The organism is Neobacillus rhizosphaerae (assembly GCF_937468385.1).
Classification (GTDB): Bacteria; Bacillota; Bacilli; order Bacillales; family Cytobacillaceae; genus Neobacillus; species Neobacillus rhizosphaerae.
This window is the reverse complement of the sequence record NZ_CALBWS010000024.1, coordinates 1-57,671: the sequence shown is the minus strand read 5'-3', so window position 1 is coordinate 57,671 and position 57,671 is coordinate 1. Positions and strand designations below refer to the sequence as shown.

55 protein-coding genes and 2 pseudogenes (1 of these 57 running past the window's edge) are annotated in these 57,671 nt (G+C 38.7%); 50 read left to right on the top strand and 7 right to left on the bottom strand.

Annotated elements, in window-relative coordinates; translation table 11 throughout:
- From M5A78_RS16935 to M5A78_RS16925, 3 genes are all read left to right on the top strand, one after another.
- Positions 1–349, top strand: partial view of a VOC family protein gene (locus M5A78_RS16935; RefSeq protein WP_248736458.1) — the 3' portion only. It extends 20 nt beyond the left edge of the window; only the last 349 of its 369 coding nucleotides appear in the window; its start codon lies beyond the left edge, outside the window; its stop codon occupies positions 347–349.
- Between the two features lie 111 nt (positions 350–460).
- On the top strand, positions 461–1,153 hold the full coding sequence (locus M5A78_RS16930) for an aspartate/glutamate racemase family protein (protein ID WP_248736457.1): 693 nt from the start codon (positions 461–463) through the stop codon (positions 1,151–1,153).
- A gap of 23 nt (positions 1,154–1,176) precedes the next feature.
- Positions 1,177–1,407 (top strand): DUF1572 family protein, encoded by a 231-nt coding sequence (locus M5A78_RS16925; protein ID WP_319942310.1) that lies wholly within the window; start codon positions 1,177–1,179, stop codon positions 1,405–1,407.
- Between the two features lie 6 nt (positions 1,408–1,413).
- Here the strand turns inward: M5A78_RS16925 and M5A78_RS16920 are convergent, their stop codons facing one another.
- The gene (locus tag M5A78_RS16920) at positions 1,414–1,902 is read right to left on the bottom strand and encodes a DUF3995 domain-containing protein (protein WP_248736456.1); all 489 of its coding nucleotides are present in this window, start codon (positions 1,900–1,902) and stop codon (positions 1,414–1,416) included.
- A 274-nt stretch (positions 1,903–2,176) separates the two neighbouring features.
- Here M5A78_RS16920 and M5A78_RS16915 point away from each other — a divergent pair, with 274 nt between their 5' ends.
- From M5A78_RS16915 to M5A78_RS16860, 12 genes and pseudogenes are all read left to right on the top strand, one after another.
- On the top strand, positions 2,177–2,635 hold the full coding sequence (locus M5A78_RS16915; protein WP_248736455.1) for an NUDIX hydrolase: 459 nt from the start codon (positions 2,177–2,179) through the stop codon (positions 2,633–2,635).
- A 104-nt stretch (positions 2,636–2,739) separates the two neighbouring features.
- Positions 2,740–3,144, top strand: coding sequence for an NUDIX hydrolase (locus tag M5A78_RS16910; protein WP_248736454.1), 405 nt, complete (start codon positions 2,740–2,742; stop codon positions 3,142–3,144).
- 89 nt (positions 3,145–3,233) lie between these two features.
- Positions 3,234–3,791, top strand: a pseudogene (locus M5A78_RS16905) (histidine phosphatase family protein).
- 109 nt (positions 3,792–3,900) lie between these two features.
- Entirely contained in the window at positions 3,901–4,338 is a 438-nt protein-coding gene (locus M5A78_RS16900) for a hypothetical protein (protein WP_248736453.1), read from the top strand.
- 113 nt (positions 4,339–4,451) lie between these two features.
- Positions 4,452–5,195: a DUF2750 domain-containing protein gene (locus M5A78_RS16895; protein WP_248736452.1), complete on the top strand. Its 744-nt coding sequence runs from the start codon at positions 4,452–4,454 to the stop codon at positions 5,193–5,195.
- Positions 5,196–5,212: 17 nt separating this feature from the next.
- On the top strand, positions 5,213–5,500 hold the full coding sequence (locus M5A78_RS16890) for a hypothetical protein (protein ID WP_248736451.1): 288 nt from the start codon (positions 5,213–5,215) through the stop codon (positions 5,498–5,500).
- A 130-nt stretch (positions 5,501–5,630) separates the two neighbouring features.
- Positions 5,631–6,860 (top strand): RtcB family protein, encoded by a 1,230-nt coding sequence (locus M5A78_RS16885; RefSeq protein ID WP_248736450.1) that lies wholly within the window; start codon positions 5,631–5,633, stop codon positions 6,858–6,860.
- A gap of 283 nt (positions 6,861–7,143) precedes the next feature.
- Positions 7,144–7,848 carry a response regulator transcription factor gene (locus M5A78_RS16880; protein ID WP_248736449.1) on the top strand — a complete coding sequence of 235 codons (705 nt, stop codon included), beginning with the start codon at positions 7,144–7,146 and terminating at the stop codon, positions 7,846–7,848.
- 2 nt (positions 7,849–7,850) lie between these two features.
- Positions 7,851–8,774 (top strand): sensor histidine kinase, encoded by a 924-nt coding sequence (locus tag M5A78_RS16875; RefSeq protein WP_248736448.1) that lies wholly within the window; start codon positions 7,851–7,853, stop codon positions 8,772–8,774.
- 348 nt (positions 8,775–9,122) lie between these two features.
- Positions 9,123–10,046, top strand: coding sequence for an ABC transporter ATP-binding protein (locus tag M5A78_RS16870; protein WP_248736447.1), 924 nt, complete (start codon positions 9,123–9,125; stop codon positions 10,044–10,046).
- Complete coding sequence (locus tag M5A78_RS16865) at positions 10,039–10,728, top strand: ABC transporter permease (protein WP_248736446.1); 690 nt, start codon at positions 10,039–10,041, stop codon at positions 10,726–10,728. Before M5A78_RS16870 ends, M5A78_RS16865 begins: the two co-directional genes overlap by 8 nt.
- Positions 10,729–11,688: 960 nt before the next feature.
- On the top strand, positions 11,689–12,456 hold the full coding sequence (locus M5A78_RS16860; RefSeq protein WP_248736445.1) for a 3-hydroxyacyl-CoA dehydrogenase: 768 nt from the start codon (positions 11,689–11,691) through the stop codon (positions 12,454–12,456).
- A gap of 62 nt (positions 12,457–12,518) precedes the next feature.
- Here the strand turns inward: M5A78_RS16860 and M5A78_RS16855 are convergent, their stop codons facing one another.
- Positions 12,519–13,511, bottom strand: a complete 993-nt coding sequence (locus M5A78_RS16855; protein WP_248736444.1) for a Gfo/Idh/MocA family protein — start codon at positions 13,509–13,511, stop codon at positions 12,519–12,521.
- A gap of 244 nt (positions 13,512–13,755) precedes the next feature.
- On the opposite strand from M5A78_RS16855, the gene M5A78_RS16850 reads away from it, so the two are divergent.
- Positions 13,756–14,574 carry a lipid II flippase family protein gene (locus M5A78_RS16850; protein WP_248736443.1) on the top strand — a complete coding sequence of 273 codons (819 nt, stop codon included), beginning with the start codon at positions 13,756–13,758 and terminating at the stop codon, positions 14,572–14,574.
- Between the two features lie 177 nt (positions 14,575–14,751).
- Here M5A78_RS16850 and M5A78_RS16845 read toward each other — a convergent pair whose 3' ends face one another.
- Entirely contained in the window at positions 14,752–14,958 is a 207-nt protein-coding gene (locus M5A78_RS16845) for a zinc ribbon domain-containing protein (protein WP_248736488.1), read from the bottom strand.
- A gap of 148 nt (positions 14,959–15,106) precedes the next feature.
- On the opposite strand from M5A78_RS16845, the gene M5A78_RS16840 reads away from it, so the two are divergent.
- The 6 genes from M5A78_RS16840 (at position 15,107) to M5A78_RS16815 (ending at position 23,950) form a co-directional block, all read left to right on the top strand.
- Positions 15,107–16,864, top strand: coding sequence for a sigma 54-interacting transcriptional regulator (locus tag M5A78_RS16840; RefSeq protein ID WP_248736442.1), 1,758 nt, complete (start codon positions 15,107–15,109; stop codon positions 16,862–16,864).
- 250 nt (positions 16,865–17,114) lie between these two features.
- Entirely contained in the window at positions 17,115–18,641 is a 1,527-nt protein-coding gene (locus M5A78_RS16835) for an acyl-CoA synthetase (protein WP_248736441.1), read from the top strand.
- Positions 18,642–18,854: 213 nt separating this feature from the next.
- A complete protein-coding gene (locus M5A78_RS16830) occupies positions 18,855–20,000 on the top strand; it encodes an acyl-CoA dehydrogenase family protein (RefSeq protein ID WP_248736440.1) in 1,146 nt (381 codons plus the stop codon).
- Between the two features lie 73 nt (positions 20,001–20,073).
- Complete coding sequence (locus M5A78_RS16825; RefSeq protein WP_248736439.1) at positions 20,074–21,231, top strand: thiolase family protein; 1,158 nt, start codon at positions 20,074–20,076, stop codon at positions 21,229–21,231.
- A 34-nt stretch (positions 21,232–21,265) separates the two neighbouring features.
- Complete coding sequence (locus tag M5A78_RS16820) at positions 21,266–22,840, top strand: fatty acid--CoA ligase (protein WP_248736438.1); 1,575 nt, start codon at positions 21,266–21,268, stop codon at positions 22,838–22,840.
- 12 nt (positions 22,841–22,852) lie between these two features.
- Positions 22,853–23,950 carry a CaiB/BaiF CoA transferase family protein gene (locus tag M5A78_RS16815; protein WP_319942309.1) on the top strand — a complete coding sequence of 366 codons (1,098 nt, stop codon included), beginning with the start codon at positions 22,853–22,855 and terminating at the stop codon, positions 23,948–23,950.
- Positions 23,951–23,995: 45 nt separating this feature from the next.
- On the opposite strand, the gene M5A78_RS16810 is transcribed toward M5A78_RS16815, so the two are convergent.
- Positions 23,996–24,634: an HAD family hydrolase gene (locus M5A78_RS16810; RefSeq protein WP_406603717.1), complete on the bottom strand. Its 639-nt coding sequence runs from the start codon at positions 24,632–24,634 to the stop codon at positions 23,996–23,998.
- Positions 24,635–24,815: 181 nt separating this feature from the next.
- On the opposite strand from M5A78_RS16810, the gene recQ reads away from it, so the two are divergent.
- From recQ to M5A78_RS16795, 3 genes are all read left to right on the top strand, one after another.
- Entirely contained in the window at positions 24,816–26,945 is a 2,130-nt protein-coding gene (gene recQ / locus M5A78_RS16805; RefSeq protein WP_248736436.1) for a DNA helicase RecQ, read from the top strand.
- A 107-nt stretch (positions 26,946–27,052) separates the two neighbouring features.
- Positions 27,053–27,838, top strand: coding sequence for an ABC transporter ATP-binding protein (locus tag M5A78_RS16800; RefSeq protein WP_248736435.1), 786 nt, complete (start codon positions 27,053–27,055; stop codon positions 27,836–27,838).
- Between the two features lie 4 nt (positions 27,839–27,842).
- A complete protein-coding gene (locus M5A78_RS16795) occupies positions 27,843–29,498 on the top strand; it encodes a hypothetical protein (RefSeq protein ID WP_248736434.1) in 1,656 nt (551 codons plus the stop codon).
- A 265-nt stretch (positions 29,499–29,763) separates the two neighbouring features.
- On the opposite strand, the gene M5A78_RS16790 is transcribed toward M5A78_RS16795, so the two are convergent.
- A complete protein-coding gene (locus tag M5A78_RS16790) occupies positions 29,764–30,552 on the bottom strand; it encodes a formate/nitrite transporter family protein (protein WP_248736433.1) in 789 nt (262 codons plus the stop codon).
- Between the two features lie 208 nt (positions 30,553–30,760).
- Between M5A78_RS16790 and yfkAB the strand changes: the two genes are divergently transcribed.
- Positions 30,761–31,876, top strand: coding sequence for a radical SAM/CxCxxxxC motif protein YfkAB (yfkAB, locus tag M5A78_RS16785; RefSeq protein ID WP_248736432.1), 1,116 nt, complete (start codon positions 30,761–30,763; stop codon positions 31,874–31,876).
- A 359-nt stretch (positions 31,877–32,235) separates the two neighbouring features.
- Here the strand turns inward: yfkAB and M5A78_RS16780 are convergent.
- Positions 32,236–32,454, bottom strand: a pseudogene (locus M5A78_RS16780) (transposase); the annotation flags it as partial.
- Positions 32,455–32,810: 356 nt separating this feature from the next.
- On the opposite strand from M5A78_RS16780, the gene M5A78_RS16775 reads away from it, so the two are divergent.
- The 21 genes from M5A78_RS16775 to M5A78_RS16675 all read left to right on the top strand — a co-directional run bounded on the left by M5A78_RS16775 (position 32,811) and on the right by M5A78_RS16675 (position 52,401).
- A complete protein-coding gene (locus M5A78_RS16775; protein WP_248736431.1) occupies positions 32,811–33,335 on the top strand; it encodes a PadR family transcriptional regulator in 525 nt (174 codons plus the stop codon).
- Between the two features lie 22 nt (positions 33,336–33,357).
- Positions 33,358–35,019: an MFS transporter gene (locus tag M5A78_RS16770; RefSeq protein ID WP_248736430.1), complete on the top strand. Its 1,662-nt coding sequence runs from the start codon at positions 33,358–33,360 to the stop codon at positions 35,017–35,019.
- Between the two features lie 91 nt (positions 35,020–35,110).
- Positions 35,111–35,449: a YrdB family protein gene (locus tag M5A78_RS16765; protein WP_248736429.1), complete on the top strand. Its 339-nt coding sequence runs from the start codon at positions 35,111–35,113 to the stop codon at positions 35,447–35,449.
- Between the two features lie 115 nt (positions 35,450–35,564).
- Positions 35,565–36,326, top strand: coding sequence for a threonine/serine exporter family protein (locus M5A78_RS16760; RefSeq protein WP_248736428.1), 762 nt, complete (start codon positions 35,565–35,567; stop codon positions 36,324–36,326).
- A 15-nt stretch (positions 36,327–36,341) separates the two neighbouring features.
- Entirely contained in the window at positions 36,342–36,788 is a 447-nt protein-coding gene (locus M5A78_RS16755) for a threonine/serine exporter family protein (protein ID WP_248736427.1), read from the top strand.
- A 178-nt stretch (positions 36,789–36,966) separates the two neighbouring features.
- Complete coding sequence (locus M5A78_RS16750) at positions 36,967–37,716, top strand: C39 family peptidase (RefSeq protein ID WP_248736426.1); 750 nt, start codon at positions 36,967–36,969, stop codon at positions 37,714–37,716.
- A 970-nt stretch (positions 37,717–38,686) separates the two neighbouring features.
- Complete coding sequence (locus M5A78_RS16745) at positions 38,687–40,102, top strand: amino acid permease (RefSeq protein WP_248736425.1); 1,416 nt, start codon at positions 38,687–38,689, stop codon at positions 40,100–40,102.
- Between the two features lie 213 nt (positions 40,103–40,315).
- Entirely contained in the window at positions 40,316–41,557 is a 1,242-nt protein-coding gene (locus M5A78_RS16740) for an ATP-binding protein (RefSeq protein WP_248736424.1), read from the top strand.
- Between the two features lie 222 nt (positions 41,558–41,779).
- Entirely contained in the window at positions 41,780–42,943 is a 1,164-nt protein-coding gene (locus M5A78_RS16735) for an HD-GYP domain-containing protein (RefSeq protein WP_248736423.1), read from the top strand.
- A 147-nt stretch (positions 42,944–43,090) separates the two neighbouring features.
- The gene (locus M5A78_RS16730) at positions 43,091–44,272 is read left to right on the top strand and encodes a hypothetical protein (protein ID WP_248736422.1); all 1,182 of its coding nucleotides are present in this window, start codon (positions 43,091–43,093) and stop codon (positions 44,270–44,272) included.
- Positions 44,273–44,422: 150 nt separating this feature from the next.
- Positions 44,423–45,505, top strand: coding sequence for a hypothetical protein (locus M5A78_RS16725; RefSeq protein WP_248736421.1), 1,083 nt, complete (start codon positions 44,423–44,425; stop codon positions 45,503–45,505).
- Positions 45,492–47,681, top strand: a complete 2,190-nt coding sequence (locus tag M5A78_RS16720) for a molybdopterin oxidoreductase family protein (RefSeq protein ID WP_248736420.1) — start codon at positions 45,492–45,494, stop codon at positions 47,679–47,681. The genes M5A78_RS16725 and M5A78_RS16720 overlap by 14 nt, the downstream gene beginning before the upstream one ends.
- Positions 47,682–48,242, top strand: coding sequence for a 4Fe-4S dicluster domain-containing protein (locus M5A78_RS16715; RefSeq protein ID WP_248736419.1), 561 nt, complete (start codon positions 47,682–47,684; stop codon positions 48,240–48,242).
- A 12-nt stretch (positions 48,243–48,254) separates the two neighbouring features.
- Positions 48,255–48,779 (top strand): Rieske 2Fe-2S domain-containing protein, encoded by a 525-nt coding sequence (locus M5A78_RS16710; RefSeq protein ID WP_248736418.1) that lies wholly within the window; start codon positions 48,255–48,257, stop codon positions 48,777–48,779.
- Positions 48,769–48,960 (top strand): hypothetical protein, encoded by a 192-nt coding sequence (locus M5A78_RS16705; RefSeq protein WP_248736417.1) that lies wholly within the window; start codon positions 48,769–48,771, stop codon positions 48,958–48,960. The genes M5A78_RS16710 and M5A78_RS16705 overlap by 11 nt, the downstream gene beginning before the upstream one ends.
- Positions 48,953–49,264 (top strand): hypothetical protein, encoded by a 312-nt coding sequence (locus M5A78_RS16700; protein WP_248736416.1) that lies wholly within the window; start codon positions 48,953–48,955, stop codon positions 49,262–49,264. Before M5A78_RS16705 ends, M5A78_RS16700 begins: the two co-directional genes overlap by 8 nt.
- A complete protein-coding gene (locus tag M5A78_RS16695; protein ID WP_248736415.1) occupies positions 49,251–49,532 on the top strand; it encodes a hypothetical protein in 282 nt (93 codons plus the stop codon). Before M5A78_RS16700 ends, M5A78_RS16695 begins: the two co-directional genes overlap by 14 nt.
- Before the next feature lie 42 nt (positions 49,533–49,574).
- Entirely contained in the window at positions 49,575–50,228 is a 654-nt protein-coding gene (locus M5A78_RS16690; RefSeq protein ID WP_248736414.1) for a sensor histidine kinase, read from the top strand.
- A 20-nt stretch (positions 50,229–50,248) separates the two neighbouring features.
- Positions 50,249–50,902, top strand: coding sequence for a response regulator (locus tag M5A78_RS16685; protein ID WP_319942308.1), 654 nt, complete (start codon positions 50,249–50,251; stop codon positions 50,900–50,902).
- A 15-nt stretch (positions 50,903–50,917) separates the two neighbouring features.
- Positions 50,918–51,367: a GAF domain-containing protein gene (locus tag M5A78_RS16680; protein ID WP_248736413.1), complete on the top strand. Its 450-nt coding sequence runs from the start codon at positions 50,918–50,920 to the stop codon at positions 51,365–51,367.
- 14 nt (positions 51,368–51,381) lie between these two features.
- Positions 51,382–52,401, top strand: a complete 1,020-nt coding sequence (locus tag M5A78_RS16675; protein ID WP_248736412.1) for a PAS domain-containing sensor histidine kinase — start codon at positions 51,382–51,384, stop codon at positions 52,399–52,401.
- 198 nt (positions 52,402–52,599) lie between these two features.
- On the opposite strand, the gene M5A78_RS16670 is transcribed toward M5A78_RS16675, so the two are convergent.
- Entirely contained in the window at positions 52,600–54,288 is a 1,689-nt protein-coding gene (locus M5A78_RS16670; protein WP_248736411.1) for a glutamine--tRNA ligase/YqeY domain fusion protein, read from the bottom strand.
- 197 nt (positions 54,289–54,485) lie between these two features.
- Here M5A78_RS16670 and M5A78_RS16665 point away from each other — a divergent pair, with 197 nt between their 5' ends.
- The 3 genes from M5A78_RS16665 (at position 54,486) to M5A78_RS16655 (ending at position 57,376) form a co-directional block, all read left to right on the top strand.
- Positions 54,486–55,472, top strand: a complete 987-nt coding sequence (locus tag M5A78_RS16665) for a Gfo/Idh/MocA family protein (protein ID WP_248736410.1) — start codon at positions 54,486–54,488, stop codon at positions 55,470–55,472.
- A gap of 209 nt (positions 55,473–55,681) precedes the next feature.
- Positions 55,682–56,698, top strand: coding sequence for a 4Fe-4S binding protein (locus M5A78_RS16660; RefSeq protein WP_248736409.1), 1,017 nt, complete (start codon positions 55,682–55,684; stop codon positions 56,696–56,698).
- Positions 56,699–57,010: 312 nt separating this feature from the next.
- Complete coding sequence (locus M5A78_RS16655) at positions 57,011–57,376, top strand: SCP2 sterol-binding domain-containing protein (protein WP_248736408.1); 366 nt, start codon at positions 57,011–57,013, stop codon at positions 57,374–57,376.
- Positions 57,377–57,671 lie beyond the last annotated feature (295 nt).

Genomic DNA, 57,671 nt, shown 5'->3' with positions numbered 1-57,671 from the left:
CTATGTATTTATAGATAACTGCCAGAATGTAATGGAGTATTATCAAAGCATATTTGGCGGGGATATTACTAATATTCAGAACAGCGATGATGGCAAGTGTTTACATGCCGAACTCCATCTAGGTGACAGTATTATCCATTTTTCAGATACCTTCGGGAAAATTCAAGAAGGTGACAACGTTAGAATCACCTTAGAATGTGAGAGCGAAGAAGAAATTAGAAAAGTGTATGACGCTTTAATCAAGGAGGGAAAGATTACGGCTCCGTTGCAAGATACATTCTGGGGAGCGATTCATGCAAATGTTGTCGATAAGTTCGGAATTGGCTGGTTACTAAATTATCAGAAATAAAACAAAATGCAACCTCGAACAAAGATAGTAAAAAATCTTAGTATTCAAGATTAGATACAAGACTTATGTATAATTGGTCAAATATTCCCAAAAAGACTAGGGGGCATCTTTATGAAAACTATTGGACTAATAGGTGGAATGAGTTGGGAATCTTCAGTTGAATATTATCGAATCATTAACGAAGAAGTAAAGAGCAGATTGGGTGGCTTTCATTCGGCAAAATGCTTGTTATATAGCGTTGATTTCGCTGAGGTTGAACGTTATCAAGTAGAAGGAAAGTGGGAAAGGGCTGGTAAACTATTGGGTGAGGTTGCTTATTCCTTAGAAAAAGGAGGCGCGGATTTTATTGTTATTTGTACAAATACGATGCATAAAGTTATTGAATATATAGAAGAAAGAATTAACATACCCATTTTACATATCGCTGACGCAACAGCAAATCAAATAAAAAAATCAAAGATTCGGAGGGTTGGACTATTAGGTACAAAATATACTATGGAGCAAGACTTTTATAAATCACGCTTAGAGTCAAATGAGATCATGGTTTTAGTGCCAGATCTTCCTGATCGAGAGATAGTAAATATGGTGATTTATCAGGAGTTATGTTTAGGAGATATTCAGCAATCATCAAGAGGAAATTACAAAGGAATTATCAAGCGATTGGTTGATGCTGGAGCGGAAGCAATCATACTCGGTTGTACAGAAATTGGATTATTAATAAAACAAGAAGATACAGAAGTTCCGTTATTTGATACAACAGTCATACATGCCATTGAAGCAGTTAAAATGGCATTAGAAAGATAATAAATGGATGTTTTAAGTAGTCCATTTTTCTTGAACTTCTTCAGCTATCTGTAAGGAAAAATTACTTTGGTGAGATTAGGCAACTACCTATTAGTGTACTTCAAGCAATTCAAACGGAATTAGCGCATATTAGCTATCATTTAGGACAAATTTTATTTTTAGGGAAACAAATAAAAGATAAAGATTGGAATATTTTGAGCATACCTAAGAATGGTTCAAAGGAATTTAATCAAATGAGTTCAAATAAAAAATAAAAATAATTAACTAAACGGGTGTGATTCTACAACAGGTGAAGACACTTTTTTTACAGAGAAAAAATAAAATATTCCACCAAGCATCCAGTAAGGTTCCCAAAAAAACAATCTCCGAGAGGCAGCGTAATGATCGATTTTAAAGTCTAAAATGCCGAGAATGCTTAAAGATATGGTGATGATATTGAGCAATCCATAAATAAATAGGAAGAGACCCAGAGTCTTTGTAGTGAAATAAAGTAACTTTCTTATTCGAGAATGTCTCCAACTAGCCAATAGCAGCATGAGGATTACAATGCCAAGCAATTTTATAAATCCAGTAATCCAAACAATTACAATGAATGATGGATCTGGGTTCAATGCCATTTCATAAATCTCTCCACCTAATGATCTCACGCCAAGCATGCCACCCATTGCCCAGTAGAAACTCATGCAGGCAAATATAATTGTCCAGGTAACTCCTAAATACAAAAAATATTTATTGGTTTTGGTTTCCATGCAGAAGGCCTCCAGTTTAATAAATATGACTACCCTATGTTTAATTAATTTTTCTAAAAGGATTAATGATTTAATTAGAATGTATTATTGGTTTACTTTACCATTATACAGTTATTGCACACTGAGCATTACTCTGAATTCTTTCTTCAACCGGGCAAGTTTTTTCAAAAGTAAGGATTTTTTCTAAAAGGGAGCAGGTTGAACAAGGAAATTAGGTATTATGAATAGGAAAAGGGAGTAATGAAATTAAAAATATATAACTGGAGATAAGAAAATGACTCAAAATAGCATTGTTTTAGTTGTTAGTGTATCAATAATCAATGGCGACGAAGTTTTGATTATTAAAGAAAATAAACCATTTGCAATTAATAAGTGGAATTTTCCATCCGGACGTATTGAATATAAAGAAGACATACTCGAAGCCGCCTGTAGGGAAGTAAAAGAAGAAACAGGATTTGATGTGAAACTTACTGGTACAACTGGTGTATATAACTTTATCAGCAGTTCCAATGACCAAGTGATTTTATTTCATTTCACTGGTGAAATTACTGGAGGTTCATTGAAGATTGAAGAGGACGTAATTATAGACAGTAAATGGATAATGGTGTCTGAACTTATGAAGTTTGATAATAATGAACTTCGTGAGCCAAGCGTAATCAGGCAAATAGTAGATCGATTAGTAAATCAAAATATTTATTCAATATCTGTTTTTAATGAACAATTATGTAAATAATTTCGAAAATCGGAAAATTGAAAAGTGTAAATATTCTTGGTTATTGGTTTGAGTATTGAAAAGAATACATAAAGCATGTGAAGTAGAAATGGGGGTTATGGAAGATGACACCGAAGCATATTGTTTCAGCAGCAGCTATTGTGCTGAACAACCAGAATGAAATTTTATTAATCAAAGGGCCACGAAGAGGTTGGGAAATGCCTGGGGGGCAGGTTGAAGAAGGAGAATCATTGAAGGATGCTGCTATTAGGGAAACAAAAGAAGAATCTGGGATCGATATTGAAATTACGAAATTTTGCGGAGTTTTTCAGAATGTAAGTGGCTGCATATGTAACACATTATTTTTGGGAACGCCTGTCGGAGGAGAGCCAACAACAAGCACAGAAAGTCTCGAGGTAGGTTACTTTCCAATTAATGAAGCATTAGAAATGGTCACTTGGAAAAACTTCAGGCAACGAATTGAGTATTGTTTAACAGAAAAACTCCAGCCTTTTTATATTGAATTTTAAAGAGTCTAATAGAAATTACATCTTTCCTAGGTATGTAAAATTTTTTAATAAGTAAACTGTTTGTGGAATAAATAGGAAGGTAGAGAATAATGACAAATTTGTTCTTCGTACGCCATGCACATTCAACATATACCCCTGATGAAATTCGAAGACCTTTATCAGATCAAGGATTGGCTAATGCAGAAATAATTGCGCAAATACTCAAAAATGAAAATATTAATAGAGTCATTTCAAGTCCATACAAACGGGCTATTCAAACTGTCAAAGGTATCGCTGAATTCATGGGTAAAGATATTGAGATTGTGCATGATTTTAAAGAAAGGAAACTGTCCGATAAACCCCTTGAGGATTTCAAGTCAGCTGTTACAAAAGTATGAGAGGATGAATGCTTTTCTTGGGAAGGGGGAGAATCTAATATTCTTGCCCAAGCTAGGGGAGTTAAGGCGACAATGCATGTATTAAAAAAATATGAAGGTGAAAATATTGCCATAGGAATGCACGGTAATTTGATGGTTTTAATTATGAATCACTTTGATAAACAATTTGGTTATCGTTTCTGGCAAGAGCTAACTATGCCGGATATTTATAAATTAACTTTTCATAATACAAAGCTGGTAGAAGTTAATAGAATATGGAGAAATCACTAGCTGTTCTTGAGCAAGCGACCTAAGCATTAAAGGTGTACCTTTTCAACAAGTACAATCGCTTCTTGTGCTAATGTGAAAATTGATAGATTTATTGGGGGAGTAAGTAAAAATGAAATCGAGATTTATCGTTATATTATTGTTTGTTTTTTTACTAGGTGGGTACATTTCGGCTTCTAAAGATTCCAAAAATACTCCTGAAGATGCTTTGTACGATTTAAAAGAGGAAAACAGAAATGTACATTTTTATGGCTCAACTCAAGTGAACAAAAGTTTAGTCTTAATGGTGTTTAAAGGGTATATGAATGACAAAGATATTTGGGTCGCAGATATCCAAAATCAAAAAGGCCATTGGAAAGTCGAGAAAATAATTAAAATGGATCAATCCTTATATGAACTTAGTGAAACCCATTCGATTCATAAAGACGATGAGATAGGTTACGAACTGGGATACCTTAAAGGTGATTCAACCGATATAGAAAAAGAAGCGAATACAACAGTTATTCCTTTAGAAGATGAAAGTGATTGGAAAGTTTGGATTAAATATTAATAAATTATCATATTAAATGATTGTTATGAGATGTTCTTAAAGTAATACCTAATACCATTTTTATCTTAGTCGGTGTTATAAATAAACTTTTTAGGTTAGTTGGGTGAATATTGATGTATCCACGTTCGGGCTTGAGAATAAGAAGTGAAAAAGGCGTAAATGAAAATGTAAGGCAAGCATGTTTAGACTTTGCAGTTTGGCTGCGTTTGAATATGGATTTTCCAATAAGGGTTGTGGTGTACCTAAAAAAAGATTATCAAATAAAAACGATTGATACTAAAGAGTTGGTAAGTGCTACGTTTTTTGCCCCATTCGAAAAGAGTGTCGAACCTTATATTAGGGTGGCAACGGGAGACTTTGAAGAATTAGTTTCGGAAACAGGAGATGAGAATGCTATTTTTGCGATATTAAATAGTATGGCACACGAAATCACTCACTATCAACAATGGATTGAAGACCGAGAATTTGAAGAAGATGAAGCAGAAAACAATAGTACAAAAATAGTAGAAGATTATTATTATGGCGATTCTTTTTTTGAAGAGCTAGAAAAACAGCAAAAAGTATGGACTATTGAAAATGAACAAGGTGTTCCTACCGCTACAAATATGGATGGACAATCCTTACTGCCATTTTGGTCCTCGAAACCTGGGGCAGTGAAAATCATTGCTAGCGTGCAAGTTTATCGAGAGTATAAACCGATTGAAATACTTTTAGATGATTTTTTAAACTGGTTAAAAGAACTTGAGGATGATGGTATAATAATCGGTATAAATTGGCGTGGAAAACATATGATTGGACACGAAATGAAACCAAACGAGATAATCGATCAAATAAAAACGAGTAGTAAAGCCCTTTAAAAATCTGGAGGTGTTATATGCAGTTATTATTTTGGCCTTGTACGATTGCCTCACTCATTCTCTGCATTATTGCCCTGAGTATCAGGAAATCAAAACTTCTTGTTTTATCCTCAATTTTTATATTGCCAATGTCTCTTTATTTAGCGGCTACACCACGTTTCCTAGTATGGGGATTAATTTTTCCGCTACTTTATCTTGGTGCGACAAAATTCATAACAAAGAAAATGATTTGGGTTGGCGTTTTGCTAGTAATCCCCAACTTCTTATTAGTTGGGTGGCTGGGGTTTGTTGTTTTAAATCAGTAGTTTGTGGCCCATCCGCAAGTAAGGGCGGCCTGTTCGTATGTTGACACTTTTTGTCGCCCAAAAATACGTTGCCCAAATGTCCAGAAAATGGTAGCCTGTTGGTAATCTGCTTTTGAAGGAGGGAAAACAAGTGATAAAGATAACAGGGTTACAAACAGAAGCGAAGATATTTTCAAATTATCCACAGGAAACAGCGCTTGAGCAAATTCAAGAGCTATGTAATCAAGCATTTCTAAAGGATACAAAGATTAGTATTATGCCAGATTATCATGCTGGAAAAGGTTGCGTCATCGGAACGACGATCCAGTTAAAGGACACAGTAGTCCCGAATCTAGTTGGCGTTGACGTGGGCTGTGGTGTGTTAACCGTCAAGATTCAGGATAAAAAGGTTGATTTTAACGAGCTTGATAACATCATTCGTACGTATGTCCCGAGCGGACAAGAGCTTCATTCCGATGAGACGGTCGGGTTTATTAACACGAGTTTTCCAGCCATTCAAGAATTTAAAGCGGAGCATATTTTGAATGAAAATAGAAGCCTTTATAGCTTAGGAACACTTGGTGGAGGCAACCATTTTATAGAAATATCTGTTGATTCCGATGGCTATCACTATTTAACGATTCATACTGGCAGCCGTTATGTGGGGGCAAAGATTGCCACCTACTATCAAAAAGTAGCCATCTCAAAGCTTCGTCAACATGATTTAACGGAAATCATTGAAAAGCTAAAGGGTGAAGGACGGAATAAGGAAATTCAAACAGTCATTCAAAGCTACAAGGAAAAGAATCCAGTCATTCCGAATGATTTAGCCTATTTGGAAGGCGAGGACTTCCAGCATTATATCCATGATATGAAATTAGCGCAAAGCTTTGCGAAAGCGAACCGCGAAGAAATTGCCAGGTCGATTACCGATAATATGGGATTTGAAGAAATGGACCGGTTTGACACCGTCCATAACTATATTGATACAGACAACTTGATTTTACGAAAAGGGGCGGTTTCGGCGCAAAAAGGCGAGCGTCTGATTATCCCAATCAATATGCGTGACGGTTCAATTTTAGCAGTTGGTAAAGGGAATGAAGAGTGGAATTATTCAGCCCCGCATGGAGCAGGCCGTGTCTTGAGCCGGACAAAAGCGATGAAAACCTTAAACATGGAGGATTTCCACAACACCATGAAGGATGTATGGACGACGTCTGTTTCTGAAGAAACACTGGATGAAGCGCCAATGGCATACAAGTCGATGAATGAAATTTTAGAAAAAGTCGAAGAAACAGTCGAGATAGCAGGCTTTATCAAACCTGTTTATAACTTCAAAGCTAGTGAAAAGTTTAATCCTGGTAGATATAAAAAATCATAGTGTTAATCAAAGGGAGGCTGCTTGTCTCTCTTTTTCAGTGGAAAAGGGGCAGAGCGTTGCAAAACCGAATTAGTTTATCCAGTCTGAGTGAAAAAATACTTTAATATTTGGTGAAGCTTAGCTTTGATCACACCGCTTTTATTATGTTGGTGTACTCCTCATAAGTAACTAATTTCTAATTATTGAGTGGGGCGTTGAAACTCATGATCGTTTTTTAGAAAAAAAGGATTTTTCAGAGATAATATGGAAAATAACCATATAGTAATAACTGTTGGAGGATAAAATGAAACATAAAATCTTATTAGTAGAAGACGATGTAGCTATCAACGATATGGTCAAAGGCCAATTAACAAAGGAGGGTCTAGAAGTAGTACAGGCATTCGACGGGGAAGAAGCACTTGGAGTGTTTGCGAACGACGTGTTTGATTTAATTCTGCTTGACTTAATGCTGCCCAAGCTAGATGGTATGGAATTTTTAAAAATTATACGTGAAAAAAGTATGATTCCCATTTTGATCATGTCGGCAAAGGATGGGGACTTGGACAAAGCGCTAGGATTAGGGTTTGGAGCCGATGATTATATTCCTAAGCCCTTTTCAATGATTGAGCTGACAGCAAGGGTAAAAGCGGCAATCCGCAGAGCGACCCACTATTCCCGTATAGAGCAAAAGGAAGAGCAAGAGAAAAAGGTGCTGACGGCTGGAGAGCTGACTATCGACCTAGATAATTTCGCGTTACTAAAAAGCGGAAGAGAGATCAAGCTGACGGCAAAGGAGTTTCATATTTTAAAACTATTTATCTCACATCCAAGCCGTGTCTATACGAAGGCACAAATTTATAGTTTGGTATGGGAAGATGACTATTATGGGGATGAAAATGTAATCAATGTTCATATGAGAAGACTTCGGGAGAAAATTGAGGATGACCCGTCTAAACCGCGGTATATCAAAACATTATGGGGAATCGGCTACAAGCTTGGGGAGTTTTAACGATGGTCATTTTTTTACTGATTATCATCATTGGCTTAATGGGGTTAAACATTCTGCAATCTAGGTCGAGAAAACATCATAAAGAAAATATTAAATATATTCACGAGAAGCTAAAGCGGATTATTGATGAGAAAACCGATGAAAAACTCTTATTACATACTGATGATAATGACCTGAAAAGGATCTTAATTGAAATCAATCGCCTGCTTGAGCATAATCAAAAAATCATGGCGACCTACAATAAAACGGAAATTTCGATGCGAAAAATGCTCTCGAATATTTCACATGATCTTAAGACGCCTCTTACGGTTGTTCTTGGATATGTTGAAATCATGCTGAATGATCCAAATAACGGCAAAGAGGACCTCCATAAGATTCATGGAAAAACGATGGAGGTGTTGGACTTAATCAAGAAGTTTTTTGACCTGGCCAAGCTAGAGTCCGGGGATAAGGATATTCCATTAACAAGAGTGAATATGAATGAGGTATGCCGCAAAACTATTTTAGGATTTTACGAGGTATTAACGTCTAAGGGATTTGAAGTCACAATTGGCCTTCCTGAATATAATCTTTATGCCCTTGGAAATGAAGAGGAGCTTGGTAGAGTTTTAAATAATTTGATTTCCAATGCAATTCAATATGGCGGTGGTGGGAAGGTACTTGGTTTAGCACTTAGAAGTGATGAACATTCCATCTACGTAGATGTGTGGGATAAAGGTAAGGGAATTAGTGAGCTTCATCGAGATTTGGTTTTTGAAAGAATGTACACACTCGAGGATTCACGAAACAAATTATATCAAGGAAGCGGGCTTGGCCTAACGATTACAAAAAGGCTCGTTGAAAAAATGGACGGACAAATACTCCTTACCAGCAAGCCCTATGAAAAAACGACTTTTACTATTAAATTGAAGCGAATTACGTATTGAACTAAAAAAAGGGTGTCCCTTATTGCGAGAGGACACCCATTTTATGGATTAGGCAAATGCGGCAATAATGATGCCCATGATGGTAAGTGAGACAATATGATAGCCTGCACTTATGAAAAATAAAGTATACCTTCTGGATTCAACGAAGGTAGGAGATAACTCCCTCCCCTACTCCCCTTAAACTTTCTATGTATTTGGTGAATTATCCCATGACAAACCACTCACTTTTAGGGTTATTAAGGTAAAAAAACAAACTTCTTAAGGTTTTTGTAAGATTTGATTAATAAAAAAGAGAATTTTCCTGATTAGAATAAGAAGTAGTTAAAGAAGAAGGGGAGCTGAAAAGTTATGAGCTACATTATAAAAACAAATCAACTGACAAAATCCTATAAAGGTAAGGAAGTTGTTTCTCATGTCGATATGAAGGTCAAAAAAGGAGAGATTTACGGATTTCTTGGACCGAACGGAGCAGGGAAAACCACGATCATGAAGATGCTGACCAATCTTGTGAAGCCAACGAGCGGTGAAATTGAAATTTTTGGTGAAAAACTAACAAACACCTCTTATGAAGTGTTAAAGCGCATGGGCAGCATTATTGAATATCCTGTTTTCTATGACAGACTGACAGCAAGGGAAAATCTGGAGCTGCACTGTGAGTATATGGGCTATTATGACAAAAAGGCGATTGACACGGCGCTTGATTTAGTCAAATTGAAAAATATCGAAGATAAATCCGTAAAAGATTTTTCGCTAGGAATGAAGCAGCGCCTTGCTATTGCCCGTGCGATTATAACCAAGCCGGAGCTATTAATTCTGGATGAACCGATTAACGGTCTTGATCCAGTGGGGATTAAAGAACTGCGCGACCTCTTCCATATGCTCTCAAGTGAATATGGAATGACGATGTTGATTTCTTCGCATATTCTCGGTGAAATGGAGCAAATTGCCGATACAATTGGGGTCATTAGTGATGGGAAATTAATCAAAGAGGTGTCGATGGACGAAATTCGCGAGCAAAATACAGAGTATATTGAACTGACCGTGAATGATGTGAATAAGGCACTCTATGTACTTGAGGAAATTCTTCATCTAACCAACTTTAAAATGGTTGATGCCCTGCGCTTCAGAATCTATGATTCAGGAATATCTCAGTCAGAAATATCAAAGACGTTAATATTAAATGGAGTCCTGATTGAGGAAATCAATAAAAAGAATCATTCACTCGAAGAATATTTCTTAACATTAATCAATGGAGGTGGTATCAGTGCGTAAACTAATAAGTCTTGAAATAAAAAAGTTTAAATTATTTTCTTATTTGAAAAGTGTGGGCATTGCGGACTTAATCATAATGGGGTTACTTTGCGTGATTTATTTTGCTGAAAAAAGTGAAGGTACTTTCGCATATGGCAGTTATGAATCGGCATTTACAATGATTGGGAGTATCATCCGACCAACGTTTATCATCTTTGCTGCGGTCCTTATTTCTAGACTCATCATTGATGAATATAAAAGCAATTCGATCACCTTAATGTTCATGTATCCAATTAATCGTAAAAAAGTAATGATTTCGAAATTAACCATTGTCGCTTGCTTTACATTTTTAACGATTTTCTTATCAAATATCTTGCTTGGGAGTGTATTTTATTTAGTTGATTCCTATTTACACTTTGTACCGGAGGCGTTAACGGTCGAGGTATTAAAGGATAGTTTATTTAGCATGACGCTTGAGGCAGTCGCATCTGCAGGAATGGCGCTAATTCCACTCTATTTTGGAATGAGAAAAAAGTCAGTTCCGGCCACCATCGTTTCCGCTATCATTATGGTGTCGCTAACATCATCTTCAACAAATGGGGTTAATCTCTTTGCCTATATTGCCATACCGATATCCCTTGCCGCTATTGGTAGCTTAATTGCTTATTATTCCTTTAGAAATATTGAGAAGGTAGATGTCTAACTAATTGGAAGAAAAGGGCTGTCCATTATATGGAGCAGCCCTTTTCTTTAATTAGGTATAAAAAATTTAATGCTTAAAACATCGCAACTTTTTTTATAAAAAGTACATCTTTTTTGTTGCACTGTCCGAATATGACCGGGATTCAGACAGGCTTTCACTTTTGGATCCTCGACCTGTCCGAATAGGACCGGGATTCAGATAGGATTTCACTTTTGTGCCCTCGACCTGTCCGAATAGGACCGGGATTCAGACAGGCTTTCGTTTTTGAGCCCTCGACCTGTCCGAATAGGACCGGTATTCAGACAGGATTTCACTTTTTGGCCCACGACCTGTCCGAATAGGACCGGGATTCAGACAGGATTTCACTTTTGGGCCCTCGACCTGTCCGAATATGACTGGGATTCAGACAGGTTTTCGTTATCTGACCCTTGCCCTGTCCGAATACGAATCAATAATTCACTGAAAACACAATATAATCCTTTTGGTAGTTGATTGTTTTGTTCACGATGATCTCATATAGGAGACACATCTTCATAGTGGTAGTGATTTCTCGTCCCATCCCACTATTCCAATGTATGTGATGTTTTTTCAATCAATAGAGCTTTTGTTAAGGAACATTATAAAAGAATAGCTATCAAAACAAACTCAAGGATTTTCCTAAGTTATTTAGCTGCGAAGTTTGAATTAATTATCGAACTTTGTTATAAAGGATTAATCTTTTTTACAAAGCTACAAAAGCATGGTTTCCAAGAAAAAGGTCAGGACCTCATTTTAGTTATGAGGCCTGACCTATTTTGTTTTTACGGCTGTACATTTTCTGGGCATTTTTGTTTAAAAACTGTCCAAACGATATACATTTTAAAGCAGTGTTCACTCCAACCATCTTATTCATCTGTAAATTTCTTCTGGCATAAATCTTGCAAAATAATAAAATAGAATTCTTTTAAGGGGGTTACTTATATGCAAATTCAGGCATGTCGTGCAATCGTGACAGGTGGTGCATCAGGACTCGGGGAGGCAACGGTTCGCTCCATGGTTAGAAGTGGTGGAAAAGCAGTCATTTTTGACCAGTCAGAAGAAAAGGGAAAGCAACTTGAAAACGAATTAGGAGAAGACGTTTTATTTTTAAAGACTGATGTCACAAACGAAGAGGATATTCAGGAAGTGGTCAATAAAGCCGCAGAATTTATGGGTGGATTAAATACTGTAGTGAATTGTGCTGGGATTGGAATTGCGGAGAAGGTACTCGGGAGAAATGGCGGTCATAATCTTGAACTTTTTTCTAGAGTGATCAATGTGAATTTAATCGGAACCTTCAATGTGATTCGGTTGGCAGCCGAGAAAATGACTAGCAATGAAGTAAATGATCAGAACGAAAGAGGCGTCATTATTAATACCGCTTCGGTGGCCGCCTTTGACGGACAAATTGGCCAGGCAGCATATAGTGCATCAAAAGGCGGTATCGTTGGAATGACCTTGCCGATTGCTAGAGAACTTGCCCGCTACGGAATTCGAGTGATGACCATTGCTCCAGGGCTTTTCCACACGCCAATGTTTGATACACTACCAGAAGAAGCTAGGGATTCACTTGGGAAAATGGTGCCGTTCCCTTCAAGACTTGGATATCCAAGCGAATACGCCCAGCTTGTTCAAAGTATTATTGAAAATCCGATGCTTAATGGAGAAACGATTCGGCTTGATGGAGCAATTCGAATGCAGCCGAGATAGAGTGATAGAAAGAGGAGGTGCAAGCCTTCTCTTTTTTTGAAGAATGCTCCTCTAAAAAATTCCTACAACAACTTAGACAGAATACGATCGCAGAGTGCCATTGTATTCACATTATCACGCCCACTTGAAGTTGGTGTTTCCCCGCTTTTACAACAGTCAATAAAATGAGCCATTTCCCCAACGAAGCCTCGTAAATAGAGATCTCTGTAGGCTCCAGACATTGGAGAAGCAGATGGTGTAAATACAGTGTCTGTCTCTTTAAGAGATTTCCATGGTAGATCATCAAATGTTTGTGACTCATGAACTGTTAGCGTATTTACTTCATCAGCAAAGGCAAATCCGTGATCAAACGTAACAAGCATATTTTCACTTTCACGCGACCATGCTGTCATCCCAACCAAATAAAGGCTCCCAACGACGCCATTTTCAAACTTTAACGAAATACTATGAGAAACAAATTCATTGTCACTATTTTTAAACCCTGTTACTTGGACTACTTCACCAAATAAATAGCGTACAAGATCAACAATATGTATAGCAGCAAACTTCATAAATTGTTCTTCATTTTTGCAAAACGGTGTGCTGTCCACTGCAAATCTTCCTTGAAACGATCGAACAGTGCCTAGTTTGCCGTTCGTAATTAACTCTTTTAACTTTGTATAACAAGGAGCATAACGTTTCATAAATCCAACCATTAAAGTAACACCAGCAGCTTCAGCAGCATCTGCCATTTCAGCAGCTTCTTCAGCACTCATCCCAAGTGGCTTATCCACATAAACATTTTTCCCAGCTTTGATACAATCAAGCACGAGAGAAGGATGATCTTCAGGTTGAGCAACCACCACCACTCCGTCACATTCTTCATTTTCTAACATCTTTTTATAGTCATCGTAAGGGGTACCATTGCTTCCAAAACGTTGAAGAGCAGCTTTGGAACGATCGATATTACGTGTAGAAATAGCTTGGATATTGGCTCCCGCTTCAATAACAGAAGGGTAAATGTTTGTTGATGCATGAAATCCTGCACCTATAAAACAGAGATTGGCTTTTTTCACAAGTATCGCTCCTATGTGTCTATTTTTAATAATGGATACCTTTATGTATCAAATCCAAAATATCATGAATTCCAATTATTTGTCCATTAAAGCGATAGTTTATGAACATATGAAAATTTGATCAATAAGTGGTCTTTCATAAAGAGAATTTAAAGAAAGTATTGATAAATTATTTTAGGGATTTTCCACTTTTTTCATATTGGTATATAATTCAAATTAGATAAATTTCTAAGGGGATCTAAATATGGAGTTAATAACGGGTAAACTAATTATCATTTCTATTTTTCTATTAATTGTAACAATGATTGAAACATTAGCCTATTCAACGAGGATTTCCGGAGCAAGAGTAAAACTAATTGCAACAGCATTGTCTTTATTTGGTACGTTAATTATTGTTTCAAGATTTTCTACCATGATTCATCAACCATTAACAGCAAAACTGATTGCTGAAGTACCTAAGGATGCAAACACATTACTTTTTATTGAAGAACAATATAGGATTCTAATTAGCATAACCTCAATTGGTGTTGTATTAGGAATTCTTCTTTTTCCAACATTCATAAATATTTTCTCTCGAGCTATTGTTCAACTATCAAATGAACGTGGTTCTGTGGTGTCAGTATTTTTTAAACAGCTTAATGCTAAAGGAATAAGAAAAGTATGGAAGTGTTTTACATTACCCAGGTTTTCATACCTAAAAGGAATTACGTTAAAAACAATTCCTAAACGTCTTTTTGTGATTAATGTCATTATTTCAGCTGTATTTACCGTTGGGGTCATTTCATCTATTTATGCATCATTGTTAGTTCCGACGAAATATGGTCAGGCTGCGCTTATGTCATCAGGGATAATAAATGGTATTGCGACGATTTTATTGTCCCTATTTATTGACCCTAAATCATCGGTGCTAGCTGATAGAGTCGTAAAAGATCAAAGTGTGTATATTTATTTAAAAAGTTATTCATTGACCATGGTTAGTTCAAAATTAGTCGGCACAGTAATGGCCCAACTGTTATTTATTCCAGCAGCCTATTATGTTGCTTGGTTTGCCAAATGGATTTAATAACAATTGATGAACTACCATGTGCATTCCGTAAAGTGCTGGTTTCTAAAAATGCTTGGTAGATACGACTACTGATAAAGAAATATTAAGTTATAAGGAGGCAATCACCTATTATTCTGATAAATTAGATACCTTATGGTGAACTAAAGGGAATCCCAGAGGAATTCCCTTTAGCAATCAACCGCCAAAGAATAGATCAATAATATTTGAAGCTGTGGAGGTTTTCTTGTTATAAAACTCGGAATAACCACATTTCTTGCAAAAAACTACCGTGAAGGAGTTGTTTTGAATATCAAACATTTTTGATAGACCCGATCCTGTCATGGCCACATCCTTTGTTCCCGTATCTCTGCTTCCACATTTAATACAACCTTTTTCGCTCATCATTTCACTCCTCTATTGAATCATACATACTATTTACGATTAAAAGGATAAAAAGTTTCTAGTTTTCAATCTTATATTGTTGAAATATTCAAAAATGTTCCGTAATTTTTGTTACAATAAAGATATGTGAAAATTGAGGAGTGATGACATGCTCCAATTTAAAGATATTATTACACCTATTGATTTTATTGTCACCGAGGAAACTACGCTAAAAGATGCGATTACACTTATGTACAAAAAGAAGTGGAACTTGCTCCCTGTCATTGACTCTTACAGGTATCCAGTTGGTGTTTTTACACGTAGCAGTTTACAACAAATGGTGACCGAAGAAATACCGCTTACGACTCCTATCAAAAACTACATAAAAAAACAAGTTGAAACGGTAAGAATCGATACCCCATATGAGAAAGTGGAAGAAATCGTAAAAGAAAGCAAGGTCGGAACGGGTGTTGTGATTGATGAATATAACCGGGTTGTTGGCATCCTCACGAAAACAGATATGGTGATGTCACTGCTGCAAACTTCACAAGAATTACAAACGATAAAAAAATTAAAGAGAACATTGGAAACAGCGATCGCTCACGCCTTTGATGGAATCGTGATGACAGACGAAAAGAAAATCATCACGATGGTCAGCCCGCCTTTACTGGAATTGTTTAATCTCCCATTAGAAGAGGTACTTTACAAGCCGGCAGCGAGGGTTTTGCCGCAGCTCCAATTAGAAAATGTCTATGAATCAGAAACAGCAGAGGTTAGCGGTTTTTTAGAGATTAATGGCATTAAATATATTGTTCACCGAATCCCTATCCTAGAGGATGGGAGAGTCATTGGAGCGATTGGCAAGGTTGTATTCCGTCAATTAAACGAGGTAAGTGAATTATTTAAAAAGCTGCAAAAGGCCGAAAATAAAGCAAATTTTTATCATCAGCAATTTCAAATGTCGGAAACAGCTAAGTTTACCTGGAACCATATTTTAAGTGTGGAACCATGTATGGAAAAATTGAAAAAAAGCGGGGAGAAAGCGGCTAAAGGCAGGTCAACTGTGCTCATCCGCGGCGAAAGTGGAACTGGTAAAGAGCTGTTTGCTCATTCGATTCATAACAGCAGTGCCAGAGGTACCGGTAAGTTTATCGTTGTTAATTGTGCCGCGATTCCCGAGGAACTGCTAGAATCAGAGTTTTTTGGCTATGACGAAGGGGCTTTTACGGGGGCACGGCAAAAAGGGAAACTTGGCAAGTTCGATTTGGCCAACGGAGGAACGCTTTTTCTTGATGAGATAGGTGATATGTCCCTAGCACTGCAGGCAAAGCTGCTGCGCGTCCTTCAAGAGCGGGAATTTTACCGGGTTGGCGGGACAATAACGATAAAAGTCGATGTACGAATTATTGCCGCTACTAACCGGAATTTGGAAGAAATGGTCAAGGACGGTCTTTTCAGAGAGGATTTATATTATCGCCTCAATGTAATTTCGTTAAATGTCCCACCACTAAGAGATCGTTTCTATGATATTGAACATTTGATTGGACAGTTCATGATTGAATTGAATCAAATTTTGGGGACAAGCATTACGGGAATCGAGGACCGAGCACGAGAAACGATGCTAGATTATGATTGGCCTGGCAATGTCCGTGAACTAAGAAATGTGATGGAACGGGCGATGACATTTGCTGAAAGTGGAAAAATTAAATTCGAAGATCTTCCAGATTATTTATTGAAGCAAGTTCCTATTAAAGAGCCTGATCTAAAGGTATCCCTTGTCGAAAATGCCGAACTCGAAGCAATTAAAAAAGCACTAGTTCAAGTGCGGGGGAATAAAGTAAAGGCAGCTAGATTGCTAGGAATCAGCCGCTCAGGATTATATGAAAAAATAAAGAAATACAAACTGAATGAAGGAAAATTCAGTTAGGAGTGTAGGAACAATGTGAAAGGTTCTGAGAATATTTATTGCAATCATCGGAGTATGCAAAGAGTCTTATTTTACGGTGTCCGTTTATTGGACACTTTTTTGTTTATCATGTGTATTGGAAATACATAGATCATCTAAGGAATAGCTAAGTATGAGCCAACATAGCTGCGGGATTAGTTTTCTGAATATTGGTACGAATATTGCAAGGTAAAGATTGGATACGATTAAAAGGGCAAAGGAGGAACGTCAAATGAATATCGGAAGTCTCTTGTCTCAAACTTCCCGCAAGTATCCAGAATTACTAGCAATCGAATGTGAAGGAAGAAGCTATACGTATCGCCAATTTAATGAAGAAGTAAACATGCTTGCCCATGGTCTGTTGGAGCAGGGAGTTAACAAAGGTGACAAATTTGCTTTAATGATGAAGAATTCGGAACACTTTGTGTTTACCTTTTTTGCTGCTGCCAAAATTGGTGCTGTCCTAGTCCCCATCAATTTTCGATTAACCACTACAGAGGTTCAGTACATTTTAGAACAATCGGATGCGACCATTGTGGTGTGTGACAAGGAATTTGAACAAACGATTGCTGAGGCGAAACAAGGAACGATTGTCCGTCAAGTGATTACAGTTGGTGAACCGGAAACTGTGGGCTTCTATTCCTATGAAAAAGTATTATCAGACAATATTAACGAACCAGATGTTGAGGTTTCCGAGACGGATGATGTAGAAATTTTATACACTTCGGGCACGACAGGTAGACCAAAGGGTGCCCTCTTTGATCATAGTCAAATTTTTAAAGTAGGAATTTCTGTCGTCATTAATATGGAGATAGGACAGCATGAGCGGATACTTCACCTCGCACCGCTATTCCATTCAGCTCAGCTAAACCTGTTCCTAATTTCCGGTGTTGCCCTTGGTTCAACTCACATAATCCATCGCGATTTCCATCCAGTTAAAACACTTCAAGTGATTCAAGAACATAAAATTACTCATCTATTTGCCGTACCAGCCATGTATAACTTTCTTCTCCAAGTACCCAATGCGGCCGATTACGATTTATCTTCTATTAAGAGAGTTGGATATGGTGCTGCTCCAATGGCGCCTGAACTTGTTAGAAGGAGCATGGAGCTATTTAAAACGGACCAATTTTATAATTTATGCGGTTTGACAGAAGCGGGACCAGGCGGGATTCTACTGGATCCAGAAGGACATAAACTCAAAGGTGGGAAACCAATCTTCATGACGGAAACAAGGGTTGTTAATGAAGAAGGTAGGGATGTTCTTCCGGGTGTGATTGGTGAATTTATTGTCCGCAGTCCGATGGTGATGAAGGAATATTATAAAAAACCGGAGGAAACGAAGAGCGCGTTGAAGGATGGCTGGCTTTATACAGGAGATTTAGCAACAATTGATGATGAGGGCTATATCACGTTAGTTGACAGGAAAAAGGACATGATTATCTCCGGCGGGGAAAATGTATATTCCGTTGAGGTGGAAGGTGTTCTTTTCGAGCATTCGGATATCCTCGACGCAGCCATTATCGGTTTACCGGATGAGGTCTGGGGAGAGGCCGTATGTGCAGTGATTGTCCCAAAAGAGGGCGCAATGATTGATGAGGCTGAACTGCGCAGTTTCTGCCGTCAGAAGCTGGCAGGCTATAAGGTTCCTAGAAAAATCTTTATTGAGCCGCAATTACCAAGAAATGCTTCAGGGAAAATCTTAAAATATCAGCTTCGTCAGAGCATGAATCAAATGAGCACTGAGAAATTGTTGTAGATTATCGGATTTATTGATAAGTAGTACGGATTTATGGATATGGACTTAGAATTTGTAGAAATCCATCCGAAAATGGTAGCTATCAACTAAAAAAAATCGAAGCTGTCGACCTAAAAAATATAGATACGTCAATTAAACAGGAATATCCACCAAGTTAACGTTCTGAAAATACCACAAGAAAGCGTTTTCAAACATGAAAGTGAGGTAAATAATATGAAGCATCCATACTTAAATGAAGATCATGAAATTTTTCGCCAGTCTTTAAGAAAGTTTTTGGAGAAAGAAGCATATCCCTTTTATGAACAGTGGGAGGAAGCACGGATGATTCCCCGGGCTTTTTGGAAGAAGATGGGCGGACAAGGCTTTCTTTGTCCTGATATCGATGAGCGATTCGGCGGAAGTGAGGTAGACTGGGGATTTGCGGTTGTTATTAATGAGGAGCTGGAACGAGTAGGCTCGGGGTTAGTTGGGTTTGGTCTCCATAATGATATTGTCGTGCCCTACATCACCTCGTACGGAACAGAAGAACAAAAGCAGCGTTGGCTGCCGAAGTGTGTCACTGGAGATATCATTACAGCGATTGCGATGACCGAGCCCGGTACTGGTTCTGACTTAGCTAATATCAAAACAACGGCTAAGCTTGAAGGTGACCACTATATTGTCAATGGCCAAAAGACGTTCATCACCAATGGTATCCAATCCGATCTCGTTGTAGTGGCTGTTAAGACCGACCTCCAAGTAGTTCCAAAACATAAAGGCGTCAGCCTGCTCGTCATTGAACGAGATACGCCCGGTTTTTCAAGAGGTAGAAAGCTAAACAAGGTTGGTTTGCATTGCCAAGATACTGCAGAACTAATTTTTGAGGATTGTAAAGTGCCAAAGGAAAACCTGCTTGGCGAGGAAGGCAAGGGCTTCCTTTATTTAATGGAAAAACTCCAACAGGAACGCCTACTTGTCGCGATAGGGGCACAAACTTCGTCAGAAGTCATGCTGAAAATGACTCTGGATTACGTGAAAAGTCGTGAAGCGTTCGGAAAACCAGTCGGACAGTTTCAAAATACACAGTTTAAAATGGTCGAAATGGCTACCGATATTGAAATGGGCAGAGCCTTTTTAGACCAATTAATTGCCGAACATATTGAAGGGAAAAACGTGGTGACGAAGGTATCGATGGCAAAATGGAAACTGACCGAAATCGCCAAGAAGATTGCATCGGAGTGTATGCAGCTCCATGGCGGTTACGGTTATATGGAAGAATACGAGATTGCTAGAAGGTTTCGTGATATACCGGTTTCGAGCATCTACGCCGGGACCAATGAAATTATGAAAACGATTATTGCAAAAAATTTAGGATTATAAAAAGGGAATGGAAAACTAAGCTATAAAAATGGTAGACAATTATCAAGAATTATAGAAAGAGAGGAATACACATATGCGTGAAGTAGTAATTGTCGAGGGTGTTCGCACCCCTCTAGGAAGAAGAAATGGAGTTTTAAAGGATATTCGCCCAGATGACCTAGCAGGGCAGACATTAAAGGAACTCGTCAGTCGAGCGGGGATTAATCCAGCGATTGTTGAGGATGTTATTTTAGGATGTGTCACCCAAGCAGGTGAACAAGCAGGCGATATTGCCAGAGTAGCTTCCCTAATTGCCGGCTTTCCAATCGAAGTTCCCGGGACAACAATTGATCGTCAATGCGGCTCGAGCCAACAGGCTGTTCACTTTGCTGCCCAGGCTATCCTTGCCGGTGATATGGAAGTGGTCATTGCCGGTGGGGTTGAGAGCATGTCTCGCGTTCCAATGGGTTCTAACTATAAAGGGGCAGAAGAACATTTTAGTCCAAAATTAACATCGAAGTATGAAATGATTCATCAAGGGCTATCAGCGGAACGGATTGCTGAAAACTACGGTTTTACAAGAGAAGAGCTTGATCAATTTTCGCTTGAGAGTCATCAAAAAGCACTAAAAGCCCAGGAAGAAGGCTATTTCTCAAGAGAAATTTTCCCGCTCGAAGTGAACCTCCCAGATGGAACACCAGCAGTTATTAAGGAAGATTCAGGACCAAGGAAAGGAACATCGCTAGAAGCGTTGGCTGGGTTGCGGACTTCCTTCAAGGAAGACGGAGTTATTCATGCAGGCAATTCCAGTCAAATTAGCGACGGGGCAGCAGCCTTATTACTGATGTCACGCGAAAAAGCGGAAGAACTCGGGCTTAAACCGCGATTCCGTGTTCATACCCGCGTGGTTGTTGGTTCAGATCCAACTTTGATGCTGACTGGACCGATTCCTGCTTCAAAAAAAGCACTAGAAAAATCAGGTCTATCGATTGATGATATTGATGTGTTTGAAGTCAACGAAGCGTTTGCCCCTGTTCCGCTTGCCTGGTTAAAAGACACGGGTGCTGACCCGGCGAAGTTGAATCCGAATGGTGGTGCGATTGCCCTTGGTCACCCGTTAGGCGGCAGCGGAGCTCGTTTAATGGTGACAATGATGCATGAGCTCGAGCGCACTGGTGGACGCTACGGATTGCAAACGATGTGTGAAGGTCATGGAATGGCCAACGCGACGATTATTGAGCGTTTAGATTAATAACATTGCATTTTCAAAAAATGGAGGCGAAATAATGACTATAACAATCGGAAAAATCTTTGATTTAACAGTGAAAAAGTTTCCGAACAAGGAAGCACTGTATGATGTTCGAAAAAATGTCCGCTACACCTATCACGAATGGAGTGAACAGGTCAATCGGCTTGCAAATGCCCTGATAAACGAAGGTGTGAAAAAAGGGGACCGCGTTTCCACGTTCATGTTTAATACCGAGGAATTAGGGACAGCCTTTTTTGCCTGTGCGAAAATCGGCGCCGTTTTTAATCCGATTAATTTCCGCCTCATGCCGGAGGAAGTGGCTTATATTTTATCTGATGCCGCTCCAAAGGTTGTTCTTTTTGAAAAAGCTTTAGAGCCTGTCGTTTCGGCAATAGCAAATCGCTTCGATAAAATCTCCTTCTGGTTTATTGATGAAGACAAACCTGAATACGCTGCCAGTTATCAAGAAAAAGTCGCCTCGGCATTAACCGAGGATATTCAAGTTGAAGTCGATGAGAACGATATCTATGCGTTTATATATACAAGTGGAACAACTGGAAGACCAAAAGGTGTTATGCATATTCATCGCAATATGGTGAACCAAAGCCTCCTTTGTATTGCTGCAAGTAAGATGGAAGCGGAAGATGTTGGTCTCGTGACCGCCCCGATGTTCCATTGCGCCGAACTGCATTGCGCTTTCCTGCCAAGGGTGCATATAGGTGCAAAAAATGTCATCTTGCACCAATTTAATCCAAAAGCAATTCTCTCATTAATTGAAAAAGAAAAGATTACAAGGTTCTTTGCGGCTCCGACGATGTGGAATATGCTCCTTCAAGAGGACTTGAGTCAATATGACTTATCAAGTTTGAAGCAAGGTTTATATGGTGCCGCTCCAATGGCTCCATCTCTTGTTCATGCTCTCCATGACCGTTTTGGGATCTCATTAGTTCAAGCCTATGGGATGACAGAAATGGGACCTGCGATTACCTTCTTGTCGGAGGCCGACCAGCTGCGAAAAGCGGGTTCTGCTGGACAGGCGGCACTAAATCATGATATCCGAATTGTCCGGACAAGAGAAGACGGGCCATCCGATCCTGATGATGTCGTTCCGGTGGGTGAAACCGGTGAGATTATTGTTCAAGGACCGTGTTTGATGACCGGCTATTTCAATCATGAGGAAGCGACGAAAAAAGCGATGTATAAAGGCTGGTACTATTCAAGAGACATTGGTTATCTCGATGAAGATGGTTTCCTGTTTGTGAATGACCGGGTTGACGACATGATTATCAGTGGTGGGGAAAACATTTATCCACGCGAGGTTGAGGATGTTTTACACGGACATCAAGGCGTCCTTGATGTCGCGGTAGTTGGCCAACCCGATGACCGCTGGGGCGAATCGGTAACCGCTTTTGTTGTAAAAAAAGATCAAACAATAACTGAGCAAGAGTTAGATGAATACTGCAAAAATAGTGAAAGTCTTGCAAACTATAAGCGCCCACGCAAATATGTTTTCTCAGAAGCACTGCCGCGTAATGCTAGCGGTAAAATTCAAAAATTTGTTCTTCGTAAGCAGCTGGAGGAGATTTTTACCCCAGGCTCAACTAATTCGTGAGAAAGGGGTCTGATGATGCTGCAAGGGGTAAAAGTCATTGATTTTACCAACTATCTGCCCGGACCTTATGCTACATTGAGATTAGCTGAAATGGGTGCAGAAATTATTAAGGTGGAACCGCCAGGAGGAGATCCTGCTCGAAATACGGGGATTTCTAAACGGGGAAATGGACTTGTTTTTCTCGCGAACAACCGCCAGAAAAAAAGCATAACCCTTAATTTAAAGGAAAAGGAAGGCGTCGAAACAACGTTAAAATTAATTGCCAATGCCGATGTTGTGATTGAGAGCTTCAGACCGGGAGTGATGGAGAAACTCGGACTCGGATATGAGGCAGTTCAAAAAGTGAAGTCTGATATCGTCTACTGTTCCATTTCTGGCTACGGTCAGGAAGGACTGTTGAGTAAACTTGGCAATCATGATCTCAATTACATGGCATTAAGTGGAGTCCTGGCTCAGTTAAAGGATAAACAAGGCAGGCCCATCCACCCCTCTATCACAATCGCGGATTATTTGGGTGGGTATGCAGCGAATGAACGGATTCTGGCTGGACTTGTTTCAAGATTTTTGTCGGGGCAAGGAAGCTATCATTCCATTTCTATCACCGATCAGTTGGTGTCATTACTGGGAAATCACGTCATGGTTGAACAAGAAACGGGTGAGGGTACAGGCATTAATGCTTTAAACGGAAGCATCATTTCATATGGATTATATGAAACAATGGACGAACGTTTTATGAGCTTAGGAGCGTTAGAGCCTAAGTTTTGGCAGAACTTTTGTAGTGCGCAAGGTCGTGAGGACTGGGTCCGGGCTCATTTTTCAAAAACGGATGAGTCTAACCCTGTTTTTCAAGAAATCACTGCTCTTTTTAAAAGAAAAACTTTTTATGAGTGGATTGAATTCGCTCAAAAGGTAGATTGCTGTATGGCACCCGTGCTTGAAGTCGGAGAACTTCAGGAAAATCCATATTTTAAAGAGAAGGAACTTATTTTTGCTTCTTCCTGGGGTGATTATCAAGTTAAAATGCATAGTGACCTAGATCAGGAATCGATTGCCCCACCGCCTAAAAAAGGCGAGCATAAAGATGAAATATTAAATAATATCCTGTTTTAAAAAAGCATAGACTGCCGGGGATCAATCGGCAGTCTAATTTTTCTCTTATTTGATTTTTTTAAAGCTAAAATCAAAAAATGATTCAGAACGAACAGCCTTTTCATGAAAGTTTAAAAAGGATGTAACCTGATTGGGGATAACGATGCATTCCATCCCAGCTTCGATTGCTGCAAGTGCTCCATTAAGCGAATCTTCTATTGCCAATGCCTCTTGTGGTTCCACTTGTAATTCTGCTAAAGCCTGTAAATAAAGTGCGGGATCGGGTTTAACTTTAGCTACATCTTCTTTTGTTTTTATCACCGAGAAATAATCCCAAAGTTCAAATTGTCTAAGGAATCCTTCCACCCATTCCCGAGATGAACTAGAAGCAAGTCCAATCTTATATCCAAGTTCCTTAGCTTCATCTAGTTTTTCTTTTACCCCTTCACGAACCTCTAAGATTCCCTTTTTTTCTAAAAAGCATTCTGTTGCTAAATTTTTTATTTCTTGTTTATCAATCTTCATTCCGGTTTGGTTTTCTATGTATAGAAAAAACCCCTCATCTGTGGTACCGATACATTTTGCAAATTCCGCTAGTGGCAATTCCATTTCATATGTTTCTTTCAGGATTTCCTGGTAAACTTCAAACCAAATCGTTTCAGTATCAATAATGGTTCCATCAAAATCAAAAATCACTGCTTTAATTGTCATATTTTCCTCCATTCTATAACACTCTTAATCTTTCAGAGTATCTTATAATAATAAGAGTTACAACATAATAATCTTTAACAAAACCTGAAAAATCAAGGTATAATATAGATAAGTTTACTAAAGCTATCTTAGCACAATTACATACATTATCCCCAAATTGAAAGGAGAAACCATCTTGTTTGAAAAAGCACTGCCCTTACTAGAATCGTATTTTGGCTATAGTGCCTTCCGGAAGGGCCAAGAGCAGGCCATCCATTCGGTAGTAGCTGGCCAAAATACCATTTGTGTCATGCCGACTGGCGGCGGAAAATCGATTTGCTATCAAATTCCAGCCCTTATCCTTCCGGGTACCACAATTGTCATATCCCCGCTCATCTCATTAATGAAGGACCAAGTAGATGCCCTCACTCAAATTGGTATCCCAGCGACATTTATCAATAGCTCCCTAAATTTTAATGAGGCAAATGAAAGGATGCGTGAGGCAAAGCGAGGAAAATATAAATTACTCTACATTGCACCGGAACGTTTGGAATCGTACGACTTTCTTGAAGATCTTAATCAGATGGAAATCCCCTTAGTTGCTGTCGATGAAGCTCATTGTATTTCACAATGGGGCCATGATTTCCGTCCAAGTTATCGCCATATCCAACAAATGATCGATAGCTTGCCGCAAAGGCCGAATGTTCTTGCTTTAACGGCGACCGCGACGCCAAGAGTCCGTGAGGATATTTGTCATCTGCTAAATATTGATGAAAGAAATACGATTATCACAGGATTTGAACGGGAAAACCTTTCTTTTTCAGTCATTAAAGGACAGGACCGGGTGAAGTATCTTCAAGATTATCTTAAAAAGAATGACAAAGAAGCAGGGATTATTTACGCGGCAACTAGGAAAAACGTCGACCAGCTCTATGAAAGGCTGCGGAAGGAAAACATCAATGTTGCTAGGTATCATGCGGGGATGGGGGATGTGGACCGTGCTCGCGAGCAGGAACGATTTTTAGAAGATAAAGCTTCAGTCATGGTCGCAACCTCTGCCTTCGGGATGGGGATTGATAAATCCAATATCCGCTATGTTCTTCACTACCAACTACCGAAAAATATGGAGAGCTATTACCAGGAAGCTGGCCGTGCCGGTCGTGATGGACTAAAAAGTGAATGCATTCTGCTTTATTCCCCTCAAGATGTGCAAATTCAACGTTTCTTAATTGATCAATCGATTGATAGAAGTCGAATCACACAAGAGTTGGAAAAACTGCAGCAGATGGTGGATTATTGCCATACGGAAAACTGTCTGCAGGAATTTATTTTAAACTATTTTGGTGAAGAAGAAACTGAGCCTTGTGAAAGATGTGGAAATTGCACGGATTCCAGGACAAGGATTGATGTAACAAAGGAAGCACAAATGACAATGTCCTGTGTCATTAGGATGGGACAGAGATTTGGAAAAACACTCATTGCCCAGGTGCTGACCGGCTCAAAAAATAAAAAAGTAACCGAGCTAGGATTTGATCGGCTTTCAACCTATGGAATCATGAAGGACCAAGGGGCGAAGGAAGTCAGTGATTTTATTGAATTTTTAATTTCTCAGGAGTTAATCGCGATTGAACAGGGGCAGTTTCCTACTCTTTATGTTTCCCAAAAAGGAAAAGATATTTTACTTGGCAAGGAGCAAGTCTTTCGCAGAGAGACAGTCCAGGTTAAACAGGTTTCGAAGAATGATCCATTGTTTGAAGAATTAAGAGAAGTTCGGAAGCGGATTGCGGAAACAGAAAAAGTTCCGCCATTTGTGATTTTCTCTGATGCCGCGCTTAAGGATATGTGTGCTAAGCAGTCAAAAACCAACGAAGAGTTTTTACAGGTCAGCGGTGTTGGGGAACATAAGTTGAATAAATATGGACTTGAATTTATTCAAGCTATCCGTGCTTTTTTAGAAGGTCATCCAGATTATCAGAGCGAAATCCAAATAGAATCGGCAATACCGAAAAAGACAGCCAAAAAAGCGGTAACTGATTCCCATTTGGAGACATTTTCCTTCCATCAAAAGCACTTATCTATAAAGGAAATTGCTGAACAACGTGAACTCGCTATCAGCACCGTGGAAAGCCATTTGCTCCAATGTGCCCAGCAAGGATTAGATGTCGACTTCTCTAGCCTTGTTCCTAGTGAGTATATTCCTCTTTTAGAAAAGGCGGTGGAAGAAGCTGGGCGTGAACGCTTAAAACCAATTAAGGAACTTCTTCCAGAGGAAGTCAGCTATTTTATTATAAAAGTTTTTCTGTATTATTTGAGTAAAAATAAATAAAGCGGCAAATGGTTGGACAAGACGTCCAGCCATTTTTATGTCCATACTTTTATTAGTAATCCAGGTAAAATATGCTAATATTAAACTATCAAATTAGATAGAAGGTGATGGTCATCGAAGAGGTAGTTCTATGTCTACGGGATTTAAAAAAGAATTACGGGACCAAAAATGTATTAAGAGGGATTGATTTGACGGTCCATCGCGGACAAATAATCGGTTATATTGGACCGAATGGTGCCGGTAAAAGTACAACGATTAAAATTTTGCTTGGGCTTGAGGGGGACTATTCCGGCAAGGTTGAGATTTTTGGCGAGGAAGTCACTGAAAAGAATATCGACTATAAAAGAAAAATTGGCTATGTGCCGGAAATTGCCGAACTCTATGATAATCTCACCGCGATGGAGTATTTAACCTTTATTGGGGAATTGTATGGACTTGACCTTCAAGAGGCGGATGAAAAGGCTCAAAGGCTGATGAAAGTTTTTGGCTTGGAAGAGGTGTACCACTCGCGAATCGCTTCGTATTCCAAAGGGATGCGTCAAAAGGTCCTCATTATCTCCAGTTTATTACATAACCCAGACCTGTTATTTTTAGATGAGCCGTTGAGCGGACTTGATGCCAATAGTGTCATGGTCTTTAAAGAAATCCTAGCTGTTCTCGCGGCGCAGGGAAAAACGATATTCTATTCCTCACATATCATGGACGTCGTCGAGAAAATTAGTAATCGGATCATCTTAATCAATGATGGAAAAATTGTCGCCGATGGCAGCTTCAACGAGTTAAAGGAGCAAAATAAGGAAGGTACATTGGAACAAATCTTTAATCAGCTAACTGGTTTTAATGAATATAAGGCGCTGGCAGAGGAATTCGTCGCCATCGTTCAAGAGGTATAAATGGATGAAAAACTTTCAAACGCTTCGATTTCTAGATTTATTTCGTCGACTTTTTGAGAGCTTCGGCATCAATTACACCGTGATGAGAAAAATTTTAGCGGTTAAACTTACGATGGATGGGCGGAGAACCCCAACAATATTTAATCAGCAGGGCAAGAAAAAGAAGAAACCAGAAGAAAATGGGTTTATCAAGTCGTTAGGAATGTATGTATTTATCAGTTTGTTTCTTATCCCGGTAGTGATCTTTGGCAAGAACTATCTATTTCAGATGAGTATCTTTTTTGGAATTGTGATGTTTATGGTGATGACGTCGATGATTTCCGACTTTTCCAATGTTCTTCTCGATATCAAAGATAAGGGAATACTTCAGACAAAGCCCGTTGATAAAAAAACAATCAGTGTAGCAAAGACGGTTCATATTTCAATTTATTTATTTTTTCTTACTGCGGCTATTTCAGGAGTTCCGATTATTGCAGGGACCTTTAAACATGGCATTTTTTTCTTAGTTCTAGCATTGTTAAGTCTTATTTTAGTCAATTTATTTATTGTTGTTGTAACGGCGCTTATTTATTTTTTCATCCTTCGTTACTTTGACGGTGAAAAGCTGAAGGATATTATCAACTATGTCCAAATTGGTCTATCCGTTTCAATCGCAATCGGTTATCAGATTTTGGGGAGAGCCTTTAGTTTTGTCGATATGAACATTACTTTTTCTCCAAGCTGGTGGCAATTCTTTATTCCACCCATTTGGTTTGGTGCGCCATTTGAACTATTTTTAAGTCACAATACAAGCGTGTATCTAGTGATTTTTTCACTATTAGCATTGATTGTCCCAGTCATTGCCACTTTGGTCTATATTCGAATGATGCCTTCATTTGAAAGAAACCTGCAAAAACTAACGAATAATAGCGGGAAAAGCAAACGTAAGGACCGTAAGTGGAAATCCTGGCTCACTAGTGTTATTTGCCGAAGTAACGAGGAAAAGATATTCTTTCGCTTTGCTGATAACATGATGCGAAACGAAAGAGAATTCCGGTTAAAGGTTTATCCTGCTCTAGGATTGTCGCTGGTTTTTCCGTTTGTCTTTATGTTTAACGCTATTCAAATGAATTCCTATGCTCATATGGTTTCGAGCAAATGGTATCTAGCGATATATTTTAGTAGTTTGATGATTCCGAATGCGATTACGATGCTGAAATATTCGGGGAAATATAAAGGGGCTTGGATATATAAAACCGCGCCAATACAAAACTTAGCACCGGTTTATAGTGCTGTGTTAAAGGTATTTATTGTTAACCTTTTTTTACCTGTCTATCTCATCTTAAGCATGATCTTTGTCGGCATCTTCGGGATAAAAATTATCGACGATCTATTGGTTGTTTTTGTGACTGCCATTCTTTACACCGTTATTTGCTCGAACTATCTGAAAGGGACTTTGCCATTTTCTGAATCATTTGAGGATGCCCAGCAGAGTGGGGGACTAAAAGTACTCCTTGCCTCACTTTGCATCGTCGTTTTCACAGGGATCCATTTTGCAGTCACGTTTATTCCATATGGAGTGACCATTTATTTAGTCCTGGTTCTTGTCATTACCATTTTTGCTTGGAAACTGGCCTATAAGACGGTGTGGAATTATAAAAATAATGAAATGGAATATTAGGATGGCTCTTATTCGGTGAAAATCTCAATGTGTCAGCTATTTAGATGGAACGCGTTATAGGGCATCGCACATCTGAAATATTTTTATTTTTAGGATATTCATAATATTTGTCGATATTCTGCTGGATTTGTTGATATTTCCCTGGCAATTTGTCGATAAGCTCAAATTATATATTTGTGATAGCATTTCGACACAGATGTTACAATTACAAAGAACAAAACGCATGGGAAAACTTAACCATGCGTTTTGTTTGTGTTAAAAATAGTTATTCTTGATCGTCCTCCAAAAACGGCTTATTTACATAATAGTACATCATTCCCATAAAAACTGAGCCACCAATCAGATTGCCAATCGTAACAGGGATAAGGTTATGGATTACGCCACCCCAGGAAATCGTTCCAGGATGGTTTAAGACTAAGGCGATGGCGAAGGTACACATATTTGCGATGCTGTGCTCATACCCGGAAATAAAGAAACAAAACACAAACAACATCATCGCAAACATTTTTGGGCCATCTCCTTTTAATCCCATAGGAAGAAAGAAAGCCATACAAACAAGCCAATTACAAAGGATTGCTCGGAAAAAGAGTTCCATCGTAGGAACTTGCATTTTCTTTTCCACAACACTTAACAAAAAGCCGTTAACGGATGATTCAGCGAAAAGTCCCGTTGTAAAAATAATAAAGGCAAAGACTGCAGCCCCTAAAATGTTCCCTGCGTAACTAGTACCCCATAGCTTAAAAACCTCGGTCCAGGTTAATTTCTTACGAAGGGCGGCATACGTGTAATAGAAGGTATTTCCGGTAAACAAATCTCCGCCGCCGTAAGCGATTAAAATAATGGCAGCCCCAAAGGTAATTGCCGCCATCGGATAGGCGAGTGGGGAGTGGACAAGATAAAAGAAATTACCAGTTTTAAATGCGACAATGACACCAAACCCAATAAACATACTCGCAAGCATCGATCGTAATAGATAACGGAGGATGCTTTGCCGAAATATTTTCACCTTTTTTGCAGCTAATTTTTCTACTTCACCTAAGGATTGCATTTCCATCTTGTTTAACCACCATTCATAGTATACTCAATTATCTTACTATCAGTAGGGGAGGAACAAACACCCTTAGGTGAAAGTTTCCCTTTATCCCCTTTGAATAATCATGTTGTTGTTTTCATATGTTTATATAGCAGTTGAAATTAGCGAATACTTCCTAAATCAGCTATAATAAAAAGGTTTTTATTACTGAGTTTAAGGAGTTTTGAAGTTGAAACTGGAAAAAATCACCCCTTCATTTGATCCCTGGGAAGCATATTTGGATATTGAGCAATATGGAATGTCCAAGCTTACCAATATTGAATTCACCACAACCACACTTTGTAATATGCGCTGTGAGCATTGTGCAGTAGGCTATACGCTGCAGACTAAGGATCCGACGGCGCTGCCTCTACATCTCCTATTACAAAGACTAGAAGAAATTCCTACTCTTCGTTCACTAAGCATTACCGGAGGAGAACCAATGCTATCCTTATCCTCCGTGAAAAACTATGTAGTGCCGATTTTAAAATATGCGCATGAACGAGGCATTCGGACGCAGATTAACTCCAATTTAACCCTTGATTTACCTCGTTATGAGTTAATTGTTCCATATTTAGATGTTTTACATATATCACACAATTGGGGAACAGTCGATGATTTTGTCGAGGGTGGCTTTGCCAGAATGGAAAAGAAACCTGATATCGCACAACGTGAAAAATATTTTATTAGAATGATAGAAAATAGCCGCGAGCTTGTTAAAGCAGGGGTGATGGTGTCGGCTGAAACGATGTTAAACAAACGGACAATCCCTCATTTAGAGAAAATTCATCGCCAAATTGTTGATGAAATGCATTGTCAACGCCATGAGGTGCACCCTATGTATTCTAGCGACTTTGCCAGCAATTTGGAAGTGTTGACACTAGAGGAAATTCGCGAGGCCATTCACCACTTATTGGATATAAGGAATGAAAATGTTTGGATGCTGTTTGGAACGCTACCATTCTACCCTTGCAACAGTAACCAAGATGATTTAGCGCTTTTAAAACGGCTTTATGAAAGTAAAAATGTAACCGTAAGAAATGATCCAGATGGGCGTTCCCGTTTGAATGTGAATATTTTTAACGGGGACATAATCGTGACTGATTTCGGTGATGCACCACCACTAGGAAACATTCAAACTACCAATCTTTTATCTGCCTATGATACTTGGCAATCATCAGCGTTAGCAAAAGAATTAAGCTGCCACTGTCCAGCTGTTTCTTGTCTGGGGCCGAATATATTAGTGAAAAACAGCTATTATCAAGATGTTGATTTTAGCAAACGAAAAAACAAGATCAAAAAATAGAAAAAGCAGGGCTCACCTGCTCAGATTGTCGAGAAAGGGTATATTTCTCGGCAATTTTTTAATAATGGATTGGGGCTGCGAACTGGCCTGTTGATTTCCGCTCCGGGCACTCGCTTTCCGCGGGGAGGTCCGGGAGCCCGTCTAGCTGCAGCGCCTAGCCCCTCGAGGTCGCTTCGGTCCTGCCGCTGAAGTCAAAGAACGACTTCAACGTCAGGCCCTCCAGCGCTTGTCGGGGCTGGACAAGGCGCTTCCGCTTTTCCTTCTCCTCGGCTCTTTTGGAGCCTGCGGGGTCTCCCGTGACCTCTCTATCCCGCAGGAGTCGAGTGCCTCCGCTCCAATCAACAGGGTGGCAAATCAACCTAAAGAATTGCACACACTTTTTCTAAGCTGGCTAAGTGTGTCGAAATCTTTTTTATATTTTGGCAGGCTGCTGTATGGAGAGCCTGTTCACTTGTATTCTTTAATCCCCGTAACCGGCAGTAGCGAAGCCCATGCAGCTCTTTTGAGTCTGCGAAGCTTCGCTCCATTTTTTCCTTTCTAAATTTATAAAGCAATTTTCCTGTTTTACTTAAAAAGTTCGAGGCCTGTTCACAATGTGAATAGGTCTATTTTCTGTGGAAAAGGGGCGGAGCGCCGCAAAAACGAATCACTTTAACCAGTTAAAGTGAAATACCGATTTCACTAGACGAAAGATGTGAAGTCTAGCTCTGCTCTCACCGCCTTTATTAGGTGACTACGGCTTGTTCTCTAAATTTATTTCCGTGGTAGGGTTGGGAGTTGAGGCTCATGATAGTTTTTTTTCTGAATAATGGAGATGGATTCTTGCCCCCATCTTTGCGTATTTGAAAGACTGAAAAAAAAACCCAAATCCATATTGACAATGTTTATATTAACAATGATAATATAAACATAAATAATATGAGGTGATGATGTAATGAATATCCAGGATGTAATCCTCGGCTTTTTATATGAGGAGCCGATGAGCGGCTATGATATTAAACAAATGATGGAGAACTCCGTGTCATACTTTTTTGATGCTTCCTTTGGAGCTATATACCCCGCTTTAAGAAAGATGGAAAAGGATGGGCTAGTGGAAAAGAAGGTCATCCAGCAAGAAGGGAAACCGAACAAAAATTTATTTGTGATTACGGAAAGCGGAAAAGAGCAATTTCAACAATATCTATACAGTCCAGTTAACCCAACCGTAACAAGATCTGATGTCCTCATCCGCATCTTTTTTGGTCGGTTTACCACCAAAGATAATATTGTGAAGTGGTTAGAAGGGGAACGCGAAAAAAGCCAGTCCATGTACGATAACTTAATAAGTGTCGCGGAAACGTATCCAAATATGGAAACATTCAAAAGGTTTACACTGGAGTTTGGCATTCGCCAAGCCAAAATGATCTTAGGGTTGATCGATGAAGAATTAGAAAAATTAAACAAACAAGCAAAGGGATAATACAATGAAGGGGATAGGCGGAATGAAAGTTGTATTGTTAGTGTGCTTAGGGATATTTGTTTGTATGCTCGACTCGACGATAATGAATATTACGTTGCCAGCAATTCAAGACAACCTGCATACATCATTGGAAATGAGCTCGTGGATGTTGAATGTATACACGATGACAATTGCCGTGTTAGCAATTCCGATGGCAAGGTTTGCGGAGATGTTTGGCAGACATAAGTTTTATATCGTTGGATTGTTTATTTTTGGCCTAGGGTCTGCCCTATGCGGGTTGGCGACCAGCGGGGATTTTTTAATCGCTGCCCGGTTCATTCAAAGCTTTGGTGCAGCGATTTTAATTCCATGCAGTATGGTCATCGGAATAGCCGCGATGCCGCTTGAAAAAAGAACAATCCCCTTAACATTGCTAGGTGCAACACAAGGTTTAGCTACAGCATTAGGGCCGACGGTTGGAGGAATCATTACAGAAAAGCTAAGCTGGCATTGGGTTTTCTATGTCAATGTTCCAATTTGTTTACTAGCTATTGTCGGTGCTTTCCTTATACTAACGATTAGGAAAGAAAGTCGAGTAAAATCAAAAATAGATTGGTTTGGCTTACTTTTCTCAATATCGGCTATTTTTCCACTCAACCTTGTGTTAATCAAAGGAAATACCTGGGGCTGGGTAAGCAGTCTAACCATTATTTGTTATCTTGTGACTGCTGCTTCCATCGTTCTCTTTATTGTAGCTGAGAAAAAGTCTCCAGCGCCAATGGTTAACTTAAGTCTGTTTAAAGATCGCTTGTTTACAGGCTCTGTTGTAACAGTGACAACAGGTTTTATCTTTCTCATCGGTGTAATGGTCCTGCTGCCTCAGTTTTTAACTAACTTCCAGCATAAGACGGAGCTTCAAGCTGCTCTGCTTGTTACACCGGTATCCGCATCTATCTTTATATTTTCCAATTTCGCCGGGTTACTTTCGAGAAAGATTGGCTATACAATTCCGGTTATGATGGGCTTTGGAATTATGGGAATTGCCTACTACTTGTTACACAATTTAAATATTCATAGTACTTCAAAAGAAATTATCCTCTTGTGCAGTTTGCTTGGCTTGGGCTTTAGCTTTGTGATTTCTTCGGCTACGATGGCGAGTACTTCCTCATTTGAAGGGGAGATGCTTACAGCCTCCCAAGGTGTTTTTTCGATGTTAAGGCAAGTTGGTGTCGTCTTAGCTGTTGCCATCTTTGTTGCAGGACTAACCAATAATATTAAGGATAGAAAACAAGAGGTGATCCATTTCGCCGTCCAAAAGCTTGAGAAGCTGGATGTCCCACAATCTGCAAAACAGAAAATTTTGGCTGAAACGAAAAAATCAATAAATAAAGAAAAACAGTCCGGAAATGCGCATTCACCGATAATCACAAATGCCGAACGCCAGCAAATTATTGATAGAAACTTTCAAACAGCACTTGCCGCTATCCCCGAAGGACAAAGGGATACTGTCAAAGAACAAATCCATCAAAAGGTTGAAAAGCAAGTGCAAGAGGACATTGCCAAAATAGGACAATTGGTTAAGACTTATGGAAACCAGGTCGCAACCTATGCAGAAAAAAACATTTCCGCTAGTTTTGCTGACCTCTATAAAGCAAGTATCCCCTTTCTAATCATTTGCTGCTTTACCGGAATCATTTTTAGATAAAGAAAAAGGAAGTCTGCTGTACCTTTTGTGAATACTTCTGCTGTAGAAGGAATAAAGAAAATATAGACGAATGCTAAAGGATGAGGGGCTAATGGAAGCTATAAAAATGATTAACTTGGGTGTTCGCTTTCTTTTAGAGATTCTCGCACTTGTGATTTTCGGATATTGGGGTTTTCGCATTTCACAGGGAACGATGTTGAAGATAGGATTAGGTATCGGAACCCCTTTATTAGCAGCAGTCATATGGGGAATGTTTGGGTCTCCGAAGGCTCCATATTTATTAAGTGGAATCCCGTTTTTTTTATTAGAAATCATCATTTTTGGATTCCCTGCTATAGCCTTGTATTTTACCGGGAAACATGGGCTGGCCTTTATTTATGGCTTGATTACAGTTATTAATCTGGTGCTATTGAAGGTATGGAAGCAATAAACAAACAGCTTGCATCCGTGAAGGATGAAGCTGTTTGTTTTTTTCATAATTGCTTTACCCCTTTGTTTTGATTTAAACTAAGTATCAAATGTAGAATTAATGTGGTGAGGTATAGATGGGAAACCAAGTTGAACAAACGTATGATATCATGGAGGTTTGCCTGCTAGCTGGGAAAATTATGCTGCAATGCGGCGGGGAGACCTATCGGGTTGAAGATACGATGATGCGGATTGCCGCTTCCTATGGTATTGAAAAAACACATAGTTATGTTACACCGACTGGAATTATTTTTTCAGCGGAGAGTAATGAGCCGACGAAGACCAAGCTAATTAGAATTTCGGAGCGCTCAACTGATTTGAAAAAGGTTGCAATGGTGAATAGCATATCAAGAAGTATCAGCAGCGGTGAAATCAATCTTAAACAAGCTATGGAGCAATTGATTGAGATTGATTCCATGAATCTAACTTTTCCCTTTAGGATTCAAGTGGCAGCTGCATCATTAGCAAGCGGCTGCTTTATGATTATGTTTAAAGGCGGCTGGAATGATTTTATTCCAGCGATGATTTCCGGAGGAGTGGGCTTTCTTAGCTTTGTTTACTTTCATCGCTTTATCCCGATTAAGTTTTTCTCGGAGTTTTTGGCATCGTTTGTGATTGGGCTACTGTCGTTTATTTTTGTCAAAACAGGAGTGGGGCATCAATTAGATAAAATTATCATCGGTTCGGTAATGACCTTAGTTCCTGGTCTATTAGTGACTAATGCCATCAGAGATTTAATGGCGGGGCATTTAGTCTCAGGGTTATCTAAAGGTGCGGAAGCCTTTTTAACGGCCTTTGCTATCGGGGCAGGAATTGCCATCGTGGTATCATTTTTGTGAAAGTTAGGTGGAATAGTGGCTCTTATTGCACAAGTAATAACTAGCTTCCTTGCTACCGGTGCCTTTGGAATTATTTTTAACGCACCGAAAGAAACATTGGTTAAATGTGGGCTGATTGGAATGGGCGGCTGGGTAATCTATTATCTTCTCGAAAGCTACACAGGTAATGCCGTGTTTGCCACATTGTCTGCCACGGTTTTTATTGCGGTTCTTAGTCAAGAATTAGCGAAGTTTTATAAAACGCCTGTGATTATTTTTAGTGTCGCAGGCATTATTCCGCTGGTTCCGGGTGGATTGGCATATGATGCAATGCGTAATTTTGTAGAGAACGATTATAATTCTGCAATTGGACTAGCAGCAAAAGTACTTATGATTGCAGGAGCAATCGCCTTTGGACTGGTCTTTTCAGAGGTCATTAATCAAGTGATTCGAAAAATCAGACAAAATAAGGTACGAACATAACCATTTCCCCTCTTAGATAAGGGGATTTTTTGTTAAGCAAAACTTAAGGGAAAACAGTTATCATCTAAGTGAAAATGGTTTCGTGTGCTGCTATTTTTTGATATGGTTAATATTGTGATAGATTATTATTACTCATGGCCATTTAATTCAAGTATTTAACAAAGAGGTATATATTCAAATGAAAAAATTGATAATCATAATCATTATTCTTATATTATCGTTTATTAATGCGAAATTGTTTTTAGAGTCGAAGGTCGATCAATCGAATCCTCTAAAAATGGTTAAAGCAGCATTATTAAAAACGCGAGAAGTATCAATCGTAGATAAGGAAAATCCAAGTTTGCCTGATCATATATTGCTTGATGTTCCGTTACTAAATCAAATGGATAATCCATTGCTTTACAATGGCTGTGAGGTTACCAGTTTGGCGATGATTCTCAACTACCATGGGGTAAAAGTAACAAAGAACGAGTTGGCTAATAACATTAAAACCGTTCCGTTAACCTATAGTGACGGAAAAAAGGGAAATCCAAATGCCGGCTTTGTAGGGAATATGGCTCAAGGACCGGGGTTGGGTGTCTACAATGGTCCAGTATTTTCACTGGCACAGAAATATGTCGGGGATAGAGTGGTCAATTTAACGAATCATCCGTTTTCCGATTTATTAAAAGAAGTGGGTCAAGGGCTTCCGGTGTGGATTATTACTACAACCAACTTTACTCCTGTCTCTGATTTTCAAACGTGGGATACCCCGCAAGGAAAAATAGACGTGACCTTCAGTGTACATAGTGTAGCAATTACCGGCTACGATGAAGACTATATTTATGTAAACGATCCGTATGGGACGAAAAATAAAAAATTGAACAAGGAAAGTTTCATTAAAGCCTGGGAGCAAATGGGCAAACAAGCGATCGTAATCAAAAAATAAGAAGACGACACGCTTTGGGATTTAAAAGATTTTTTCGGCAAAAATGGGCGAAGGCAGAGGAATGAATATCCTCTGCCTTCTTAGCTTCTCGATTCAATTTTAGAATCCTTATAGTAACTTGTGAATGGTTGGATTGCTACATGACAAGGAAGTAACCTTTTAACATTGATTCCTGTCTAGCTTCAGCGCCCAACGACTAATGTAGGTCGCTAAACGGGTGCTTACACAATTCTTGTCAGCCATCGCAAGGTAAAAACTTATATATTGTAATTGTTATAAAAACAAGTTTGCCGCGGTTATTCTTCCACCTGATGGTTTTATACCTAAACGACGTAAGCCCTACCTCTCTTACATCCTAACGGCTCCGAAGCCGATCCAGTGTGAATAAGTTTTTATTTTAAAACATAAGCAGAATGCCAGAAAAAATTCTTACATTGCGTTATCTCTCTAATTACAAGTTACATATTGTAAAGCAAATATTTATATTACAGGACATTGGAAATTTTGTCAACTATTATTTGGAAAATATTTATTGGTGTGTGATAAGTTACTTTGCAGAAAGCTAACCTATTTCGGCTTAATTTGTGCTGCCTATATTTCGTAGGTTCAGCAGCACATCAATGCTTTAAGTTCCATTTAGATTCAAAAATTGTAGTGAGTGATCGTTAATTTGTTGTAAGTACCTGTGGATTTTGTCGTTGTTACCAATGATTTTGGTTAGTCTGAATAATATTTCGAAAAGCGAAATTATTTTTCTAAGATAATATCCTTGTGATGATAAATTAAATAGGTCGTTGTATCTAGAACAGTTCTTTGATGTTGAATCTTATTTGTTTGAAGATATTTTGAAATAATTTTATTTTTGAAAAAATTGTTGCTTTTTTTCGAAAATGATTATATTATTTCGATATAGAATTTATAGTTTTTATTTTCTGAACATTCGGATTTTACCTCTAGGGAGGATTACACAATGAACTTATTTAGAAAGAAATCGATTCAGGCACTCCTTCAAGAAGCAGGGCAAAAAGATGTTACCTTAAAGAAAGAGTTAGGTGCCTTTGATTTATCAATGCTTGGTATCGGAGCGATTATTGGAACAGGTATTTTTGTTCTCACCGGAGTGGCGGCAGCGGAACATGCAGGACCTGCACTTATTTTATCCTTTATTATATCTGGTTTAGCCTGTGTATTTGCAGCCCTTTGTTACGCTGAATTTGCCTCGACTGTTCCAGTTTCGGGAAGTGCTTATACCTACAGTTATGCTACATTTGGGGAATTAATTGCCTGGATATTGGGATGGGATCTAATTCTCGAATATGGACTGGCTTCATCTGCTGTTGCCAGTGGCTGGTCAGGTTATTTTCAAGGACTGCTTGCAGGCTTCGGTATTCATTTACCACAAGCGATAACAAGTGCCTATGATCCTGCGAAGGGAACGTTCATTGATGTTCCGGCCATCATTATTGTCTTTATCATTACCTTCCTTTTAACCCAAGGTGTGAAAAAATCAGCACGATTTAACACAATCATGGTACTTATTAAGTTGGCCGTTGTTGTATTATTTATTGGTGTTGGTGTTTGGTATGTGAAGCCTGGAAACTGGACTCCCTTTATGCCATTTGGTTTTTCAGGTGTGACAACCGGTGCTGCTACAGTATTCTTTGCCTATATTGGCTTTGATGCCGTATCCACTGCAGCGGAGGAAGTAAAGAACCCGCAAAAAAATATGCCCATTGGCATCATTGCTTCACTGCTTGTGTGTACAATCTTATATATTGTCGTTTCGGGTATTTTAACCGGAATTGTTCCTTACCAACAGCTTGATGTGAAGAACCCAGTGGCCTTCGCCCTTAACTATATTCATCAGGATTGGGTTGCTGGTATAATCTCACTAGGGGCAATTGCCGGTATCACAACGGTATTACTTGTGATGATTTATGGACAAACTAGACTTTTTTATGCCATTAGCCGTGATGGGTTATTGCCAAAGGTTTTTTCAAAAGTAAATAAAGAAAAGCAAACTCCGATAGTAAACTCGTGGATTACGTGTTTGCTAGTCTCAATCTTTGCTGGATTAGTACCGTTAGGTAGGTTAGCTGAACTAGTAAACATTGGTACACTGTTTGCGTTCATGACGGTTGCCATCGGAATTTTGTTTCTTCGGAAAAACAATCAAGCACCAAAAACAGGCTTTCGAGTTCCGTTTGTCCCATATATTCCGATTCTTGCTTTCTTATTCTGCGGCTATTTAGCTTTACAGCTCCCGGCTGCATCATGGATTAGCTTTTCCGTGTGGCTCGTAATTGGGCTGTTCGTCTACTTCGGCTATGGCCGCAAGCATTCAACGTTGAATACACAATTGGATCAGTTTAAAAATGTTAGCTGAACTCGTGTAGTTTAAAATACCTAACAATAAATGTAAAAGACTTGCCTTAAGCAAGTCTTTTTCTGTGGGAATTTATCGAAATATGTCGAAAATCACAGTTTTTTCGTTTTTATTGTCAATTTTTATGAAGAAAAATGATAAGATAGTAGGAGCATGTTTTGTGAATATTTTCAGATAATTCGTCATTAGAACTAGGCCAAGGGAGCAACTAATATGAAAGTAAGTAGCAAAAGCCCTAAATTAATCTTTGAAGAGAAAAAGGCGATTAAACTATTTTTATGGTTATTTTATATCTTTTTTTTCTCATTTGATTTTTTGTATTATTACATTTTACCTCTTTTTTCAGAGTTGGGGGATAAAAAATTTCTTCAGCAAGGACTTGGTTATTGGGTATTTATTGTAATCATCGGCTTACTGCCAATATCTGTCTATTTAATTAGAAAGCGTAACCCTTATCATGTTAAATACTTTTTTCTGTTAACCTATATCATTATTGATATTATAGATAATCTTATTAGGTATTATGGTACCTCACATAAATTTGCTTCTGGAAATATTGTTGAGTTATTATTTATATTTTTTTCCCCTATATTCGTGAATAGAAAATATTTTTGGACTGCCACAATAGCGGTTATCGGGAAGTATCTTTTTTTAGGAATGGTCCTACATGACCCTGAGGTTTTACCTCCTGCGCTTATAATTGGCATTGTTGCTGCAATCGCTTTTATTATCCTAATAAGATTTTATTCATATATTAATTCAATAACTTCAGTTCATGAAGAGCTCCATCAAAAAGAGAAACTTGCCGTGATTGGGCAAATGGCCGCAGCGATTGGCCATGAAATACGAAATCCTCTTTCTTCATTAAAAGGATTTACACAGCTACAGCAGGAGCGACATCCAAATGGCAATAATTTTTATCCAATCATGATACAGGAAATTGATCGGATTAATAGCATAGTTAACGATTTGATGTACCTTGGGAAACCAAGGGATATCAAATTTGAAAAAGCGAGTATTGAAGAAATAATTGCCTATACACTTTCTATAACGCAACAACAGGTTGATAGGGAAGGAGTAACAGTCGAAACCATAATCGCTGGCCCATTACCACCTATAGATTGCGAAGAAAAACAACTAAAGCAAGTTTTTATTAACTTGATAAAAAATGCAATCGAAGCAATGCCTAACGGTGGACAGATAAAGATAAAGGTGAAGGTTTCAGCAGAGGGCAAACTGTCAATCTCGATCGAGGATGAAGGGTATGGGATTTCTGAGGAGAATATCGCCAATCTAGTAGAACCATTTTTTACTACAAAAAAAGATGGAACAGGACTGGGATTAATGGTTACGAGTCAAATTATTAAGGACCACAATGGTGAGTTGAAAATAGATAGTAATATTGGAAAAGGAACAAAAGTCCATGTTACGTTACCATTAACACAAAAAATATAAGCAATAATTAAATCTACAAATATACAAAATTCATCAAAATAAAGGGTTTCATGGGCATTCTAGATGATATATAATGTAGAAGAATAAGGAAATTTTATAGAATTTTGTTTAAAATGTAGAAGAATAAGTAAATTTTGTAGAATTTTGTTTAAAATGATGAAATACTGTATAAAAAAGACCGATTTTTGTTTAGAAAATTGTTAGATGCACCTGGAGGATTATATGATACCACATGAAGAGCAGCGTACTGTGAAATGGTACCTTTTATTATCTTATATAATTGTGATAGGATATGATGTATTTTATTATTACATTGTTCCTACTTATATCTCACATGAAAAGAGTGGTTTTCCGAGTGATTTTTGGTATCTTACCTATTTAGTTTTAATTATATTAATACCAATTTCCCTCTATTTAAATAAAATAAAGAAACCATTTTGGATTAAACATGTTTTTGTCAGCAGTTATTTATTTACAACATTTTTGGTTGATATTTTAACCTATTATGGTGACCGAAGTACCACCTACAGGAGTGGTAATGTTGTAGAAGTATTTTTAATTTTAACGTTACCTCTTTTTCTCAATTCAAGGTTTTTTTGGGTAGTGACCCTAGGAGTTGTAGCTCGTTACGTTTTTACAGGTATTATTTTAGATACTACATATGTAACTATGCCTATTTTTTTATTAACCATTCTATCTAGTGTTTCTTACTTGTTATTAGTTCGATTCCAAGGTTATGTTCGAGCTATTCGAACTGTGTATGACAATCAGCTGGAGGGAATTGTTAAGGGTGTTATTGCAACACTGGAATTGAAAGATCAATATACAAGAGGGCATAGTGAACGTGTTGCCAGCTATGCTTTGTTATTAGCGAAAGAAATTGGTAAGTTTTCAAATGAGGAACAAAAATCATTTTATTATGCCTGCTTACTACATGATATAGGAAAGGTACATATTCCAGATCAGATTCTAATGAAACCGGGGAAACTCACAAAAGAAGAATTTGAAATTATTAAATCTCATCCAAGTGTCGGTGCTGAAGCTGTTAAAAATGTTGAGGGGATAAAGGATTGTATTTGTGTCATTCGTTCTCATCATGAACGCTGGGATGGGAAAGGGTATCCTGAGCAATTAAAGGGAGAAGAGATTCCTTTACTAGCTAGAGTAACTTCTGTTGCCGATGCTTTTGATGCCATGACTTCTTCGCGATCCTATCGAGAGGCTATGTCTGTTGAAGAAGCCTATAAACGTATCATTGAAGGTAAGGGTTCCCAATTTGATCCAATGCTAGTGGAAGAATTCAAAAAAGTATTTCCAGCATGGGTCAAATTTCATAAAAAATATCCATGGACTAAAAAGTGGGAATTACCTAAGGAGGTGGAATAATGAAAATTCGTAAACTTAAGAAGGTAAAAACAACTTGTTGGTGGTGTCCATATTTTGGATTATAAAAAAACAAAAAATAAGGATGCTAGCGAAAGCTGGGCATCCTTTTTATTTTTACTATATTAATTACTTGCAAAGGGTGTTCAAATGAGCCTTACACTCGATTCACATCTAATCTTGGTTCCCCTTGAGATTCGCGAAGATAAAAAAAATTACATCATTGAAGATCAGGTTTCTGGTGAGTTTTATGAAATGCCGGAAGTTTGCATTGATGCCATTCAGTTAATAAACGATGGAAAAACTTTAGGTGAAGTCGAATCACTTCTTAAAGAAAAATTTCCGAATGAAGATATTGACCTGCTTGATTTTGCTGGGCAGTTACTTGAGCTTCAGGTGATTGCTGAAATAAATGGCGTGAAAATAGAAAATAAGAAAAAGACGAAGGAAGACTTCGGGTTTTTATGGGTTTCGCCAAAATTGGGGAAATTCTTTTTCAATAAGGCTGGATACTTTATTTATTTCGTCTTATTTATTGTAAATATATCTCTATTTATTGCTACTCCATCTTTATTTCCTCATTATAAGGATCTTTTTATTTTTGACTTAATGGTATTAAATATCCCTGCATGGATGCTTTTAACTTTTATTCTTGTATTACTTCATGAATTCGGCCACATTTTAGCAATGAGGGCGCAAAATCTCCCTACTAAAATAGAAGTTGGTCATCGTTTATTTCTTGTTGTTCTTGAGACGGATATGTCATCAGTGTGGAAACTGCCGTCAAAGAATCGTAATGTTTTATTTTTAGCTGGACTTTGTTTTGACACGCTTATCCTTTCATTAGCTTTGATTTTTCAGCTCATCTTCGCAAATGGATCAGAGGTGTTCTTAAGTATCCTGAGTGTGGTGGTCTTAGATACATTTATTCGGATAGTCTATCAACTTTGTATTTATATGAAAACAGATTTCTATTACGTGTTTGAAAATGTATCCGGTTGCTATAATTTGATGGAAAATGCCCAGCAAATGATTAGAAAGTGGCTTCCGTTTCGACCATTGGTTTCAAAGAGCGAGGTTGTTTTCGCTGAAGAAAGAAAGACAGTTTTCCTCTATTCTATTTTCTATTTTGTTGGTGTATTTTTGACCATGGGACTATTTGTAATATATTATATCCCGCAAGTATTGTTTGCTTGGAAAATGGTTCTACCAGGTTTTTCAGAAGGACCGACATCTATTCTTTTTTGGGATGCTCTGCTTTTCTCCATGCAAATCCTAATTGGATTGCTGCTTTTACTCTACTCTTGGCGGAAAAAATATATCCGTGGTTAGCTTTGTGACGGAACTTTGTCTAAATATGAATTTCTAAGGGTTTTTTCCCCCTATGATAGGGGAGTTCCCCGATATAGATAACACTACTGTTTTTCTTACAATGAAGATAAGAAAACGGAAGTGTTATTTTTTTTTAAGGAGGAGCAGGAAATGCAGGCTATTAATTCAACAACTAAAAAAACTGGAAACTCAGTCAATGATGCCTTTGCTTCACATTTTGCCAAATCAATGTTTCTAACGGTTGCCGGACTAGTGATTCTAACTTTTATCGGTACAAGAATGTTCACCCACGTCGACTTAAATTTGTACGGATATATGATCGGAACAATCGTTTTTATCGGTGGATTTTTCTACAGGTTTATCGCATGGGGCGAAAGACCGCCAACCAAAGTTTTTATCAAAAAGGGCTTAAAACTGCTGTTTAAAAAAAGCACGCCAAAAACAGCAGTCAATCATTTAGCAATTTACGATTTCATCCGCAATCGCGGAGTTTACCGCTGGGTTCAGCATATCTTAATCGGCTGGGGCTGCGTCCTTGCTTGTTTAGTAACGTTCCCATTAGTGTTTAGCTGGATGTACTTTACAATGGAAGACAATGGCTACTATACAATTGTGTTATTTGGAATGAACGTCATGCACGTAAAAGCAGAGGGAATAATCGCCTGGCTATCCTATAATGCCTTAAATATTGCAGCAATCATGGTTACGGCGGGTGTTTGTATGGCACTATATCGCCGCTTGAAAAACATGCAGGCAAGAGCGGAGCAAAAATTTATGTACGATTTTCTTCCGCTTTACCTCCTATTATTCATTTCGATTACTGGACTTTTACTTACCTTCCAGAACATCGTGCTACATGGTTGGATGCAGCCGCAAATGTCGTTAATTCACCAATTTTCAGTAATTGTAACGTTAATCTACTTACCATTCGGAAAGCTTGCTCACATTCCTTTCCGCCCAATGAGCGTACTTGCCAGAAATTACCGCGAGCATTATGGTGAACAGCATATGAAGGAATGTAAGGTGTGCGGTGAACCCTTTGTATCATTGGAACAATCAAACGATGTCATTCAAGTATTGGGTGTCAACGAGATCGAATTTAATATGAATGATGGCTTTAATCTTGCTGAATTGTGCCTGCCATGCCGCAGAAAATATCGAATTGCTAGATTCTCAGGATTCGCAACCCATCAAGTGAAGGTTAAGGAGGCAAACCAGAATGCAAAGGGATAATTATAAGAACGAAAGAGATAAATATTTTAAAGAAATCGAAAACTTAAACCATCCCAATGAAACATTGGTCAAGACACACTGTAGTTATTGTGCCATGCAATGTGGGATGAACCTAAGGGTAAATACAAAGACAAACAAGATCATTGGGGTTGAGCCTCGATATGATTGGCCAGTCACATTAGGAAAGATGTGTCCAAAAGGAGTTACTGCTTACCAACAGGTAAATCATAAAGATCGGTTATTAAAACCGTTAATTCGTGATGATCAATCATTAAAAGGTACGAAAAATGGCTTCCGTGAAGCAAGCTGGGATGAGGCATACGAGCTTATCGTAAAAAGATTCACCGATCTTCAAAAGAATTATGGGAAAGATTCAGTATCAGTATATAGCGGTGTTTCAATGACAAATGAAAAGTGTTACTTAACGGGGAAATTTGCTCGTGTTGCACTCCAAACACGCTACATTGATTATAATGGCCGATTCTGTATGGCTAGTGCAGCAGGTGGTTTAAATCGCTCATTAGGTATAGATAGAGGTTCAACAATTCCATGGACGGATGTACATGAAACCGATTGTATTTTTCTTGCAGGAAGTAATACCGCGGATTGCCATCCGACGATGATGTTCCGGGTTTGGGGAATTCAAGAACGGGGCGGCTATGTGATTGTTGCTGACCCAAGGGAAACGCCAGTCGCCAGAAGAGCTGATCTCCATCTTGATTTAAAGCCTGGTACTGACCTTGCACTTGCCAATGGGATTGTAAATTTACTAATCCAAAATGGCTATGCTGATGAAGAATTTGTAAAAAATCACACAAATGGCTTTGAAGAAACAAAGGAGCTAGTAAAAGAATTCACGCCAGAATATACAAGTGAGATCACAGGGGTGGCACCAGAAAAAATTATCCGCGCGGCCGAATTGTACGGAAAAGCACCGAATGCGATTGTTATGTTTGCCAGAGGGATTGAGCAACAAATTAAAGGGGTAGATAACGTTTCTGCCTATACCAATATGGCACTTGTTACTGGGAAAATTGGTCGTGCTAAATCGGGCGTTGCGACCATTACAGGACAAGGAAACGGTCAAGGGGGACGCGAGCATGGACAAAAAGCTGATGCACTTCCCGGATACCGTAAAATAGCGAATCCTGATCATGTAAAATATGTTTCAAAGGTTTGGGGCATTGAACCGGAAGAAATGCCTAAAGAGGGTGTGTCTGCATTCGAAATGTTCGGATTAATGGAGCAAAAGACCATTCGTGCTTTATACCTATTATGTTCAAATCCTGCCGTTTCTGCACCTGATCAGAATTATGTGCGTGAACAGATGAAAAACTTAGACTTCATGGTATGCGTTGATTTTTTCCTTTCAGAATCTGCTGAATTTGCAGATGTCGTGCTCCCTACAACCACTTGGGCGGAAGATGAAGGTACCACAACAAATGTAGAGGGAAGAATCATCAAGATTAACAGAGCACAAATGCCGCTTGGTGAATCAAAGCCAGACTGGCAGATTCAAATAGAAATTGCAGAGCGTCTCGGCCGAGGGAAATATTTTTCCCATTTAAAAACGTCCAAAGACGTATTTAATGAGCTTCGTGTCGCTTCAAAAGGTGGAACGGCTGATTATTACGGCGTAACTTGGGAAAAGATTGACAAGCAAGACGGCGTGTTCTGGCCTTGTAAAGATGAATCTGATCCCGGAACACCGCATTTGTTCTTAGATAAAAAATTCAATCATCCAGATGGAAAAGCAAAGATTCTCGCATTGCCAGACAGACCGTCAGCAGAAGTACCGGATGAAAAATACCCATTGCACTTAACAACTGGGCGGGTCGTCTATCATTATTTATCAGGGAATCAAACGAGAAGAATTCAATTCCTTCGTGATATGTGCCCGGAACCATTTGTAGAAGTTCATCCGGAAACAGCAGAAAAATACAGCATTGAACATGAAGAATACGTTCGTCTCTATACTCGTAGAGGGGAAGCAACATATAAAGTGAAAATTACAGAGGCCATTCGGAAGGATACCGTATTTGTTCCATACCACTGGGGTCATGAAAAATCTATTAATCTATTGACAATCGGTGCACTTGATCCCTATTCAAGGATGCCAGAATTTAAAACTTGTGCAGCGCAGATTGAAAAAATGAAAACCAGGGCGGTGCAGTAAATGAAGAAGAGGCTATATTTAGAACTTGAAAACTGTATAGGGTGCCGTTCCTGTTTGGCTGCTTGTACACAGTGCGGTGGGCATGAGGAACGTAACCGTAACTATGTGTACGATGTGAACCCACTTTTGAACCGTCAAACGATGCCACTAATGTGCCTTCACTGTGTGAATCCAGCGTGTGCGAGAAGCTGCCCCGCTCAGGCCATCCAAATTCACGAAACAGGAGCTGTACTTTCGGCGCTTGTGGAAAAGTGTATTGGCTGTCAAAACTGTACGATTGCTTGCCCATATGGGATTCCGAAGTTTGATACGGAACAAAATTTAATGTATAAATGTGATCTTTGTATCGATCGCTCGAAAGACGGTATTCCACCAATGTGTGCGAGTGTTTGCCCAACAAACACGTTGCAATGGTTGACAGATGACGAAATTGAAGCAAAACAAAAGCAATTCAATCTTGATAATGGCAAATGGGTAACAAGCCTGCCTTATTTAGAAGGCGAAACAAATGTAAAAGTGAATCTCCCTGGTATCCTACAGGGCGTCACTAAATTGTTTTAGGAGGGATTAAAGATGACAGATAAAAATAATAAAATCCCGTTCAATGAAGATAACTATACACATAATATAAATCGCAACAATGAAAGAAAGCTTGACCGCCGAGGTTTCATGAAAACACTAGTTGGTGCAGCCGGAGTATTTGCTATTTCTTCATTGCCATGGGGGGCATTAGCAGCAAAAGAACTTACAGGTCTCGGTGACAAAAAATATCCAAAGCAAAAAATCACCGAAGAAAAGTCCCTAGCAATTGGAGATGCCGTAGATTTTGCTTTTCCAGGAGAACATGATAGTGCGATCTTAATCCGCCTCTCAGAGAAAAAATACGTTGCCTACCAAAATGCTTGTACCCATCTTCGCTGCCCTGTTTTCTGGAAAAAGGATGAAGGTGAAATGCTTTGCCCTTGTCATCATGGGAAATTTGATGTAAATACGGGTGAACCCATTGCCGGTCCGCCAAGACGTCCACTTCCGGAAATTTATGTTAAAGTAGAAAATGGTGCGGTTTATGCTGTGGGGGTGAAACGTTATGAAGCGTAGTTACGTACCTGTAGCTCTCCTACTTGTCGTTTTGATGCTAAACATTATTTGTACGCAGTATATGGTCCATCAATATTTTTATGAGAATTACACAAATACTATTATTGCAGCTGTCATCAACGTTATTTTATTTCCGGTAGCATTCGTTATTTACAAAAAAGGTGTGAATGTCAATGACTAGTGAAACCTATATTGATTTTTGTTTCGTACGGCCAGAATCAGGGGGATTTGCAGCTGAAATTGACGAGTTATTGAAGAACACCTTTGCGAAGAAACGGTTAAATTGGTTTTTAGAAGAAAAAGCAATCGAAGGTGCCGAGATGGTTGTTGCAGAAATTAAAGGAATGAGCGATTGGTTTTCTGAGGAAGAGACCATACAATACATCGAAGAGCATGCAGGAGAGAAGTTTTGGGAGTATTTGCAGGGCTACAAGATGTTCATCTATCCTGTCGTGAAGGGATGCAATAGCTGTGGAACCCATTAACTTAGATAATGTAAAGCGATTCGTAGGCATACCTGTAGAAATTTCGATTCAAGATCAAGATGGCGGAGATCAGGCCCCTGCTGTAAAGAAAACAATAAAAAAAGTTCAACTTTGTCCTGACGGAACCCATATTCGCTTTTATTTCAACGATATAAATTTTCTGGCCGTCCCATTGATTAGTCTTGTGAATGAATTTAAAGGGCAATGGTCAGCATTTGACCAAAAAAGTGGTTTAACCTATATTATAAAAGAGATTCAGGTTTTTTAAAAAAAGCCTGTCTTTTTTTATAAAATGGAGGGGGTGAATGGAATGGAGCGTATACAACCTAAGGAACAGATAAGCTCCTATATTATCCAATCACAGGAAGAAGAAATTAAGCGGATTTCAGAGGAACTACATGAAGGTGTCGGACAGAACCTATATAGTATTTTAACAGGATTACAGTATGTAAAGTCTGGTGTCGGCGAGCCGAATATGAAAAATTATTTGGAGGAAATGGAACAACTGATTGAAAAAACGATCCAAGAAATTAGACTTCTTTCTGTTGAATTGCATCCTCCTGTTCTAACAACGCTTGGGTTACTTCCTGCTGTGAAAAGCTATCTTACGTTATATACCTCGACATTTGGAATTTTGGTGGATTTAGAATCAACTGGTGAGGAAAAAGTGCTGCCGGAAAAAAACAGTATTGCTGTGTTTCGGGTGTGTCAGGAAGCACTAACGAATATTGTGAAGTATGCGGATACATCAAATGTGAAAATGAGTTTTATATGGACAGAGGATAAGCTAGAAATTACTATCATTGATTTTGGTAATGGATTCCAACTAGAGGAATACACAGATGACAATTATGCATCAGGTATTGCTGCGATGAAAGAAAGAATGCTTCTAACTGGCGGAAAATGCCTGATTTCCTCTAAAATAGGAGAAGGAACCTCTATTGAACTGTCCCTACCTTTATAGAACGTAAAGGAGAGTTGAAATTGATAAAAATCCTATTGGTTGATGATCATGCTGTTGTTAGAATGGGCCTTAAAATGTTGCTAAATACAAATCCAGAAGTGGAAGTGATTGGTGAAGCTTCTGAAGGCAATGAAGGAATAAAAAAGGCATTAAAGTTAAAGCCTGATGTCGTAGTGATGGATTTAAGCATGCCTCACGGTAAAGACGGGTTGTCGGCGACAACTGAATTGAAAAAGCTGATGCCAGAGATTAATATTCTTATTTTAACGATGCATGATGATGAAGAATACCTCTTCCGAGCGATTCAAGGCGGGGCTTCGGGTTGTATTTTAAAAAGTGCCCCACACGATGAATTGCTGACGGCAATTGAATCGGTTGCGGCAGGAGATGCCTATCTTCATCCTTCAGCACAGAAGCGATTAATGGAGGAATATTTGGCTGGTGTCAGGCATGATGGTAATGATACGTACAATCTTTTATCAGACCGAGAAAGGGAAGTTTTAACGCTGATTGCCAAGGGATACTCAAACAAAGAAATTGCAGAGCAACTGGTCATTAGTGTGAAAACAGTAGAGACCCACAAAGGAAACTTGATGGAAAAATTGCAAATGAAAACCAGACCTGAGCTCGTGGAATATGCCGTTAAAAAAGGGTTATTAGGTTATGATATTTAAGGGGAATCACATAGGATGACAGAGTTAAGAGAATTGCAAGAGGTTATCGATGTTTGCTCCCAGCTAAAGGCTGTGGCCTGCTGCGATTTTGTCGGGCTTGCCATTCAAAATAAAGTAGGCCCTGATGTCCGATGGCATTATGCAATAGGCAATTTAAATGATAAATACAAAAGAATTACGGTTCGTTTCGGAAAAGGAATTGCTGGAAAAATCATTTCAAGTGGAAGCCCAATGATGATGACAGATTTTCCTCACGATATTTTGGGGAAAATGACGGATTATCCGATTGCACTTGCTGAAAAACTTGTCTCATCCTATGCAGTTCCTATATTTTTTAATCATGTTCCAAAAGGGGTCTTGCTTGTCGGAAAAAGGGAAAAATATTCCTTTAGCGAAGAGGAGCAGGAAAAGGTTAAGGCGTCTGCACTATCCTTGGAACAGATTTTAAAGAAGCATTTATTGTGATGCGGGGGATGGAAATGGATGTTGATTTTCAAAAAATGAAAAATGAACTGATAGATTATAAATTTGCCCTCGATATCTCATCAATTGTTGCCATCACCGATTCGCAGGGCATGATTACATATGTGAATGATCAATTTTGTCAGATCTCTAAATACTCACGGGAAGAACTAGTAGGCAACGATCATAGAATCATAAACTCGGGTTACCATCCAAAAAACTTTTTTAAGGACATGTGGATAACGCTTGGGTCAGGGAAAGTATGGAAGGGTGAAATCTGCAATAGGGCTAAAGATGGTACGTACTATTGGGTCGATACAACAATTGTTCCTTTTTTAAGCGAAAAAGGGAAACCTTATCAGTATTTGGCGATTCGCTATGAAATTACCGAAAGAAAACGTGTTGAGCAGGAATTACAAAAAATGATGACAACCATCATTGATGTGCAGGAAGAGGAACGAAAGCGACTGTCGAGAAATTTGCACGATGGAATTGGGCAAAATCTTTATAGCCACTTAATCACGATTAATCGTTTACTGTCTGAAATGGATCATCCATTGCTACAGCAAATGCAAAAGGAAGCCACTCAACTAATTGAGGAAATTCGTGAAATCTCATGGGAGCTGCGCCCATCTGTTTTAGATGACCTTGGTTTAGTACCAGCCATCCGTTCTTATTTATCCCGTTATTCAGACCATTATAATATCGATGTTTATTTTGATTGTGTCTTAAATCGCCGTCTAAATATCAGTATAGCACTGACCATTTATCGGATTATTCAAGAGGCACTAACGAATATCCGGAAATACGCAAATGTTTCTACAGCAACGGTCACCGTAAGAGAGATGGACAATGTGGTTAGGGTATTGGTAGAGGACAAAGGAATGGGATTTGACCGGGAAAGGCAATCCCTAGGTGTCGGGCTTTTCAGCATGGATGAACGGGCTCGCTCAGTCGGGGGAGAGCTCATGGTTACTACTTCACCTGGGAAGGGAACAAAAATTATTTTAGAAGTGCCGATTTCGCATGAGAATTAAGAAAAGCGCAAGCGACCTGGTCAGCGACGTAAGGGCTGGACTGAATCGACTGAGATAAAGGAAACACGGTGAGCGTTAGCGAACCGATGTTGACTTATCGTAGGGAGGTGAGGGAAGCACTCTAGTCGCTAGGGCGCTGGAGCTGGACAATTCTCAAAGTTGAAAATTTTATACTTTCTTAACTTTTAAAAAAGGGTTTCAGGCACCATTTGGTGCCTGACACCATTTTTTTGTAATTTTAAACGAACTCTTTAAGGAAACGATTCGGTTAAAGACCAGCTTATCTACTGTCGTGTCTTTTGGATCAACATTAAAGTAACCGTGTCTAAAGAACTGAAATTTCTCCTGCGGTCTGCTTTCTCTCATGTTTGGCTCGACAAAGCCTTGCAGCACTTCTAATGATTTTGGATTTACATGATCAAGGAAAGTTGTCTCCTTATCACTGTCATCTTCTGTTTCGTCCAAAATAAGCGGTTCATATAGGCGGAATTCAGCAGGTACCGCATGTGTTACTTCTACCCAATGAATTGTTCCTTTCACTTTGCGGCCAGTAAAGCCAGTACCACTTTTGGTTTCCGGGTCGTATGTGCAGCGCAACTCGACAACCTCCCCGTTCGCATCCTTGACGATTTCTTCACATTTAATGAAATACGCATTTTTAAGGCGAACCTCATTGCCAGGGAATAGACGGAAATATTTTTTGGGCGGATCTTCCATAAAATCATCTTTTTCGATATAAATTTCACGAGAAAACGGAATTTTCCGCATCCCCATTTCTGGATTTTCTGGGTTGATTTCAGCATCAAGTAATTCAATTTGGCCTTCTGGATAATTGGTGATGACCACTTTTAAAGGGTTAATCACACCCATTGTCCGCGGTGTTTTAAGTTTCAAATCTTCACGGACAAAGTGTTCGAGCATTTGCGAGTCAACAGTACTGTTGTTTTTAGTAATCGCTGTTTCACTAACAAAGGTACGAATGGATTCAGGGGTAAACCCTTTTCTTCTCATCCCGGAAATGGTTGGCATTCGCGGGTCATCCCAGCCATCAACAAACCCTTCGTCTACCAATTGTTTAAGCTTTCGTTTACTCATAACCGTATTGGACACGTTTAAGCGGCCAAACTCAATTTGCTGTGGTGTGTTCTCCATTTCACTTTGTTCCACAACCCAATTATAAAGGGGACGTTGATCCTCAAATTCAATCGTACAAATCGAATGAGTGACACCCTCAATCGCATCTTCAAGTGGGTGGGCAAAAGCATACATGGGATAAATGCACCATTTATCGCCCGTATTATGATGTGTAGCATGGGAAATTCGGTAGATGACAGGGTCACGCAAATTAATATTTGGTGAGGCCATATCAATTTTTGCCCGCAAGACCTTTTGACCGTTAGCGAACTCACCGTTCCTCATCTGCTCGAATAAATCAAGGTTTTCCTCAATGGATCGCTCGCGGTATGGGCTATTTTTCCCTGGATCTGTCAGCGTGCCGCGATATTCACGGATTTCGTCAGCAGTAAGGTCATCTACATATGCCAGTCCTTTTTTAATTAAAAGTACAGCTTTGTTATACATTTCCTCGAAATAATTGGAGGCGAATAATAAGTCATCCCATTCGAATCCCAGCCATTTTACGTCTTCTTTAATGGAATTTACATATTCGATATCTTCCTTTGTCGGGTTTGTATCGTCAAAGCGTAAATTGGTTTTTCCGTTAAATTCATCGGCTAAGCCAAAATTGATGATAATTGATTTTGCATGTCCAATATGTAAATAACCATTTGGCTCTGGAGGGAAACGAGTTACGATTTTGCTGTGATGACCTGATTCCAAATCTTTTATCATAATATCTTTAATAAAATTTGATGTTTGATTGTCCACACTTTTCAACCTCTTTCATCTTGTCTACTATTAATAAATAACATAAATATTGATATTTTTCCATTGTTCCCAACAATTCATGAGTAAAACACTCCAAGTGTGGAATTATTTAGTCGATTTAAATATAAAAATGGTAAGGAAAGCTAAAAAGGACTAAAATGTTACTTTAAGGATGCATAAATAGAAAGGGGATTATTATGATTAATTTTGCCACAGTAGGAACAGGATGGATAACTGAATCCTTTATCCAAGCAGCAAACTTTAGCGGATTCTTCCATTTAGTTGGAGTTTATTCGCGGACAGAAGACAAGGCAAAGCAGTTTGCTGATAAAAATAATGCTCCCCATTATTATACCCATTTAGCAGACATGGTGAATAGCAAAGAGATTGAAGCAGTTTATATTGCTTCACCTAATTCTGTCCATTTTGAGCAAGCGTTAACTTTTTTGAAAAATAAAAAGCATGTCATATGTGAAAAGCCGATTTTTTCAAATACAGCTGAATTAGAGATCGCTTACCGGACAGCTGAGGAGAATGGCGTTTTTTTGTTTGAAGCGATTCGCAATATCCATACACCTAATTACCAAATATTAAAAGAAAAACTCCATATGGCCGGAGAGCTTAGAAGTACAATCCTTACCTATATGAAGTATTCCTCCCGCTATGATCTATTTTTACAAGGGGAGGAACCAAATATTTTCTCAGCGACTTACTCGGGTGGTGCGCTCGTTGATTTGGGCGTTTATCCGCTTTATTTGGCAGTTGGCTTGTTTGGCGAACCTCAAAGGGTAACCTATCACCCTGTCCTGTTAAGAAGTGGTGTCGACGGCAGTGGCACACTTGTATTACAATATGATTCCTTTATTTGTACCATCCTTTGTTCGAAAATATCAGATTCGATGATTCCATGTGAAATACACGGGGAAAAGGGTACCTTTGTCCTTGAGGATGCAGCACCAATTTCGAACATTAAATTCATGAACCGCCATTCAAAAGAAAGTCAAATCTTGAGTGTGGAGCAAGAAGAACAAGACATGGTCTATGAATGTATAAATATTGCCAAGATCATTGAATCAAAAAACGTCCAAGAGTATGAAGAATTAAAAAGTTGGAGTAAGTTAGTACTAAGGATTACGGAAGAAGTTAGGAAAGAAAATAATATTTTATTTGCATCAGAAAAATAAGAAACTGTTTCTGTTGGTGCTTTTAAGGGTTGATCCAAATTTTGTATTAACCGTTTACACGTTTGAAAGGACAATAATAAGTGAATATTTGACAGATTTAAGTCATCAATATGACATTTCCTTGAATTGGATCTTTGCAATGATCTAAATCACATACCTTGATTTTTCCCTTCTTTATAGTAAATGTAACGAAGAATGGAGGAATCGTGATGAAATCAGTAGCGTGGTACAAGAAACAATTGAAACATAAGCCGGTTCAAATCACAAGATATGTCGTTCAAGCTATGTTTCTTTTGTTTTTACTATATGTAGGATTTCAGTTTTATCAATTTTATCAGCATTTTGAAACTCTCGGAAAGACGCCTTTCGTCGAAAGACCATCTGCAGTGGAAGGTTTTTTACCAATCAGTGCCTTAGTTGCCCTGAAGGTTTGGCTGACCAGCGGGGAATTTGATGCCATCCATCCCGCTGGGCTTGTCTTGCTTGCATTTTTTATTGGAGCAGGCTTTCTTCTTCGTAAATCCTTCTGCAGCTGGATTTGCCCTGTCGGTACAGCTGGAGAAATGATTGGATGGCTTGGAAGAAAAATTTTTAAAAAGAATTTTGAGCTTCCACGATGGCTGGTTTGGTTATTAACACCTATAAAATATGTTTTGCTACTATTCTTTGTAGCTATGGTTATTCAAATGGATATCTTCAGCGCCAAAAACTTTCTCGTGGATCCCTATAATAAGGTTTCCGATGTAAAAATGCTTTTGTTATTCCTAAATATTGGCGGCTTTACTTTGAAATTTGTCATTGTCATCTTTATTCTATCTTTATTTTTCAGAAACTTTTGGTGCCGTTTCCTTTGCCCATATGGTGCTTTGATCGGTCTTGGTAGTATTTTTAGAATAACAAAAATACAACGTAATGAAGATACCTGTACTTCTTGCGAAATGTGTACAAAGGTTTGCCCGCAAAGATTGCAGGTTCATAAAATTGAAAAAGTCAATTCACTAAATTGTTCCGCCTGTATGTCATGTGTGGAAGCCTGCCCTGTTAAGGATACGCTAAATATGACGGTTGCAAATAAAAAGGTAAATAAATGGTTTGTTCCAGTAACCTTCTTCGTCCTGTTCTTCGTTATTATTGGGATTGCAAAAATGACAGGCCACTGGGATACCATCATTTCTTATAAAGAATGGAAAGAATTGATTCCAGATGCACGATATATCGGTCATTAGGTCATTGTCCAATTAGCAGCCATTTAACCGGCTGCCTTTTTTTTTAGCCGATAGGAAGAGTAACTTTCATTTCAGGCATAAGTGCACGAACGAAAACTTCCTGACCATAGGCTTCTCAATTAAAAAGCTGTGTTTTCGAGTACTACTCCTCATGAACCTCCCTTCGGAGTTCACTTATCGGCGAGTTTTTTTAAAAATGGGTAATATTCGAAAATGTTCGAAAAATATTCATTGTAAGATACGGATAGGTATTAGTATCATGTTAGTAAGGGAATTGCTTTAGTTTTTTACATTTCAAGGAGGAATTAATCCATGGCCAAAAAAGTTGATGAGTATTCTTTAGCAGACCTAATGATAAGAATTGAAGAAATTTTCAATGAAAATCCCGGACCGATTCAAGGCTTTGAAGCTATTGTCCAATATGACATTCACGGTGAGGCGGAAGGTACATATCAGCATTATTTTCATGATGGAAAATTAACGATTAAGGAAGGAGTAGAATCTACTCCTACTGTGACGATGGCATTATCGTATGATAACTTCAAAAAATTTCTATTAGGAAAACAAAGTGGCACCATGGCATTATTGACTGGAAAAGTAAAGGCAAAAGGCGACATTAGCAAGGGAATGAAAATAGAAACCATACTTCGTAAATACAATATAAGAGAACCATTTTAAGCTTCGTAGCTGCGAAGAAGTAATTCACATAAATCATATTGGATCTAGAAAAATAGCACATTCTTATGAATGTACTCAGATTGTCGAGAAAGGGTATTTTTCTCGGCAATTTTTTAATAATGGACTGGCCCTGCAAACTGGCCTGTTGATTTCCGCTCCGGGCACTCGCTTTCAGCGGGGAGGTCCGGGAGCCCGTCTAGCTGCAGCGCCTAGCCCCTCGAGGTCGCTTCGGTCCTGCCGCTGAAGTCAAAGAACGACTTCAACGTCAGGCCCTCCAGCGCTTGTCGGGGCTGGA

Coding starts and splice junctions, on each gene's coding strand:
- M5A78_RS16920 (WP_248736456.1), bottom strand. CDS start 1,902: ATGGAAACCAAAACCAATAAATATTTTTTGTATTTAGGAGTTACCTGG.
- M5A78_RS16725 (WP_248736421.1), top strand. CDS start 44,423: ATGCAGGCTATTAATTCAACAACTAAAAAAACTGGAAACTCAGTCAAT.
- M5A78_RS16735 (WP_248736423.1), top strand. CDS start 41,780: ATGATACCACATGAAGAGCAGCGTACTGTGAAATGGTACCTTTTATTA.
- M5A78_RS16745 (WP_248736425.1), top strand. CDS start 38,687: ATGAACTTATTTAGAAAGAAATCGATTCAGGCACTCCTTCAAGAAGCA.
- M5A78_RS16815 (WP_319942309.1), top strand. CDS start 22,853: ATGATGCTGCAAGGGGTAAAAGTCATTGATTTTACCAACTATCTGCCC.
- M5A78_RS16860 (WP_248736445.1), top strand. CDS start 11,689: ATGCAAATTCAGGCATGTCGTGCAATCGTGACAGGTGGTGCATCAGGA.
- M5A78_RS16740 (WP_248736424.1), top strand. CDS start 40,316: ATGAAAGTAAGTAGCAAAAGCCCTAAATTAATCTTTGAAGAGAAAAAG.
- M5A78_RS16835 (WP_248736441.1), top strand. CDS start 17,115: ATGAATATCGGAAGTCTCTTGTCTCAAACTTCCCGCAAGTATCCAGAA.
- M5A78_RS16910 (WP_248736454.1), top strand. CDS start 2,740: ATGACACCGAAGCATATTGTTTCAGCAGCAGCTATTGTGCTGAACAAC.
- M5A78_RS16675 (WP_248736412.1), top strand. CDS start 51,382: ATGGATGTTGATTTTCAAAAAATGAAAAATGAACTGATAGATTATAAA.
- M5A78_RS16705 (WP_248736417.1), top strand. CDS start 48,769: ATGAAGCGTAGTTACGTACCTGTAGCTCTCCTACTTGTCGTTTTGATG.
- M5A78_RS16895 (WP_248736452.1), top strand. CDS start 4,452: ATGTATCCACGTTCGGGCTTGAGAATAAGAAGTGAAAAAGGCGTAAAT.
- M5A78_RS16870 (WP_248736447.1), top strand. CDS start 9,123: ATGAGCTACATTATAAAAACAAATCAACTGACAAAATCCTATAAAGGT.
- M5A78_RS16680 (WP_248736413.1), top strand. CDS start 50,918: ATGACAGAGTTAAGAGAATTGCAAGAGGTTATCGATGTTTGCTCCCAG.
- M5A78_RS16840 (WP_248736442.1), top strand. CDS start 15,107: ATGCTCCAATTTAAAGATATTATTACACCTATTGATTTTATTGTCACC.
- M5A78_RS16880 (WP_248736449.1), top strand. CDS start 7,144: ATGAAACATAAAATCTTATTAGTAGAAGACGATGTAGCTATCAACGAT.
- M5A78_RS16760 (WP_248736428.1), top strand. CDS start 35,565: ATGGGAAACCAAGTTGAACAAACGTATGATATCATGGAGGTTTGCCTG.
- M5A78_RS16715 (WP_248736419.1), top strand. CDS start 47,682: ATGAAGAAGAGGCTATATTTAGAACTTGAAAACTGTATAGGGTGCCGT.
- M5A78_RS16850 (WP_248736443.1), top strand. CDS start 13,756: ATGGAGTTAATAACGGGTAAACTAATTATCATTTCTATTTTTCTATTA.
- M5A78_RS16775 (WP_248736431.1), top strand. CDS start 32,811: ATGAATATCCAGGATGTAATCCTCGGCTTTTTATATGAGGAGCCGATG.
- M5A78_RS16700 (WP_248736416.1), top strand. CDS start 48,953: ATGACTAGTGAAACCTATATTGATTTTTGTTTCGTACGGCCAGAATCA.
- M5A78_RS16765 (WP_248736429.1), top strand. CDS start 35,111: ATGGAAGCTATAAAAATGATTAACTTGGGTGTTCGCTTTCTTTTAGAG.
- M5A78_RS16750 (WP_248736426.1), top strand. CDS start 36,967: ATGAAAAAATTGATAATCATAATCATTATTCTTATATTATCGTTTATT.
- M5A78_RS16820 (WP_248736438.1), top strand. CDS start 21,266: ATGACTATAACAATCGGAAAAATCTTTGATTTAACAGTGAAAAAGTTT.
- M5A78_RS16710 (WP_248736418.1), top strand. CDS start 48,255: ATGACAGATAAAAATAATAAAATCCCGTTCAATGAAGATAACTATACA.
- M5A78_RS16690 (WP_248736414.1), top strand. CDS start 49,575: ATGGAGCGTATACAACCTAAGGAACAGATAAGCTCCTATATTATCCAA.
- M5A78_RS16660 (WP_248736409.1), top strand. CDS start 55,682: ATGAAATCAGTAGCGTGGTACAAGAAACAATTGAAACATAAGCCGGTT.
- M5A78_RS16875 (WP_248736448.1), top strand. CDS start 7,851: ATGGTCATTTTTTTACTGATTATCATCATTGGCTTAATGGGGTTAAAC.
- M5A78_RS16915 (WP_248736455.1), top strand. CDS start 2,177: ATGACTCAAAATAGCATTGTTTTAGTTGTTAGTGTATCAATAATCAAT.
- M5A78_RS16830 (WP_248736440.1), top strand. CDS start 18,855: ATGAAGCATCCATACTTAAATGAAGATCATGAAATTTTTCGCCAGTCT.
- M5A78_RS16655 (WP_248736408.1), top strand. CDS start 57,011: ATGGCCAAAAAAGTTGATGAGTATTCTTTAGCAGACCTAATGATAAGA.
- M5A78_RS16800 (WP_248736435.1), top strand. CDS start 27,053: ATGGTCATCGAAGAGGTAGTTCTATGTCTACGGGATTTAAAAAAGAAT.
- M5A78_RS16790 (WP_248736433.1), bottom strand. CDS start 30,552: ATGGAAATGCAATCCTTAGGTGAAGTAGAAAAATTAGCTGCAAAAAAG.
- M5A78_RS16900 (WP_248736453.1), top strand. CDS start 3,901: ATGAAATCGAGATTTATCGTTATATTATTGTTTGTTTTTTTACTAGGT.
- M5A78_RS16930 (WP_248736457.1), top strand. CDS start 461: ATGAAAACTATTGGACTAATAGGTGGAATGAGTTGGGAATCTTCAGTT.
- M5A78_RS16730 (WP_248736422.1), top strand. CDS start 43,091: ATGAGCCTTACACTCGATTCACATCTAATCTTGGTTCCCCTTGAGATT.
- M5A78_RS16665 (WP_248736410.1), top strand. CDS start 54,486: ATGATTAATTTTGCCACAGTAGGAACAGGATGGATAACTGAATCCTTT.
- M5A78_RS16890 (WP_248736451.1), top strand. CDS start 5,213: ATGCAGTTATTATTTTGGCCTTGTACGATTGCCTCACTCATTCTCTGC.
- M5A78_RS16845 (WP_248736488.1), bottom strand. CDS start 14,958: ATGAGCGAAAAAGGTTGTATTAAATGTGGAAGCAGAGATACGGGAACA.
- M5A78_RS16825 (WP_248736439.1), top strand. CDS start 20,074: ATGCGTGAAGTAGTAATTGTCGAGGGTGTTCGCACCCCTCTAGGAAGA.
- M5A78_RS16770 (WP_248736430.1), top strand. CDS start 33,358: ATGAAAGTTGTATTGTTAGTGTGCTTAGGGATATTTGTTTGTATGCTC.
- M5A78_RS16720 (WP_248736420.1), top strand. CDS start 45,492: ATGCAAAGGGATAATTATAAGAACGAAAGAGATAAATATTTTAAAGAA.
- M5A78_RS16795 (WP_248736434.1), top strand. CDS start 27,843: ATGAAAAACTTTCAAACGCTTCGATTTCTAGATTTATTTCGTCGACTT.